Source organism: Oceanicoccus sp. KOV_DT_Chl, assembly GCF_900120175.1.
Taxonomy (GTDB): Bacteria; Pseudomonadota; Gammaproteobacteria; order Pseudomonadales; family Dasaniaceae; genus Oceanicoccus.
This window is the reverse complement of sequence record NZ_FQLF01000005.1, coordinates 463064-520734: the sequence shown is the minus strand read 5'-3', so window position 1 is coordinate 520734 and position 57671 is coordinate 463064. Positions and strand designations below refer to the sequence as shown.

Genomic DNA, 57671 nt, shown 5'->3' with positions numbered 1-57671 from the left:
ATGGTATTTTCATTGCTGGGGTTGGTAATATCTTCCGGTAAGTAAGTTGCCAGATAGTTGTTAATGGCATAGCTACATACATTAGGAATGGAAAGTGTGTTTTGCTCATTAAGCTGAGGGATGCAGGCCGATAAAAAGCTATTTTTTTCAATGTTTTCTTGTGTAGCTTGGGCTGTGGCAGTTAATGACGTGAGTGCGATAACTGCCAGGCCGGTACATAAACAAATAGCTGTGCATTTCATGGTTGTTCTCCTGATTAATACAACTCGGTTGAAGTTGAGAGAGTGTTTTATAACGCAACAGCAATACCAATAATATTCGAATGTTATTGTTTTAATGATCGAAAAAATCTGATCATGCGTATAGTAGATATCTATATCAACCTGATAGGTTATCTTTATGGCCCAGATGAATTTCCATCACTTGCACTATTTTTTTACCATTGCCAGAGAGGGGAGCATTGTAAAGGCTGCTGAAAAACTGCATTTAACCCCGCAGACCTTAAGTAGCCAGATAAAAACCTTCGAAAGTTACTTGGGTGTTGAATTATTTGATCGAAAAGGCCGGGGTCTACTTTTAAACGATAAAGGCAGGATGGTGTATGGTTATGCGGAGGATATTTTTTCACTGGGTTACGAGTTACAGCAAACCTTACAGTCAAAAAACATCAGTCAGCAATTCATTTTCACGGTCGGTATTGTTGATGTAATACCGAAAATACTCGCTTACGATTTACTTATCCCCATTCTTGAAAGTCAGGAAAGTATTCGCCTGATTAGCCGAGAGGGCGATTTTGAATCATTGTTGGGAGAGTTGGCGGTTGGAAAAATGGATTTAATTATTTCTGATCGCGGGTTGCAACCTGGGTCGGCAGTTAAGGCCTATAACCATATCCTTGGTAAAAGTGGCTTGACGTTCTATGCCGGTCGATCAGAAGCAAAGCAGCTCAAGGCCGGTTTTCCAGCAAGTATGCATGAAAAGCCCTTCCTATATCCCGGTGAGGGTTCGTCGCAAAAAATCAATCTGTCATCCTGGTTTGATCGGCTAAATATACAGCCCAGGATAGTGGCAGAATTTGATGATACCGCGCTAATGAAGTTTTTCGGCCAATCTGGATGTGGAGTTTTCTGTACCCCCAGCTCAATTGAAGCGCATGTGCTAAGGCAATACAAAGTCGATGTTATTGGGCGCACCGAAGAAATCCATGAGCAGTTTTATGCCATATCACCTGAGCGCAAACTTAAACACCCAGGCGTCAAAAAGGTTATTGATGCGGCTTCGCAGTTATTCACTATTCCATAGTCTTTGCTGAGTTTGATTTACTGCTCCGGATTCGATAATTTTTCTTTGCATTCGTTAAAATATCATTTCAGCTTCATCTTTTTTGGATTATGTATACTCTATATTGGTGCCATCATTGCTGAGTATTTTTTCGAGCTCTTCCAGTACCAAGAAGTTTTTCTCCAAAACCAGTTCACGCACGGAGCGGTTGTCTCGAATAGCTTCCATCACCAGTGTCGAAGTTATCTCATAGCCTAATACTGGATTAAGCAGGGTTACTATGCCCAGTGAATGATCGACTGAACGTTGGCACTCAGCTTCGTTAGCAGTAATTCCTTCAACACAGCGTTCTCGTAAGATGCGACTGCCTCGATTTAACATGCCCAATGATAAAAATAAGCAATTAGCGATGACTGGCTCAAATGCATTTAATTGCAGTTGTCCGGATTCTGCCGCTATTGATACGGTGACATCTTTACCAATTACATCATAGGCAATCTGGTTAACGACTTCGGGGATTACCGGGTTAACCTTGCCCGGCATAATCGAGCTGCCCGGCTGCATTTTTGGCAGGTTTATTTCACCAAACCCACATCGCGGCCCTGAGGATAGTAGCCGCAGGTCGTTACAAATTTTCGATATTTTTGTTGCGTAGCGTTTCAACGTTCCCGATAGTTGAACAAAATCGCCGGTATCCCATGTTGCTTCCACCAGGTTTTCCGCTAACCGTACTTTAACTCCACTGACTTGCTGTAGCCGTTCAATCACTCGTGGTGCATAACCTACAGGCGTATTGATCCCGGTACCAATGGCGGTCGCACCTAAATTGCAATCGAGCAGTAATTCAATGGTATGGGAAAGTTGGATGATGTCCTCACCAATGGCGGTAGCAAATGCAGAAAACTCCATACCTAATGTCATCGGTACTGCATCCTGCAATTGGGTTCTACCAATTTTACGAATGTGGGAAAAGTCGCTGCCTTTTTCGCTAAAAGCTTGTTTTAGCAATGCCATATTGGCTAATAAATCCTGAGCTTTGGCATACAATGCCAAGCGCAACGCGGTAGGGTAAACGTCATTGGTAGACTGTGAGCAATTGACGTCATTGTTGGGGTGCAGGTGTTGATATTCGCCCGCGTGATGGCCTAGCAGTTGCAACGCGCGATTGGCAATCACTTCGTTGGCATTCATATTGGCAGATGTGCCTGCCCCCCCCTGAATGACATCGACGACAAAATACTGGTGCCATTGGTCGTTGATGATCTCATCACAGGCGGCAATGATGGCCTTGGCTTTATTCTCGGCCAAGGTACCCAGCTCAGTGTTGGTCTGTGCGCAGGCTTTTTTGACCATCGCCAGTGACCTGATCATTTCGGGATCAATAGAAATGGGGATGTCGGTGATAGAAAAATTTTCTACCGCACGCTGGGTTTGAATACCGTATAAACAATCAGTTGGTAGCTGCATGCTGCCCAAGCTGTCTGATTCTTCACGATAAGTTGTCATGTTACACCTCTGGTTTTATAGTGCTATTCGTGCACTTAATGCGATTGGAAGGGATAAAAATTTTTCAAATTGAGTAATTGTGTTAGTGCTTCCAGCGTTTCTAGCGATTCAGTATAAAAAGCAGGATCAGCTAAATCCTCCGGCGCAAGCTGATCGCGATAATGTTGCTTGACCCAGTCTTCTAGTGCGGTAATGCGATCTTCAGTGATCAGAAAAGCCGGGTTCACCGCAGCGCGTTGCTGGGCGTTAAGTACCACTCTAAGGCGCAGGCAAGCAGGCCCGCCACCGTTGCTCATACTTTGGCGTACATCAACAAAATCAACGGACCTGATAGGTTGCTGGTGATCCTGTAGCAGCCGCTCAAGATAAGCGCTTACCGACTTGTTTTGTGCACACTCCGAAGGAGCAATAAGGCGCATATTGGTCATATCGCCATCCGGTGCCGCGAGTAATTGGCTGTTGAATAAATAACTTTTAATGGCATCTTCCAGTGGGACTTCCTGATGATTTACGGGTAGCAATTGCAAATTCAGTTTGTTGCCTAGTTGTTGTTTAATGGTTTCAAAGTCTTTGTCGACAAAAGCGAGTTGGTGAAAGAACAGAACGGGGCCGTTCGCTACCGCAACAACATCGTTATGAAAAGCGCCAGCGTCGATAGCGGTGGGGTGCTGACGACAGAAAACAGCTTGTTGAGCAGTTAAGCCATGGCTGCGGGCAACGGCTTCACTGGCGAGTCGGGTTTGTCTGGCTGGAAAGCGCGCGGGTTGATTGGCTGAGTCAAGGCCATCGCGACCATATACAAACATGGCCACGCCGGGATCACCATAATGTTGGCAAAGGCGTGAATGATTAGCTGCGCCTTCATCGGCAAACAGGTTGTTGGCTGGCAGCGGCGCGTGAATTTTAAAATGCTGCGGGTCGTTGAAAATAGTTGCCAGAGTATGTTGGGTTGCCTCTGCTTCAATTGCCCGGTGAGGTGTGGTTAACAAATTAGCGGGAGTAAAGTGAACTCGGCCATCACCGCTATCGGTTGATGGCGTCACGGTAGCAGCATTGGCTGCCCACATTGGTGAGGCCGAATAGACCATCGATAATAATCGTGGATTTTGTTTAGCCAGTTGCTGAATAATTTGCTGGTCACTGCCAGTGAATCCGAGCTGGCGCATGCTGTCTAACTGTGGTCGTTGTTGCGGTGGAATAAAACCCTGCTGATAGCCTAGCGATAATAACTGGCGCATTTTCGCTAAACCTTGCAAAGCTGCTGCCTTGGGGTTGGAACGCAGCTGTGCATTGCGTTCAGAGGCGAGGTTGCCAAATGACAATCCGCTGTAGTTGTGTGTGGGCCCAATTAGGCCGTCAAAATTTACTTCTAAAATACTCATTTTTTTATCCCTTTCAACGCTGGCATTGCTTGTTGGTCGGTGGCTACACCGATGGACATTGCCTGTGGCCATGCACAGTAATCGGCGGCATAAAAGGCACTGGCGCGGTGATTACCGCTGGCGCCAATACCGCCAAAAGGTAAGCGACTGGAAGCGCCGGCCGTTGGTTTGTTGATGCTGATGACGCCAGCACGAATATTGTTGATAAATTGCTCTTGCTCACTATTGCTATCACTGAGTAAGCCAGCTGCCAGGCCGTATTGAGTTTGATTGGCCAGGCTAATGGCGTCAGTAATAGTAGCGACCCGATAAATCTGCAACAGCGGCCCAAACCATTCCTCGTCTGGTACCTCTTGCACATTGCTCATATCGATTAACCCAGGACTAAGAAAACAGTCTCCTATTGAAAGCGGTTTCATCATGCGCAGTGCGTTACCGCCAAGGGCGATGAGCTGCTGTTGTGCTTGCAACAAGTTAGTGGCGGTTTTGGGGTTGATGACGGGTCCATAAAATGGCTCGGGTTTGGTTTGCCATTGGCCAATAGTCAATTTATCAATCAATGTCTGTACTGCTTCCAGTAATTCACTGGTGGTTTCATTTTCTACCAAAATGAGACGGCGCGCGCAGGTGCAGCGCTGTCCTGCGCTAATAAACGCGCTGCTGATAATATGCCTGGCCGCGAGTTCGGTGGATTTGATTTGTCCGACGATCAGTGGATTATTGCCACCCATTTCCAGCGCCAGTAGTACTTCCGGACGGCCGGCAAATTGCCGGTGTAATTGTTTTCCCGTGGCGGACGATCCGGTAAATAACAAACCATCAATATTGGCGGCGGCAAGCGCAGCTCCGGTTTCGCGCTCGCCCTGTAAAAGATTAAGCACATTGTCGGGTAGGCCGGCGCGGTACCATAGCTCAACAGTGAGCACTGCCGTCATCGGGGTTTGCTCGCTGGGTTTAAAAACTACGGCATTACCTGCCAATAATGCCGGTACGATATGACCATTGGGCAGATGGCCGGGAAAGTTGTAGGGGCCGAAGACAGCCAGTACACCGTGGGCTCGATGTTCAGTTGCGATACCCGCAGCAGCGTTATTACTGCTGCCGGCTCGTTGTTGCTGGGCATCAATACTTATGGCGATTTTGCCGATCATAGCGTCGACTTCTGCGAGCGCTTCCCACTGGGGTTTGCCGGTTTCACGACAAATCATTTCTGCCAGTTGATCCTTTGCCAGCGTTAATTCTTCAGCAAAACGTGTGATCACTTTTTTTCGTGCGGTTAGCCCCAGTGCTTGCCATCCAGGCTGAGCATCTCTGGCAGCGTTAACTGCCTCGGTAACCTGGGTTTCGTTGGCGCAGTGCCCTTGCCAAATAATTTCGTTGGTTGCCGGATCTTTCGATATGAGTGTTTTTCTCAGCCTATGAGTGCAGCTGCAGTGAATAGTTAAATCGCTCATGTTATGACTCCCGGGATTTTCCAATGAGATGAATTAGTTCGCCAGGGGCTACCTTGAGTGCAGCTATGGCTGCTGCAGACATTTTAATTTCGCCTTCATCGCCGCGTGTTATGGGAGTTTTTATAAAGCGTAAGTCGCTAAGTTTTCCATTCACAACAATGGAAGGAGAAGCATCAAGTGGCTTGTCGGTGGCGATAGCGGTTCCCCGTTCGATAGCTTTAACGCTGCGTAGTGAATCAATTTTTGCACGTAACATCGGGCCGGCATCAAAAATATCGATGAAGTCTTCATACTCGAAACCCTCATTAATGAGTAGCTCCAGTGCTCGGCGGCCAGCATCGTGAGGTTTGCCCAGCACCGCGCGCGCCTGCTCGGGTAGCATCCGTGTGTAAATGGGAAACTTAGGCATTAACTCAGTAATGAATTGATTAGAGCCTGCTGAGCAGAGTCGATCAGCTTGTTCAAAACTCATTTCAAAAAAATGCTGGCCAATGGCTTCCCAAAACGGGCTATTGCCTTGCTCGTCGAGCCAGCCTCTGAGTTCCGCGACTACATGACTGTGAAAACGCTCGCGAAAAATCCCCATAAATAAATAGCGTGAACTGGCCAGCCAGTGGCCGTTGCCACGGTAATCCGGATCTACAAACAACGTGCCGACCTCAGAGCAGTCGGTATAGTCATTGGCCAACTGCAGCACTCCCGAGCGCACTTCTTTACCTAGTGAATGAGAATAGTGAATTGCTGACATTAACCGGTAAGCATAAAAAGCTTGTTTGGAATGTGTGCGAGCATAAATGGCAGTAGTTCCAACCACTTTGCCAATGCTTAGATCTTCTAACACCAGCAGAAAATAGTCTTCCGGGCTGGGCTTTGATGAATTAAAACTCGCCGTCGATTTGTCGATACTTTGTTGCAGGGTTTGCTCACAAGGCGGAAGTGAAGTCATACCTTTGCCTGCTTTGTTTGCAAGTTGCAACAGATCTGCCAAATCGCCGTTGGCGACGGGTCGAATAATTAACACAATGATTCCTCACGCACATGATCGTAAATTTCTGACATTAATAAGGCGCTGAGTTGCGCGCGTTCAACAAAACTGTCGATGCACATAAATTCATCTTCGCTATGAATGGCACCGCCTCTAACCCCAAGCGTGTCGATGGTTGCCAGTCCTGCTGCTGCAAGATTGTTACCTTCACAACAGCCGCCGGTACTGCGCCAGGCAATGGGAACCCGATTAATTCACCGCAGTGTTGTAGTCGTTCAAACAGAGCTTGATGTTTGGCGTCCATCGGTTTTGGTGGGCGTCCGAAACTGCCATGCAATTGCATCTCTAAGCCTGATTGCTGGCTGGTTGCGCTAATGATGTTTTTAATAGCACTCAGTATTGCTTGTTGCTGTTGTGCTTGTTCGATTCTGACGTTGAACCGAATCACTGCTCGATCGGGAACCACGTTCACCGGGCCGCCACCATCGATACGACCAATATTGACAGTGATACCTTTCGCTTCGTTGCTCAGTGCCGCTAATTGCTGGGTTAACATCGATGCCGTGACGATAGCGTTACGGCCGGCAAAAAAATCTCGGCCGGCATGACTTGCTTTGCCATGCACTACCAGATCAAAGTTGCCGCTGCCCTTGCGAGCACCTGCCAGGGTGCCATCTTCAAGCGCTGGCTCATAAACCATGCCAACGGCGGATTGCTTGGCCCAATGGCTTAAGTGTTGGGCGGACAGTGGCGAACCGATTTCTTCATCGGGTGAAAGCAGTACGGTGAAACCAATTTTTTCAGCAAGGGGAGAGTGGTGGATCGCCTTCAGTGCATGATAAAGCACCACTAAGCCGCCCTTCATGTCAGCGACACCAGGCCCGCGCAAATGATTGCCTTGTTGCCAGCAGGTTTGAAAGTCAGACTCTGCAGAAAATACTGTGTCGGTATGGCCGGTACATAAAATTTGCACCGGTGCTTCTGGGCGAATGCGATACAAGGCTGCTTCAGCAGTAGGCTTTTGCAAGATTTCGCCCTGGTCATTAATTTGTTCTATCGGCGACAGCTCAATGCGTTGTTGTTGATCACAAATATCGGAAAACAATCGATCAAAATAATCAACGACCTGTTCAATGCCCGGGCGATTAAATGATCCAGAATTTATGTTAGCCACGTGCATAGTGTGCTCCATCATTGACTGCTGCCATTGATGGATGGGCTGGATTAATTTTTTCTGGGTTGAATTCACGCTTTGCCTTTAAAATTTATACGCCATGTAATGGTGAGCAAGTATGCTCATGGTGTAACCGGATGTGCTTTTCTTTTTGGGTGTGTTTGTCGAATAAAATTCGGAAGGGTCGGTGTTGGTGGTTTGGCAGTGGGTATTGCTGTTGAGGTTGGCGGATTAAAATTAAGTATTTATAGAGTGAACAGGATAAAGTTTTTCCGATGACTGTGAGTTCCGAATTTGATTTTGTGAATTTTCCTTATAATCGATTGCAGGTATTGATTAGTTAGCAGGAAATTTTTTATGAAAAAGTCAGTTGATGAATTGATTGCAATGGACCCAAAGGTGATTTTGCATCCGGCATCCTCGATCACCGCGTTGTGTGAGCAAGGCCCCCAGATGATGGTGTCTGGTAAAGGTTGTGACGTTGTCGGTGCTGATGGCCGCAGCTACCTGGATGGGGTTGCCGGGCTATGGTGTGTGAATGCCGGCTATGGCCGCAGCGAGTTGGCGCAGGCGATGGCGGCCAGTGCGGAGCAATTAGGTTATTACCACACCTTCAGTAATGCTTCTAATCCTTGGCAGGTAGAGTTGGCAGAAAAGTTACTCCAGCATGCGCCCGATGCTATGGGTAAAGTCTTTTTTGGTAGTGGCGGTAGTGATGCCAATGACACATTGGTTAAGATTGCGTGGCATTATCATCATTTGCGTGGCAACGTTAGTAAAGTCAAAGTGATCGCCAGAGAGCAGGCATATCATGGCACGTCGATCAGTACTGCTAGCCTCACAGGCTTGGGTGGTTTTCACAAAGCGTTTCCGCTACCAATGGATTTTGTACTGCGTACTGATTGCCCGCATTTTTACACTCGCGGCTTGGAAAATGAAACTGAGCAGGCGTTTTGTTCACGGCTTATTAATAACGTTAGTGAGCTTATAGAGCGGGAAGGCGCTGAAAATATTGCGGCATTTATTGCCGAGCCTATACATGCTGCGGGGGGATTATCGAGCCGCCTGCTGATTATTACCCACAATTGAGCAAGTTGTTGCGGCAACACGATATTTTGCTAATTGTTGATGAAGTCGTCTGCGGTTACGGTAGATTAGGTAGCTGGTTTGGTAGTAGTGAGTTGGGTATAGAGCCGGATATGATCAGTACCGCCAAAGGCTTGACCAGTGGTTATTTTCCGATGTCGGCGGCGTTTATTAGCGACCCTATATGGGAAGTCTTGAAACAGGGATCGGCCAAATTAGGTGGTTTTTCACATGGCTATACCTATAGTGGTCATCCCGTAGGGGCTGCAGTAGCACTGGCCAATATCGAGATCATGGAGCGGGAAGATTTGGTCGCTAAGGCGCGGAAAAACGGCGCATACCTCATCAAAAATTACGGGAAAGCTTGTCTGACCATCCCTTGGTGGGTGAAATTCGCGGTCGTGGCTTGCTGGCAGGTATCCAGTTAGTGGTGGATAAAAAGACCCGGCAGTTGCCCGATCCAGCCGCCAAGTGGGCGCCGAAAGTGGCTGCTCAAGCGAGAGAATTAGGCTTAATAATCAGACCTTTACCTTCGGTTTCTACCCTCGCAGTATCACCGCCGCTAATCATTTCCGTTGACCAAATAGACTATTTGGTGGAGTCAATTGTGAAATCTTTGGAGGTACTGGAATAATGTTAATTTTGCTTTGTTATTGCATTACCGTATTTACAAGCAAGAAAACTGTGGGTACTATCGGGCCAGCTAGTCAATTACTGAGTTCTGTTTTTAACATACTTATGCAGCAATTTAATCATCTTTTATTTGCGCTTCCCGACTGCTCCCCGATTATAAATTGAGTGAGTGGTTCGACGAGTAGCATCTTTTCTCCTGGAGCTTCTAGGAGCGAAGTGCTGGTCTTTTGACGTCGATCTCTTTCGTTACTTCCCATCACTGCGTTTTTATCTTAACTTTTTTGCTAGGGTATTTTCCTGTTGCTCCAATCTAGCCTGCGGGTGCGTCGAGTTATTTTTTAATAGCCGCAATCCTTAGGGTGCTTTTCCAATAACTAAAATGAACTAGGTTTGAGAGGGTAACTCCATGCATACACAGCGTAAGCAATTGGCCACAGCTTTAAGGTTGGCTCTGGGATTAGGGGCAGTGTTTTCAGTGCAGCAGTTAGCGGCACAGGAAGTATCGGCTGATAACAAAAACTCCCAAGTGATTGAAGAAATAAAAGTAACCGGCTCGAATATTAAAGGGCTTGATTTAGAGGGCTCGATGCCTGCTATTCAAATTAATCGAAAAGATATTTTAGAGTCGGGCGCAGATAGTTTGGTCGGCGTCCTTAAAGATCTTACGGTGACTGGTGGCGGCACCGGTACCTTTAGCACTGAAGGTGCTTCAGCTTCTTCCGGTTCTGCGCCAGCAGGTTCTGCAGGTGTTTCTCTTCGTGGTTTAGGAACAAGCTCAACCTTGACATTAGTTAACGGACGTCGTGTTTCTGTTGCTTCTTTTGGTAAGGCTGGGACAGAGTCATTTGTAGATATAAATTCCATTCCTTTGTCAGCAATTGAACGTATTGAGATTTTACCCTCGGGCGCTTCAGCAATTTATGGTGCCGATGCTGTAGCTGGTGTGGTTAATGTAATTTTGCGTGATGATTTTGATGGCTTTGAATTGTCGGTTAATGGTGGCCAGTCTACAGCGAGTTCAGATGATGGTGAATATAATTTAAATGCTGTTTGGGGTAAATCTACTGATAATGTTCGTGCAATGATTGTGGCTGATTACTTTAAGCGTGCAGACTTATATGAGCGTGATCGTGATGCAACAAAAAATGCCATTCGCTTTAGTCCTGATAGTCCGATAGTTGCGTTTAATGATTATGATCTTGCTATCGATGATGTTAACGAAACAGACAATTGCTTGGCAGCAAATAGTGAACTCTTTCAGCCAATTACTACACAGTATGGTGAACAGTGTGGTTATAACGAAAATCGAGTTGCTGCTATCAAAGGCGACTTTGAATCTATTGGTTTGACTGCAACGCTTGACGTTCAGTTTGGTGGTCTGACATGGTTTAACGAAGTTATGTATCAATCAAAAGAGTCATTTGCGGCGGGTTCTGGAGCTTCTTTTGGTGGTACGCCTTTAGCTGTTAGCCCTAACCACCCTGGTTGGGCTAATGAGCAGGATTTAATTGATGCGTTGGAGGTTAATTCATTTGGTGGATCACCCACTGGCATAGATGCCGCTACTCTAGCTAATGATATTGATTCAGCCAATTCACCTTACCCGGATGAGTATGAATTCTTTACTATCTTGGGGCGTTTTCCTGATAGCAAGGCGGTAGAGGTTGAAACTGAAAGCTATCGATGGGTATCTGGCTTGCAAGGTCAGGTAGCTGATTGGGATTGGGAAACAGCTGTCAATATTGGCCATAGCGAATCAGAGCAGACGGGCAGTGGCTTGTATAAACGTGATGAATTACAGGCTGCGTTATTGGGTCAGTTATGTGCAGATGGCAGTATTGTTGATGCAGACTTTTCTTGGTATTCCGGTGATCGTGCCGATGTTGCTAATTTATCTTCTCTTAATCCAGGTGGTACCCAGTGTTCAGATATAGGTTCAAGCCAGGTTTGGTATAACCCTTTCGATGGCCAAACGAATCAAGATCCTGCCGCATTACGCCTGATTCAAACAACAGCAACAAGAAAAGGTGAGTCTGATCTCTACAGTTTTGATTTTAACGCCTCTACAACGAGTTTATTCGCGATGCCAGCAGGGAATGTTGCGTTGGCAGTGGGCATGGATTGGCGTAAAGAAGAGATATCTGATGAGCCATCAGCAGATGCTCTTGCAACAGCAGAACAGTCTGATCCTATCGTTAGTTTTAGCTCTACTCAAGCAGATTATGAAAGAGAACAATTTGCGGTTTATGCTGAAATGGTAGTGCCAATAGCCGATGGTTTTGAGGCTCAAATTGCCGCTCGATACGATGACTACGACGATTTTGGTAGTGATACTAATGGCAAAATTGGTTTGCGTTATGAAGTGAATAATAAGCTGATTTTACGCGCTAATTGGTCAGAATCTTTTCGTGCGCCATCTCTAGCTCAAGCGGGACTAAATACTCTATTGAGCGGTTTTACGGGCCGTTGTAATGGAGATAATGAATTTAACCAATACTTTGATGATAACGATGTTTGTGGCGGTTATAGTGCAACCTTACCCATTGCCTCTGAATTGGTTAACAACCCTGATCTAGAGCCAGAAACTGCAGAAACTTATGGTATTGGATTCTTACTTCGCCCAACAGACAATATTGAGTTAAATGTTGATTGGTGGAAGATCGAGTATGAAAATTTGATTATCGATAACAATACGGCAGCTTATGTTTATGGTTTATTAACAGGTGAAATTAGCGGCGTCATTGCTACTGATCCGGATGATCTGCCTACAGGAACAGCAGGTGTCTATCTCAACTGTGATCCTGCTTCATATACGGCTGGTACGGCTGATGATTGTGCCGGTTCAGATTTGCCAGAATTATTTGATGTGCATTCAACACCGATTAATGCGTCAGAGCGTGAAATTGAGGGTATAGATATTGCCTATACTCAGTATTTTGATACTAAGATGGGCAACTTTAAATTTACCCTAGATGGTTCTTACTTAGTCAATGATGAAGAGCAATTATATTCGAGTGTAGCTGCTGATAAGTATGCTGGAGAATGGCGTTACCCACGTTGGAGAGCAAAAGCCAAGGTTCGTTGGACTCAGAATCGTTGGACAGCATCCTTGGCAGCCAATTACATCCATGGTTATGAAGACGATTTAGATAATAATCGTGCTGAAGAAGTGGGTGGTTTTAATCCGGCAGTTGATACTGTAAATATCCCTTCATTTACCGTATGGGATTTTAATATGGGTTATGAATTTACGGATAATAGTTACGCGCGTTTAACCGTTGAGAATCTGTTTGATAAACAGCCCAATTTTGTTTGGGGTTCTGCTGCAGGTGTTGATTACTCAAACACTGATATTATGGGACGCTATATCTCAGTCGGCTACACTTATAAGTTTTAATCCTATAGGCGGGGTTTACCCGCCCATCTCTAACCCTTCAGGTTAAATGCAATGTTAAATCAACCTAACAAAGTCGCAGCACCCAGAATGCCAGATACCTATCTGATTTTGCTAGGCGTTGCGTTATTGGCTTTTTTGCTGACTTATTTGGTGCCTGCTGGCAGCTTTGATGTTGTAAAACAGTTGCAAAGTGATGGTTCGGAGAAAGTTTTATTAAACCCGGAGAGTTTTAGTTTACTGCAAGAAAATGCTGAAGGGGCACCGCTGTTTGCTGAGGGTGGAAATATAGGGTTGCTTAACCTGCCGTTCGAAGGAATGGTTTCAGGCAATAAATATGGCACATCTATTGGTGTTTTTGCCTTTATCATTATTGCTGGCGGTTCCTTTGGCATGATTATGGCAACAGGGGCAATTGATCGTGGACTAATGCGGTTGATAAGTATAAGTGGTAGAGCCGATGTTTTTTTCATCCCTGTTATATTTATCACTTTTTCATTAGGCGGCGCTGTTTTTGGCATGGGGGAAGAAGCTATTCCCTTTGTTTTAATTGTTGTTCCCTTTTTAATTAGTTTGGGCTACGACAGTATTACGGGTTTATTGGTAACTTATGTGGCGACACAGATTGGTTTTTCTACCTCTTGGATGAATCCATTTTCTGTGAGTATTGCGCAAGGTGTAGCTGGTGTTCCCTTATTGTCCGGGGCTGGCTTTCGAATGATATGCTGGTCTGTCTTTACCCTGTTAGGCTTAATCTATACCTTGCGTTATGCAAAAAAAGTTAGGGCTTTTCCTCAGCTGTCAATTGCATGGGAAAATGATAATCAATTTCGTGCTGAGAGTTATCAGCGGATTAATCATGATGTTTTGTCCTGGCATGATCGGGTCATACTATTGATTTTTTTTGCTGGTATTAGCTGGATTGTTTGGGGGGTTACGACACAAGGTTATTATTTACCAGAAATAGCAAGTCAGTTTTTTGCTATCGGATTTTTGATTGCAATCGTTGCCGTGGTATTGAGTCGTAATAATTTTACTGCTAATCAGGCTGCTATATCCTTTAAAGAAGGTGCCTCACAATTATTGCCCGCTGCCCTGGTTGTTGCTTTTGCCAAAGGTATTGTGTTGTTGCTCGGTGGTGATGATCCGAGTACCCCCAGTGTGCTTAATACATTGCTCTTTAATGCTTCGCAGTTGGTCGATGGCTTGCCGGAAAGTCTGGCAGCATTGTGCATGCTGGCATTCCAGAGCGTTTTTAATTTCTTTGTCACTTCAGGGTCGGGACAAGCGGCTTTAACCATGCCATTAATGGCACCGCTGGCAGATTTGGTCGGTGTTACTAGACAAACTGCGGTATTGGCTTTTCAGTTGGGTGATGGTCTGACCAACATATTAGTCCCCACATCAGCGGCATTAATGGGTTGTCTTGGCGCTGCCAGACTCGATTGGTCGCTGTGGTTCCGTTTTGTTATTTCCCTGCAGTGCCTTTTATTTTTGCTGGCCGCGGCTGCGATGTTAATCGCTGTGGCGATTGGCTTTTGATGGATGTAACGATGTTAACTTTAATAAAAAACGCGAGGATATATTCGCCTCGCCATTTAGGTGTTTGTGATTTATTAGTTTGCAGTAATAAGATTGCCCAGATTGATAACAATATCGAAATTTCAGGTGCTGATTTACCATTGCAACAAATCGATGCGCAAGGGAAAGTTCTTATTCCTGGATTGGTTGATTCGCTGGTACACATTTCTGGCGGTGGCGGTGAAGGCGGATTTAATACCCGTACCCCAGAGCTTAATTTTGGCGATGCTGTTTTGGGTGGTGTTACTACTTTGGTCGGTGCCTTAGGTACTGATGCCACTACACGTAGTCTCAACGAATTACATGGTAAAGCAAGAGCGTTGACGGCAGATGGTTTAAGTTGTTATCACTATACGGGGTCATATCAAGTGCCTGTGAAAAACGCTAACGGGTAGTGTTAGGGGCGATATGGTATTGATAGACAGTATTATTGGTGTCGGCGAAATTGCTATTGCCGATCACCGAGGCTCTCAACCCAGTGCTGACGAATTGGCCAGAATCGCAGCAGATGTAAGAGTCGGTGGTATGTTGGCAGCAAAAAGAGGTGTTGTTAGCATCCATGTTGGTGAACATGAATCACAACTATCGCTACTGAATAAAGTGCTGCGCGATTTTGATGTTGCCGCTAATCAATTTTTACCTACGCACATGAATCGCAATGAATCTCTGGTTAAAGCTGGTGTGGCGTTTACCCAGCAGGGCGGTTGTATCGATTTTACTGCTTCAACAACAGATCAATTAATTGAGCTTGGTGAATTGCGCGCCAGTAGTGCACTGGCACTGGCCTTATCTGAAGGCGCAAATATAGATCAGTTAACCTTGTCATCCGATGCCCAGGGATCGCTGCCCAATTTTGACCAAAATGGAAAGTTAGATAGCTTGCAGATTGGCAGCATATCAAGTTTGTTAGATGAATTCAGGCGTTGTGTTATCGAGCAAAATATTGCGCTGGAAAAAGCTTTGAAGACAGTCACGATTAATCCTGCGCGAGTATTAGGGCTGCATCATAAAGGTCGAATCAATAGCGGGGTCGATGCCGACCTGTTATTGCTAGACCCGGATACACTGCAATTAGATGCTGTTATGGCCCAAGGGCAATGGTTAATGCTGGATGGTACTAGAGTAACGACTACCCGGTTTGGAGAATAGTATGCGGATATTATTATTGTTGTTGTCGATGCTGAGCTTGACCGCAAACGCCGCCGGTAAACTGGTTATTGTAGGTGGTGCGCTCAGTAGTGAAAATGAAGCGGTGTATCGCGCCTTTATTGATGCGCTACCAAGCGCGAACAGTAAGATTGCAATTTTCCCTGTCGCCTCAAGTAGCCCAGTTAGCAGTGCGCAGAAATTTCGCAAGGACCTGGTTCATTATGGTGTTGATGCCAGCAGGGTTGAGATTATTCCCTTGGCGACGAAGGATGATTTATCCACGGAGTTTGATGAATCCAGCTGGCGCAATAATGCATCAAGTGCTCAGCTTGCTACTGAGCTCACTCGTTATGAAGGTTTTTGGTTTGTTGGCGGAGACCAAATGCGCATTATCGAAACGCTGTTGCCTCGTGCGCAAAAACCCTCTCGATTGCTGTTAGCACTTCGTAAGCAATTGGAAGAAGGAGCGGTCATTGGCGGCACCAGCGCCGGGGCGGCGATGATGAGTAACCCGATGATTGCTGGCGGTGATAGTTTCAGTGCGCTAACGACGACACCGAGTGATAATTATTATGGTACCGAGAGTCAGGAGTATGGACGTTTGTATTTGCACCACGGCTTGGGGTTTTTCCCTTATGGTTTGGTTGACCAGCACTTTGATCGTAAATCCCGTTTGGGAAGATTAGCACGTGCTTTACTTGAGACTGAGCAAAACCTGGGTGTGGCGGTCGATGAAGATACAGCCATGGTAGTGGACTTGGCTAGTCATGAACTCACTGCTGTTGGTAGTGGTGCAGTCACTTTGTTAAATCGACAATCTGCAAAGTTTCAGGCAAAACCCTTTAAGGCAAACAATCTACAAATTTCATTATTGGCTAGTGGTGATCGCTATAATTTGGTTAGCCACAGTAGCAAGATCGCCGGTGATCCCAAGTCGACGGTGGGCCGTGAATATGCCAGTGGCGAGCCACATCAGGGGGCAGGCTTGCTGCTACCCAATCAAACGCTGTCGCAAATGCTAGGTTATGATTTGCTTGATAATGCAGATAGTCGGGAACTGCGGCGTTATAGTTTTGTTGAGAGTGGGGATGGATTTCTTTTTCGATTCCGACAAACACCAGACAGCGCAGGTTATTGGCGTTATCGCAGCGGTAGTCGTGATCAGTACAGCATTATTAATGTAATGCTGGATGTAGAACCCGTTACTATCTCTGTTTCAGCCGAGCGATAATGTTATGTCGATAAATACGCCTGAAAATCTAGATCGTACTGACTTGCGGATTCTTGATACGGTTCAGCGCGATGGGCGTATTACCAACCGTGAATTGGCAGAAACCGTTAGTTTATCGCCCAGTGCTTGTCACCAGCGGCTTCAGCGCCTGATTGAAAAAGGCTGGATCAATAGTTTTCATGGCGATATTAACGTCGATCGACTTTGTTCACCCATGCAATGTATTGCGGCAATTTCAATGGCGACTCATTCGCCTGATAGTTTTCGGCAGTTGGAAGCCAGAGTGGACCACATGCCCGAAGTGTTAGAGGCCTATACTGTATCCGGAGCAAGTGATTTTATCATTCGTTTTGCCTGCCCGAGTATGACTCGCTATATTGAATTGACTGATGAATTAATACGCGAGTGCCCGGCGATCAGTAATATCAGTACTCATGTTGTTATGCGTCAAAGCAAACGCTTTAGTGGTTTTCCTTTGCGGGCATTAAATCCCAATTTTTCTTTTTGATTTTTTTATTTTTTAAAAAATCTCTATTTTTTTAAGAAATTATAATGCCGTCTAAAAATTTTTCTGACTTAAAAGTGAGTTTTAGTAGTGGCATGTAAATAAAATCCGAAGATAATTTTTAAAATATGCCTGAGTTCCGAATTATATTTTTCTTGATATCCCTATAATCAATAAGTCTTAATAATACAGTCATATTTATGGCTGCGCATTGATTCAATTTTTTGAATTTATAATTAACGTATGGGGATAAAAATGAGAGTTATTAATAAAAAGAGCCTCGCCAGCGCAATTCAATATGCATTAGGTACGATGACGCTGAGTGCCATGATCAGCGGCTCAGCCAATGCTGAGTCTGACAGAGAGTTATATATTGAAGAAGTAATCACTACGGCAACCACCCAGTCTACCTTACTATCGGATACCGGAATATCAATTTCATCGATCGATTCAATGACCATGGATGAAATGGGGGTAAATAATTTTAAGGATTTTACCCGTACTATTCCGGGCGTGAATTTTACCGAAGGTAATGCTCCAGGTGAACAAACTATTATCATCCGCGGAGTAAATTTCCCCAGTAACCGTTTTCAGCAATCTACGGTGGCGGTGTACATCGATGAATTATCCCTGACTCAAAACGGTCGTAACCCTGACATCGATTTGATTGATATGGAGCGGGTAGAAGTTTTGCGTGGCCCACAAGGTACTTTGTATGGTTCAAGTTCTATGGGCGGTACTTTGCGCTACATCAGTAACAAACCTGATACCGAAGAGTTTACTGGTGATGTGGAATTTGGCGTGGAGCAAACAGGCTCGGGTGATATGGGTTATCGGGTCAATTCAACGGTCAATATTCCGCTTACAGACACTATTGCTATCCGCGCTAGTGCCTATATGAAAGATTTGGATGGCTGGATCGACAGTGTAGGTTGGGCGGGTTCCAGCTCAGGGAGTTCCAACGAGATTATTGATGGATCGTTAGCAGAAAAAAATATTAACAGTGAAGAGACTACGGGTGGTCGAGTGGCATTACGCTGGAGCGCTACCGAAGATCTGACAGTCGATTTAATGTATTTAAATCACGATACTGAAGTCGATGGTTTGTCTAATGAAAATCCCTATTGGGGAGAGGGTAAGCAACAGCGCCGGTTTAAAGAAACCTACGCGGATAAGCTCGAGACTTATAATTTGGCACTGAATTATGATGTAGAGGAGGGCACCTTTTTATGGAACTCTTCAAAAATGGTACGTGACTATAAGCGCGTATCCGATCCTTCTCGCCAACGTATTGGTCTAGCATGGTGGTACGGCGATTTTTCAGATGCCTTTGATTACAGTCTGGATGCCTTTACCGATGCCGATGGAGATTTTGCCGGTCATGCGGTTAGAGATCGGCCGATTGATTTTGATCTGGAAACTCACGAATTCAGATTTAGCAGTAGTTTTGAGGGTGCGATGAATTTTGTTGCGGGTGCTTATTTTTCCAAAGCCAATAACCGCTGGAAACAGACAGAAACCTATCCGGGCATTACCGAAAGCAAGGGGACTTTAGTGCCTTTTGCCTACCCCAATTTTTATCTGGGCACCAGTTATGAGGATGCGGCCACCACGGCTGATTTTATCGTTGAGGCCGATGGCTATTCTGGACAGGATACTGACAGTGATGGCGTGGTTGATATTTTTCAATTTGAGCCGGTGCTGTATGCCAATGCCCCTCTGAACAAGGTTATATTGAAGATCGTAAAGAGCAGGTTGAACAAACGTCTCTCTATGGCAATTTTATCTATGAGCTGACTGATAAGTTCGATGTGACTTTGGGATTGCGTTGGTTTGATGTTGAAATCGATAACAATATTGTACTGGGTGGATCAATCGCGGGTACTGATGCACTGGCGGCAGCCGATGAATTAATCAGTACACCGGTTGGCGCCCGACGTGATGAACTAGTTCAGCTTATTCTCGATTCAGCGGCAGATAATTATCTAACTACTACCCAGCGTGAGCAAAGTGAAGATGGCATTCAGTCTTTATTGGGGCTTCCTACGACCTGACTGATGACGCTATGGTGTACTTTACTTTTTCTGAAGGTTTTCGTGTTGGCGGTGTCAACCGGGCGATTCCAAGACGTGACGGCAGTGTTGTTGACGATCAGTTTGCATCCGATGATCTGGAATCTTACGAGCTGGGGTTGAAGTCGAAGTGGGCAGATAATCGCGTCGAATTTAATGCGGCATTATATGCTGTCGATTGGCATGATATTCAAATTAGCCAGACCGATGACCTGACCGCTTTCGATTACACTGAAAACGCTGGCGAAGCGGAAATCAGGGGAGTAGAAGGTGAGTTCCGTTGGTTAATGAATGAGTACTTTGATGTTAGTGCAGGCGTGACTTACATCGATCATGAAATTACCGAGGGCGAAGATAAAGGCAGCGAATTGCCGTTAGTTTCAAATGAAAACTATTATCTGTCTGCCCGTTACGGTCGGGAAGTGTTCGACACTATGAGCATGTACGCACGTGCAGATTGGACTTATACCGGTGGTTATCAAACTGATACCAATCCAAGCAGACCCTCTATTGATAGCTATGAGATTCTTAACTTTCAAGTTGGCTTGCAACATCAAGACTGGGAAGTCACTGCTTTTGTTAAAAATGCATTGGACAACGATGCAGTTATTGATGAAGTAAGACCTGGTAATTCCGCGCCGCTAGGCCGGGTAACACGACTGACTCCGCGCACTATTGGCGGCAGTGTTAAGTGGTATTTCTAACGTTGCTGTAGCCGTACTAAGTTCTGGTTTTATGGTTTCTTGGTACGGCAATCTTCGCCTGGTATTGAAGTGTTTTTACGTTGTGTGCATTAAATTCTGATTTTATTGTTGATCAGTAGAGCATTATTGTAACGAGAATCATTGCACTATTGCAGGCAGTTTGTGTGTTGCGAGCCAGGAATAAATAGCTAAACAGATTGAAGTCACCGATTAACAGGGTTAATCGCTTTCAAAAAATTACCTTCATCACCACTAAATAACATACCTTGATCAGTTTTTATTATCGCCATGCTGGCATCAGGCTCTGAGCGCCAGCGAAACAAATTATCGTTGACCGCTATGAGGGGGTACGCCTTTTCCTGCTCGCCGCGGTAATCTGTAAATTGTGCATAGAGCTGATTTTTCTTTAAAAAAATGCGCAACTCTGAGTTCGTTGGTTTATCACCAAAACGCCAGCTGGCGGGTTGATAACTCCCAGTATAGTGTTGTGGGTTTATGATGTTATATTCCGGGACGAACTTGGCTTTAGGTAGGTCTGCTATAAACGCCTGTTCTACTCGCGCCCGCATCCTGGCTATGCTGGAGCCTTGAAAACTGTTAATTACTAGAAAATACGCTAATCCGCTTTCGCGCTGATAAGCAAAGTGAGCCAGGTAGCCATCGCCATCACCACCATGGCCATAAAATCGATAACCATTGCGAAACCAATCGTACAAACCAGGGCCATAGCCGTATTCAAGGCCTGCTTGCGCTGCCAGTGAACTGTGTGGTGTTTCCATCCGTGTAATGATTTTTTTATTAAACACTTCATCGCCACGGTTTAAAAATAAGCGCAGTAACTTGGCCATTTCTTCAGGCTCTACCGAAATTTCACCCAGCGGTCGGTAAATAGTATGCCAATAGGGGATTGGCGTTAGGCCATCACTGTCATACCCGGTAATTAATCTGGCTTCTACATTATTATTATGCGCAATAGCAATTTTTTCTATACCCAGCGGTTTGAATACCTGCTCCTCAATATAATGCTCAAACGGAGTAGCTGTTGCTTTTTCAATGGCGAGGCCTGCCAGTCCATAATTCGTGTTGCTATAGCTATAATATTTGCCGGGTGGCCATTGCAATTTATGTTGGTCAGAAAATTTCAATAAAGCGTGATCTAACGGTATGGGCGTGTTGTGGTCCCATTCCGCCTTTGACATATCGGTAAGGCCACTAGTTTGCTCTAATAAATGAATAAGTTTGAGGGGCGATTTTTTTGACCAGGGATTGCGGAAGTAAGCGTTGTTATTAGCATGGCTGAGTAGTGCTGTAAGGTCGTCCTGAAGGTTTAGGTGTCCCTGCTTTTCTGCCTGTAATGCGGCTAAGGCAACAAAGGTTTTGGTAATGGATCCAATTCGAAACCAGGCATCTTGCGGCGCTACTGTATTGGACGAGAGTGTTGAAAACCCTCTGACTTCTGTAAAAAGCGTTTTTTGTTTATCTGATATAACCAAGGCATAAGCGGGTACGCCTTGCTGACTACGCAAATAATCCAATTCTTCTACCAGCTTGCTAATCGCCTGTTGGTTGAGAGCATGAGCGCAGCAAGGTAATAGAAAAATACATGTCAGTAATAGCCGCCACATATTAGTTATCAGCTACAGAGGAAAGCGCGTTTTTAGTTTGCATGATCGCTTGACGTAAGCTGAGCGTATTTTGGGGCAAAGCAAGTAGTTGCACCTTGCCTGAGTTTACGGTGATGCCCAGTTGTGAAAATAATTCTACGGTCGATGGTTGCTCCGTTAGTTGTTGATAGTGTTTATATAACGGGTAAAACAAATCCACTTGCGCGATGTGATCAAATTTTCTGACTAAATCTTCACCATTGTAGTCATTAGCTTGTAGTAAGCAACAATCTACAAATTGTTCAATGACCGTATCCAAAGACTGCTTATTACTGGTTTGCTGTCGCAATTGTAAATCGGCTTGCAAAAAATAAGCTGTGCCTGACCAGTAAATGCGCATAAAAGAACGTGTTGCAATCATCCTGGGCGAGAGCTCCAGCAAGCTGTATTGCGGATAACGGTTATCAGCCTCACCGCGCATAAATCCCTCGTAAAGCTTTTGCCAGGCTTGACGTTCGCTGAGTACGCCAGCACGAGCCATTAATACATTTTGATAATAAGTTGCCAACCCTTCAGAGAGCCATATATCTTTTCCTCCGGGGTAGGGAATATAGAGATGGGATAATTCATGCACGGCTGTCCAGTCATCTATGAAGGCTTGCAGCTCAAATTCGGGATTAACTAAAAAACTAATGCCCTGTGGTTCACTGCGAAGAACTTGAGCGAAAGGTACCGGCTTATTAGCTTTATCGCGTCGCTTCATAATGATGCGGATAGGATTGCGAGGTAAATTGCCGTAAAGCATTGCGGTAGATTTAGCCGCATGCGCCAACCACTGTTTTAATTTTGTTTTTTCAGCATCGCTGTACTTGCCACGCCACTCTATATCAAAGCGGCTACCGCTGGCGAATAGTGAATTACCCTCATCAGCGATGCTATTAACGGTCTGCAAACTAACGATTAATCCTAACAATAATATTTTTAGCATGAGTGGTCTTTCTGGTTAATGTTGTTTGTCAGTTTTTTCAACTACAGATTTAGTCCTTCATCATTGAGATAGGTGTCGTTGAAGATAATGTCGATTGATGACTGCTGTGCTGGCGGCACCAGCGCTGAAATTCGGTAATAGCCCAATCGGCTTTTATCGGTGTTTTCAGTTGTGGGTAGCCTTCTCGCAAGCGGCGCTCAACTCGCTCAAGGACGACAATATCTTCGCCTAACACATGGTTGGTGCCAGCAATCATCCGCTCTCTGGAACCGCTACCAGCGGCTGCATATAGGCGCGCAATTAAGCGCATGGTCGTTGCTGAGGTGGGTAGGCAATAAAACAACTGCACACTTCGGCTATAGCCAAAATTAAAATACAGCGCTACCAGTGCGGGTCCAACGAATTCGCTATTTACGCCAATGCCTTTACTACCTCCCCCCGAAATAAAGCCCTGAGTATTTATTTCAAGTTTGGGGTTTAACGGTCCGGCATTGGCTGGGCTGGACATGGTGCCTTCATGAACAAAATGTATATGCGCAGGGTCGAGTAAATTTTCAATGAGTAATGAATGACGAAAATCGAGTTCACGCTGATAATCGGTTACCTCCCACTGACTATTGCCGAAGTAGGTGTTTTCAACAGCGGCCATTTCAGGGTAATCAGTGGCTTGATCTGGCGACCCCGGCCATAACCAAATTAGGCCGACAGCCTCCATTATCGGGTATGAGCTTACTGTAGCGGCTTTCGGGATTGATTTGTTTTGCTCTAACGCGGGGATGTGCTGACACTGGCCTTGGCCATCGTAGCTCCAGCCATGATAGGGGCAGCGCAATTGATTGGCGATGACTTTGCCTTTGGACAGTGGTGCGCTGCGATGTGCGCAGGCATCCTCCAGCGCATGTACTACTCCATTATGACCTCGATAAACCGCTATCGATTGATCAAATAGTCTGATCTCGCAGACGCTTCCTTCGCTGAGATCTGTATTCACTAATACCGGGTACCAGAAATTTTTTAACATGGTTGGCCCTGACTATCGATTTACGAGTTTAAGATAGATTATACGCAGAGGTTGCCCTATAGGATTACTTTGAAAGGGTATTCAGTTTTATACGCTTTAACTACAAAAAAAACGGCCATGAGCCGTTTTTTATTGTAGTGCTGAAGTTATAAAAAGCTTAACTAGCTGGCGAGGAGTCTTGAGACAACTCCGGGACAGCGCGTTGGGCAAAGCCCCAGCTTAAGTAAATTAAGCCTAAGATCGCACCGGCCACCCAAGCAATATTAAAGCCGGTGTAATGCAAGATGACGCCTCCCAGTAATGGCCCGGTAACCCGTCCCCACGCTGACATCGACGATGTCGTCCCTAGCATTTGTCCGCGAAAGCGCAGCGGTGTCCGTTTAGAGGTAATCGAATTCAATATGGGTAAGCAAAGGGTGGAGCCGGTTACCGTTAGGAAAAAAGACATCAAAATAAAGGGAGTGGTCGAGGCCAAAGTAGCTACTACAAACCCCGAGCTCATAATGCCGATGCTCATTATTAAGAATGGAATTTCGCCCATGCGAGTTGATAACGGGCCTAATAATTTTATTTGTACAAAGGCCATCATCAAGCCTTGAATGCCAAACACAAAACCCACTTCCATCGCCCCCCAACCTAACAACTTGCCTACCCACAAAGGGAAGACAAAGCTAATCATGCTGACGCAGGTATTATGTAGGGTAAAAATTGAAGCCAGAATTCTATTGTTGGTTTGTTTAAGCATTCTAAATAATGAAGCTTTTTCGTGCTTACTTTGTTCAACCACATGATCAGCGCGTTTGTCAGCGGTCATGGTTTCCTCCAATAAAAAGAAACCAGCAATAATGGCTGTAGTTGACAAGCCGGCAGCCACTAAAAACGGCAGCATGTATGATTCCCCGTTACCGCTGAGCAAGCCACCCAGGGTGGGCCCAATCACCATACCCAGGCCAAAAGCAGCGCCAATCATGCCCATGCCTTTGGCGCGATTTTCGGGTGTAGTCATGTCAGCGATCATCGCCGAAGCCACGCCGAAATTACCCGCCATCCAGCCACCAAAAGCACGCCAGATATAGATTGCCGTGAGGCTGCTTGCAAACGCCAAGCCAATGTAGGAGATAACCGCACCGGCTAAACAGATCAAAATGATCGGTTTGCGGCCAAAGCGATCACTCATGCGCCCCCAAAATGGCCCACATAAGCCATTAAAAATGGAATAGGTAGCAATGATTAAACCGATTTCTAAATTTGAGGCTCCCAGCTTGGGGGCTAAAAACGGAAGAATAGGGATAACAATACCGAAACCAATAAGGTCAATAAGGACGGTCGCGAATAAAAATTGCATAGCGGATTCACTGCTTGATAATAAATGTGCGCGTATTCTATAGGCTGAAGCTGGAAATGCTAAGTCAATATTTGTTAGTTATTGACTTTGATGAGCCAGGTTGGCGAGTTAATGCCGTCGCCAGTACTTAAAAACTAAAATGCCCAGCGATGTAGTCACTGAGGTTTTTTCTGCACGATGGTGTATTCATCCTATTAATAGGTTAGACCATTAGCGGGGGGCAGATCTTATTGGCTGCAAATTAATGTTAAGGGATTAGTTGCACACAAACCTTAGGGGTTACGTCAGTGCCTTTAAAAGTCGGTCATATTGCGTTGCTAGGCTTTTATAGTGACAGTGTCTTTATAAAACAATAGATGAATTGAATCATAAAACGTGTTTTACGTGGTGAAAATATTTAATCAATAAAAAGGTGTAGTTAAGAACTGCACCCAATAAAGACATTATTGGAATATCTCAGTATTACTTGCTCTTTTCCATTTCCAGTGCTGTTTGTTTCAAAATACTAAGGAAGTAATTTGCTGCCGGAGTGAGTTCCGAGTTTGCACGAACGGTAAAGCCAACAGGCCCCAACTCAGCTTTTATTTTCAGTGGTAATTGCTCTAAAAGCCCCATATCTTCATAGCTGCGAATGACTTGATAGGGCATGGCGGCGATCATATCTGTTTCCATTAACAGGGTACGATTAGTCAGAATAGATACACATTCAATGCTGTCATGGGGAACATTCAGTCCGGCCTTATGAAAGGCATTATCGATTTCTCTACGTAGGGTGGTACCCGAGGAAGGCAGTATCCATTGCTCGTTCACCAAATCCTTTAGCGAAAGTTTTTGTTTGCTGGCAAGCGGATGTCCTTTGCGGGCAACCAAAGCAATCGGCTCGTAATACAGTACTTCTGAACTTAAGCCTTCGTTCTCCTGCACTTCGGGCAAGCGGCCAACCACGACATCGATATCGCCCATTAAAAGCCCAGGCAACAACATATCGTTTGTGCCCTCAATAACGGATACCGAAATATTGGCGCGCTCGCGTTTCAGGGTGGCGAGACTTTTTGGTAGCAGGGTGGGGCTGGCAGCCAACAAAGTACCGATGTTGACCTTACCGGAGATACCATCCTGAATAGAAATCAGTTCCTCACTGACATGTTTTATCTGCGAAAGAATTAACTTGGCGTGTTTAATTAACACCGTTCCATAGGGGGTTGGGGTAACCCCACGGGATGAGCGGTCGAACAATATGATATCCAGCGCGTTTTCCATATCACGAATGGTTTTGGTGGCAGCAGGCTGCGCCATATTCATAATTTGCGAGGCTTTAAAAATATTTTTTTGCTCTGCCACCGTCACCAGTAGTCGCAGATGCTTGATTTTAAGACGTGAGACTAGGTGTCGTTCGAGGGTATCGGGGGTCATGATGAAATACCTGTCAGTGCTGGTTGGTGGGCGGTTGAAGGTAAGCAGTTGCTTTTAACTATATGTATAAGATTATAGTGAGTCAATTTAATATATGTTTTTTGATGCCTGAAAAACAGGTTTTTACAGGGCCTGATCGAATGCGGATATGGCTAAGAACGGGTTTCAATTAGCTATATTGAAATAGCTATAACAGGCTGTAAAAAAACTATTTTTAGATTATGGAGCGATAGCATATGGTTTGTTCCATACAGCGGTGGTGAATTAATCCCATCCGCGCAGGGCGGGACTTAAGAATGACAGCACGCACAACCCCACAACCTTTTCAGCAGCCACCCCATTTCGGTGGCGTTTTGCGTAATTATGTCAATGGGCAGTTTGTCGAGTCTGGCAAGTGCTTTGACAATATTAATCCGGTCGATGGCAGTTTAATTAACCAGGTATCTGAGGCCAGTCGCGAGATGGTTGATCAGGCGGTGATGGCTGCGCAAGCGGCGCTGGCGGGTGAGTGGGCTGCGTTGTCGGACAATCAGCGCAGCGCCTTGATGCACAAAGTGGCGGATGGCATTGAGGCTCGTTTTGACGAATTTGTTGCTGCTGAAATGGCCGATACCGGCAAGTCTTTGTGGCAGGCCAGCAATATTGACATTCCTCGAGGGGCTGCCAATTTTCGCGTCTTCGCTGATCTGGCCAAAACCCGTTCCAGTGAGTGTTTTCACACTGAAACAGCGGATGGTCAGCAGGCGCTGAATTATGCTGTCAACAAACCGCTGGGAGTGGTGGCTGTGATTGCGCCGTGGAATTTACCGATGCTATTACTGACCTGGAAGTTAGCTCCTGCTATGGCGGTGGGTAATGCCGTTATCGCCAAACCCTCAGAAGATACACCCGCCACAGCAACCTTGTTAGCTGAGGTGATGCACGATGCAGGAGTGCCGGCTGGTGCGTTTAATTTAGTGCATGGATTTGGTCCTGATTCTGCTGGTGAGTTTTTGAGTCAGCATAAAGATATTGATGCGGTGACATTTACCGGTGAATCGAAAACCGGTAGCGCGATTATGAAAGCGGCTGCAGATAATGTGAAGGCGCTGTCCTTTGAGTTGGGTGGCAAAAACGCTGCCATTATTTTTGATGATGCTGACTTTGATGCCGCCGTAGAAGGTACTGCTAAATCGGTGTTTACCAATGGCGGGCAAGTTTGTTTGTGTACCGAGCGTGTTTATGTACAGCGGCCTGTTTTTGAAAAGTTTGTGCAGGCATTAAAGCAAAAAGCGCAAGCGCTGAATATTGGTTGGCCTCAGGATCCCGATACTGATATGGGGCCGTTAATTTCGCGTGCGCATCAACAAAAAGTATTGTCTTACTATCAATTGGCCAAAGATGAAGGCGCTAAGGTCGTTACTGGTGGCGGTATACCACAGTTTGGTGATGAGCGGGATAACGGTGCATTTGTCGAACCCACCATTTTCACCGGTCTCGCAGAAACAGCGCGCAGTGTTAAAGAAGAAGTGTTTGGACCGGTGTGTCATATCGCTCCTTTCGATACGGAAGAGCAGGCTATCGCTATGGCGAATGACAGTGACTATGGTTTGGCGGCCACTGTTTGGACTACAAGTCTGCAGCGTGCACATCGTGTCGCGCCCAAAATGGAAACCGGTATTGTCTGGGTAAATACCTGGTATTTGCGCGATCTGCGCACACCTTTTGGTGGTGTAAAACTTTCTGGCATCGGTCGTGAAGGTGGCGTGCATTCTTTAAGTTTTTATTCAGAACCAATGAATATTTGTATCAAGTTAAATTAAATTATCAAAGGCAGCAAAGTGGCAGATAACAGCGCAATAGAAACAGCAGCAGCATCAATTCGGCAGGCATACAGTAGTGGTATCACCTGTGCCCCGGTGCGCGATTTACTGCCGGCGCTGGATATTGCCAGCGCCTATGCTGTACAGAATGTGAATACCAAAATATGGATGGAACAAGGGCGTCGTTTAGTGGGATTTAAAACAGGCTTAACGTCGCGCTCGGTGCAAACACAGTTAGGTGTTGATCAGCCTGATTTTGGTCGGTTGTTTGCGGATATGGCGGTGGTTGACGGTGATGAGGTTGTCGTTGATGCCGTGTTGCAGCCAAAAGTGGAGGCGGAAGTGGCTTTGGTGTTGTCCAGGGATATTAATCAGGAACAGCCAACCATGGCCGAGCTGATTTCATCCATTGCCTATGCGTTGCCATCGATCGAAATTGTTGGCAGCAGAATTAAGGATTGGAATATTAATATTGTTGATACGATTGCTGATAACGCATCCTCAGGGTTATTTGTATTAGGTAATGAGCCAAAAAAACTGGACGGTCTGGATTTGCGGCTGTGCGGAATGGTGATGGAATGTCGCGGCGAGCAAGTGTCTACCGGTGCGGGATTAGCGTGTTTAGGGCATCCATTAAATGCCGCGTTGTGGTTAGCAAAAACTATGATCAGTCATGGCTCGCCGTTACAGGCTGGCGATATTATTTTAACCGGAGCGCTGGGGCCCATGGTGGCAGCTAGTCCCGGTGATGTTATTGAAGCAAGAATTTCCGGATTGGGTTCGGTGCGTGCTGCGTTTGGCGGGTAAATCCTTAGCTTAAAAAAATACGATTAAGTAAAAAATGGAAACACTATGATTGATACAGCAGCAGTAGCGCAGATAGTCGATGACGCAGCGCATACCGCACAGGCGATAGGCCAGTTATCAGAAACTGGCTACGCATTAACTTTAGCGGAAGCCTATGAAGTGCAGGCCTGGTCTATGGCTCGCCGTGTGGATCGCGGTGAAAAAATCATCGGGGTGAAAATGGGTTTTACCAGTAAGGCCAAGATGGTGCAGATGGGTGTTGCTGATCTGATCTGGGGTCGTTTAACGGATGCTATGTTGCTGGAAGATGGTGGTGAACTCAATTTGAGTAACTATGTGCATCCGCGCATAGAACCAGAAATTGTTTTCCGATTGTCAAAACCGCTAACTGGTGAAGTGACGTTGCTGGAAGCGATGGCTGCGGTTGATGCGATTGCACCGGCGATGGAAGTCATTGATTCGCGTTATGAGAATTTTAAATTTTCACTGGAAGATGTAGTAGCCGATAACTCTTCCTCATCAGGACTGGTCATAGGTGCCTGGCAATCAGTACCAGAGGATATTTCCAATCTGGGTATTGCCATGGAGTTTAACGGTAAGCCGGTTCAGGTGGGCTCATCGGCGGCGATTATGGGGAATCCCTATCGGTCGTTGGTTGCCGCTGCGAGGTTAGCGGCTGAAGCAGGTATGGTGCTGGAGAAAGGCTGGGTTGTTATGGCCGGTGCCGCTACAGCTGCCGAAGCTTTGATGCCCGGCGTGCATGTGCGCATGGTGGCAGAAAAGTTGGGTTGTGTAGAAATAACGGTGAATGGAGAGTGATGACGTGAAAGAACCAGCAGCTAGCCAGGTGATTGCGGGCAAAGCAAAACCTCGCGGTCGATTTCCTCACTATAAACGCGCCGGTGATTTTATTTATGTGTCCGGTACCAGCTCACGTCGTCCCGACAATAGTTTTGTAGGCGTAGACGTTGATGAAATGGGTACTACTAAGCTTGATATAAAAGAACAAACCCGTGCAGTGATAGAAAATATTCGTGACATTCTGACCGAAGCCGGGGCCAGCTTGGATGATCTGGTAGAGCTAAGTACTTTTTTAGTCAATATGAATGACTTTGGCGGCTACAACGAAATCTATGCCGAGTTTTTTACCGAAAGCGGGCCGACCAGAACTACGGTGGCGGTACATCAATTGCCGCACCCTCATTTACTTATTGAAATAAAAGCTGTGGCGTATAAGCCGCAGTAAGAAAACAGGAGAAGATAATGGCAAAGCTGTCAGGATTTAATTTTCAGGCGTGGCTTGAAGAGCACAAAGACAAACTTAAGCCACCGGTTAACAATCAGTTGATCTGGGAAGATGCCGATTTAATGGTGACAGTAGTGGGCGGACCTAATCGTCGGTTTGATTACCATGTGGATCCCGTTGAAGAGTTTTTCTATCAGTTCAAGGGAAATTCGTTTATTCGTATTATGGACGATGATGGTCCTTATGATGTCAATTTGAAAGAAGGCGATATTTTTTTACTGCCACCTCTGGTACCACATTCGCCGCAGCGTCCTGAAGAAGGTAGCTTGTGTTTGGTAATAGAACCAAAACGGCCTGAGGGCGAAAAAGATGCGTTCGAATGGTATTGCCAAAGTTGTAATCATCGGATTCATCGGGTTGATGTTGTACTGAAATCGATAGTAAAAGATTTGCCGCCCTTATTTTCTGCCTTTGCCGAAAATGAACAGCACCGTTTGTGTAAAAACTGTGGCGAACTGCACCCGGGAAAATAAGCAATGAAAAAAATTGATATACATACGCACTTTTTACCGGAAAAATGGCCAGATCTAGCGGCGCGTTTTGGTACACCGGATTGGCCAGCCATGCGCCATACTGAACCTGGTAAAGCGATGATCATGGTCGGCGATCAGGAGTTTCGTCCTGTCTACGAAGCTTGCTGGAATCCAGCAGTGCGTATTGAGGAGATGGATCGGCATAATGTAGATGTGCAGGTTATTTGTGCTACTCCAGTGCTGTTTGCCTATGAAAGACCAGCTGAACAAGCGGCAGATTGTGCGAAGCTGTTTAATGATGCGGCATTGGAAATATGCGCCTATAACCCGCAACGTTTAAAAGCCTTGTGCCAGGTGCCTTTACAGGATATCGATGCTTCCTGTGAAGAGGTGACTCGCGCCGTTAAAAATGGTCATTTAGGTGTACAAATTGGCAATCATGTTGGCCATAAAAACCTGGATGATGAAGGCTTGCTGACTTTTTTGCAGCACTGTGCCAGTGTGGGCGCGGCGGTGCTGGTACATCCCTGGGATATGATGGCCCGTGATCGGATGCCTAAGTATATGTTGCCGTGGTTGGTTTCCATGCCGGCAGAAACGCAGTTATCTATTCTTTCATTAATTATGTCAGGTTCCTTTGAGCGTTTGCCAAAAAGTTTACGCATTTGTTTTGCCCATGGCGGTGGTAGTTTTGCATTTTTATTAGGTCGTGTTGATAACGCCTGGAAACACCGTGACATAGTTCGTGAAGATTGTCCGAATATTCCTTCAAGTTATGTTGACCGTTTTTATGTTGATTCCGCGGTGTTTAATTCTGATGCTCTGGCCATGTTGGTCAAAGTCATGGGTGATGATCGGGTCATGTTGGGATCTGATTATCCATTTCCATTGGGTGAGCAGGAGATAGGGCAATTGATTCAGGATCACACATTATTTGATGTGTCATTAAAGCAAAAGATTCTTGGTGATAACGCGCAGAATTTTTTGCAAATATAGCGGTCGTGATTGTTAACAATTGTATCGGTCATGCTAAATAATAGAAATTGTTAGGTGGAATGCAATGAGTAAAAAACAAACCAGTGTAATTTGTGGGCTTGCATTATCAGTATTGTTGTCAGCCTGTGCTGACGATAAAAAACCATCGGTTGATTCGGCGAGTGATGGATTGAAAACCAATGAATCTACGATCAAAGCTGAAAGCCATGATAGTCATACCGGGCAGTACAATATTACCGACCCTTTTGTTCTGGCACAGGTATCGATGTCGGAGGATAAAACCCCGGCTGATCCTGACCCGTCCAGTTATGGTTTAAATGAGCAGGGTGTGTTTATTCACCCAGCTGCCACCCGTGATTCCCATGATGCCAAGCCATTTAAGGGCATACTCGATTACTGGGACCCGAATCAATATATAAAAAATATGACACTGGAGGCTTTTTACCCTATTACGGTAGAACCGTTTCATACTTGGCAGAATATTGTCGATTTTGATGGCCGGCGTTATCTCTATCAATATGTGCGTCGTGATTTAAAAATATTTGATATTACTGACCCAAAATCGCTAAAGCTGTTATTGACTAAAGGTAATACGTGGGGCATCAATGGGCCTGATGAAGAAGTAAATCCTTATCCTGAAGACGATATGTTTGGTGCAGCTAGCATTCAATGGAATGACAAACTGGGCAAAAATATCATGGTCCAGTCTTTTGAAATAAGACGTTTTGGCTTGTTGAAAAATAAATACCAGAAACCGGAGCAGGTTAAGAAAATTCGCAATGCTAATCATCTAAAAGGGTTTAAGGTCTATGCTATGAACGGACCTATGCCAGAGGATTGGGAATTGTTGGCGGAGCGTACCACCGATTACAAACACCCGGATGCGCCGGTAGGTCAGCAGCAAGGTTCCGGAGTGCGAGATATTCCGGTTTATTTTGGTGGTGATACTATGTTTGTTGCTGCAGCACCTGAAGCATCACATTCGCTAACGGAATACCCGAATGATCTTTATTCCGCCGGTTATCAATCCTGGGATATGTCAGACCCGACTAATCCAAAATTTCTGGACCAGTTGAATGTACCTGGACAAATCAGCGGCAACGCGGATGATGAAGTAGCGTACAAAGCTAATCCACGTGCCGGTAATCGTACCTCATGGATGGGGGCACGAATGTCGCTGTTTATTCCAACACCTGTAGAAGAAGGTGGCAAGTACGGTTATGCAGCCATGGGCGGGTTGGGTTTTTATGTGGTTGATATTAGTAATCCTGCTGAAATGAAAGTGGTTAGTCATCTCGAATTTGAACCCAATGTAGCCGGTGTTGAAGGTGACTTTGTCGATGTGTCACAAGTTGAAGCAACGGGCATTGTTTATTTTAGTGGTTATCCACTAAATGAAGATTGTTGGGAGCCATACAAAGATGTGTTCATGATAGATGTGAATGATCCTGCTACACCAAAAGTGTTAGGTGTGTTGCCGCGACCAACGCCACCGGCGGACGCCAAGTTTACTGATTTTTGTCAGCGTCGTGGTAGTTTTGGGCCTAAGCGTACCGGTTATTACACCCAGCCGGGAACCCCGAAAGCGGGCATCTTACCGTTCAACTTTTATAATGCCGGTTTGCAGGTGTTTGATGTTAGTGATACGGCGAACCCAAAAATTGCTGCCTATTTTGTGCCACGCTTTGATACCGAAACGGTGGCGGAATATGCGCGGGGCAATCTATCGCATAGTGTGTATGTTGAATACGATAGAAATCTTTTCTGGCTGTTTACTAATCACGGTATTTATTTGTTATCCAGCCCAGTCTTAGGTGAGCCCAGATTTTCAGCACCTGAGGAACCGTGGCCAAAGCGTTAAGCAACGTTGTAATTTCTTTAATTGCCCGGTTCTTACCGGGCTTTTTATTTTCCGGTGCTATTGTGGCCAATGAACACTATAACTAAAGGCATGTGTCTGGCTAGCAAAACACTATTATCTACTTATAGCTTGATTGATTACACTTGTTTGAAATTGATAGCGGCTCATAAGGTTTGTTCTGACCTATAGATGACCTTTATCAATCCGTGTCATGTCTGAATAGAATGCTATTCGGTTGAACTATTTTAGAAAAATATCAAATTGATTTATTGGAGGGCAATATGAATCTGACTCTATGTACTATGTTTTCATGTTCTTTAGCCGGATATATTTTTCTGGTCGATAATAGTTTATATACCATAGAAAAAGAAAATGATTTATTCAGTATGTCATTGGAAGAGCTATCAAGTTATTCGGTGGCAAAGACTAACGAGTGAAAATGTGGCTGAGGAAAATATGCAAAGTAGGAGGGCATTGTGATGGTTCTCCTGGTTAAAAATCTCGAATAAAATTCCTGGCATCCAGTTTTCATTCTGGAAGAGTCATACGATTAAAAGCTGTACTCAGTATAGGCTGCGGAGGTATGTCATTGGCCTGTCTGAGCCAGAAAGCGCGTGCCCAGAGTAATTCAATGGGTTATGTAAGAGTGCAGGAGTTTGGGTTAAGCCAGTATTTAGAGCTCGTCCTCGCTGTCTTCATCGAAGCCGGCAAGAATAGATAATAGTGATAAGCGTGATGCAGCCAGTTCATATTGATATTTTGCGGCGAGTTTTTGTGAGCGTGCTTCTTGCTCAGCGAGCCGAATGTTTTCTAAGGCTTTAGTAATGATCTCCCGCATTGTTTCCCGGTTTCTTTCCCGAGTGTCGGCCTCGTTGCTCATACTAACCAGGTCAAAGGCATCATCAAGTGCATTGTCATACTTTTTACCTATTTTTTTCATGTCCGCCTCGATGATAGCTAGCTTGTTTGCTCGCTCGTGCAGATTACCATAACAAACCGCGATCAATAAAAAAAGTTAGCGCGCTAGAAGGCTTGCGACGTCTCCACGGGCTCAAAGTTTCGCTAGAGTGACCTTAAATATTAATGCGGCGGCGGCATATAAACCATGCGCCGGTAAGCAAAGCCGCCCCTTGCTCCTGAAAGAGTAAATAACAACATTAACGCTATCACTTAATCTGCTCCAGAAACCCAACAAAGCTCCACCTCTAGCGACGGCTAAGAAAACTGTCGGTACAAAGGTCGAGAGTAACAGTTGTTTGAGCAGGTGGTTCGCTTTGGATCGCGGTAGTTTGATGTTGATGTATTAGCGCTTAGGCGCGCTTGGTGATAGTAAAGCTGCTTGTATATAGCTATTTGGCTTAGCTTAATCTAACTTGTTGGGAAGGGTATGAAGCTTTTGATACTGATATAGCTATAACATTAATGTTATATCAGAAATAAAAACTATAATTTTATTGATTTGATTATTTGGCATACAGTTTACCTAAGCCGAATCTCAAGGTATTTATTTTGGCTGTCAGCAATGTCGACAAAGTATTCTTTAGGAGATACACAGATGAAGAAGCCAGAATTTACTCAACCTTCCCTCCTCGCGATAGCTATCGCATCCACTATAGTGACCAGCCCTTTGATGAACTCAGCTGTTGTCGCCGCCCCGGTCTTGGAGGAAGTGATAGTCAGTGCCAGAAAGAAAGAAGACCTGGCCCAAACCGCACCGATTTCAGTTGCTCTGCTGGATAGCACCACATTGGAAAAAGGTCGCATCGAAGATATGTTGGAGGTGGTTAACCGCGTACCTGGTTTTACCATGAATGCTGAAAACGTGATGGAACCTAATGTGTTTATCCGCGGTATCGGTACCGATATCGAAAGTGCGGCGGCTAACTCCTCGATTGGTGTCTTTGTTGATAATGTCTATATGGCTAGATCAATGGCCTTTGCTATGGATATTTTTGATCTGGAGCGGGTAGAAGTATTGCGCGGACCTCAAGGTACCCTATACGGTAAGAACGTAGTTGGCGGGGTAATAAATTTTATTACTGCCAAACCAACCGAGCAGCAAGACGGGATGTTTGAAGTAGGGCGTGGTAGTTACAACTCGATCAACAGTAAGGGTTTTGTGAGTGGCCCGATTACTGACAAGTTAACCGCGCGCTTGTCGGCTTCATCGCGATCGCATGATGGCTACGCAAAAAATACCTATACCGGTAAAGATATTGAAGATATGAATGCCGATGGTCTGCGTCTGCAGTTGCATTATCAGGCCAATGATGAATTGGGATATTTGCTTAACCTGGACGAAAGTCGTCGTCGTGGTACGGGTAAGTGGACTGACATGGCAGTGCCCTCAAGCAATAATTTACCGTTTAAAAATGATGACCCCCGTCGTGGCCCCAATAATATTGATGGCGTTTCAGAGGCGGATGTTAGTGGTGGTAGTTTGCATGTGAATTGGTCAGCTGATGACTGGACGTTAACGTCGATTACTTCTGCTCGTCATGGCGATTTTAAACAAACGGGTAATGACGGTGGTAGCTTTATCGATTTTAGTTTAATCCCAACGGACTTTACAACGGGGCGGGTTGATTTCTTTAGCCCTGATTATGATCCAAGTACGTTTAACGACGATTATTTTGTTAACGATAAAATGGAAGAGGTAGAAACCTATTCACAGGAATTTACTTATGCCACCGAAAAAGAAACCTCACTTAACTATATGTTAGGTGTGTTTTATATGGTTGAAGAAATTAATCGATTGGAGGGGCAGGATTATTTGTTTGGTCAGTTTTATGCACAGGGTTTTGAGTCTTCTGCAACGCAATCAGAGAATACAACCTTTGGTGCCTTTGTAGAGTTGACCTATGATTTTACCGATAGCGTTAGTGCTACTATGGGGCTTCGCTACACCAAGGACGATAAAGATTTTGACGTAGCACGTTTTAATAGCGGCGATTTTCTGGGTCCGGATTTTGAAGATGCAGGGGGTAACCCAACTAAAGAGTTTTCAGCCGCTGATTCGGATAGCTGGTCCGATGTTAACCCAAGCTTGACGATTAACTGGGAAGCTAATGAAGATGTCTTTTTTTACGCTACCTATAGTGAAGGTTTTAAAAGCGGTGGTTGGAACGGTGAAAATGCCACTAGTCCTCAAGAAGCTGCCCAGGGTTATGATGAAGAGTTTGCAACCAACTTTGAAATAGGCGCAAAAAGTACTTTGTTTGATCGCCGCTTACAGTTGAACGCCACGGTATTCCATACTGAATATGAAGACCTGCAAACGCAGCAGTTTATTGTTTATAACCCCAGCCTCCCAGCTGACAACGTCATTGCCAATGCGGGTGAAGCTGAAGTGGAAGGCCTGGAGTTGGATATGAATGCCGCTTTAGCCGAATGGTGGACACTGTCTATCAGTTACGCTTATATGGATGCAGCAATTACCGGTGACTTAATCAGTACTGATCTGCAATATGACCCCAATTGTTTTTGTAGTGTGCCCGTACCGTCTAACTTAAAAGGTAATGAACTTCGTCGTGCGCCGGAGCATTCTTACAATATCGCCAGTTACTGGGATTGGAGTTTACAAAGCGGCGCCAGTGTTAATGCCACACTGAATTATAGTTGGAGTGATGATTATTTTAACGACAACGAAAATAACCCTAATACGGTTATGGAAAGCTTTGGTGTTATTGATGCCAATGTCAGCTATATCACTGCAGATGGCCAATGGCAGGCCACAGTCTGGGGAAAAAATCTAAACAACGAGCTTTACGAATCCGGTATTAATGAAGTTATTGGGTCGGTGTTAGTGTCCTACGCGCCACCAAGAACGGCTGGGGTATCGATAAAGTGGATGATGCCTGACTAAAGTTTAATGCGCTTAGTTACACAAAATCCCGGTTAGCCAGAGGAGGTAAAGTGTAAGGAAAAACGGTTTACATCCTTTAATGAAAAATGACCAACCACATAATGAAGCCGCTACCCCTCGGGGTGGCGGTTTTTTTATGGGCGGAAGTAAACTGACGAGAGACAGGCTTGCCATGGCACAGTGCGGGGCCGGACCCACTTTTGTGCTGTTTACAAAATTGGCTCTGACCCCTGACAGAAACCGTTGGCACGATTTCCCTAAATAAACCTTTTTCAGGTCACTCCGATTTATCAACGTGCCATTCTGGCAGATACTTCGAAACAGCATCGTGCCAACTGTTTCTAACGGGGGTCAGAGCAAAATTTTACAAACAACGTAAAATTATTGGTCCGACCCCGGATCGTGCCGCGATGAGATAGTCCGATATTAGCGATGGGCCGCCATGTCAGTAGCGGGTCAACACCCGTCAAAACCACCATTTTTATCTTATATGTAACCTAAGTGGCCGCTAACAATCCAATAATCGCCATCAGCTAACAGTCTTTCTAAATATCACGATTCGACAACTTCGTGCCAACTACAGCCGCTAATCAACGACCCCATTGATGACCCCATTGAAGCAATCCATAGATAAATCCTGAATCAAAGGGCTGGGCACCCTATCACCATCCACTAGCAACAGATAAGTTGATGAAACTTAAAGAGTAGATTACAGTCAAGTGAACCGCATAGCTCATAAGGCGCGAACAATAGAATGATTAGTCATATAAGAAATCGATTTTATTATACTGTCTTTGTGCTAATGTTATTTCCACTACAGACGCTTGCAAGTGAAGCCTTATCTATCGCAATTTCGGCGACTATAGACATCCCCCCCTATATCTGGATTGATCGCTGCACGCAACTACCCACAGGAACTGGCCTGCATACTTTAAGCCGTATTGCAAAAGATTTAGAGACCAATATTGAAGTTATACCCATGGAAACTACTGAACATTTTCATTGGGCTTATCAGCAGTTTGACGATGGGAAAATCGATTTTTTTGCCGCCATCTCTGAGTCAAGAATGGAAAATCATAAAACTCTCAAAGAATCGCTTATTAACTATGAAGGTAATATTGCTTATAACACTAACAAGCCACTGTCCAGTCAAGTGCTTTTAAATATGACCGGAAAAACTATAAGTCTTATTGGTCAACGAGAGTACAACAAGGACTTGGTTGGTTACTTAAAAAAGAACGGCCATAAAGTTCGTTTTGTTAAAACAAGACAGGAAGGATTTGATTTATTAGTAAAGCAAGAAGTAGATGGCTTATTGATTGATCGTAATGTAGCCCATCTATATTTGGCCGCTAACACCAATATTAAGAATATTTCGAGCTTCCGGTTTTCTCCGTTAAACCGCCATGCTTATATCAATTACAAGCCAGATAAAGTTGACCCTGAAATTATAAAGAAAATTGAATCTAAGCTAAGAAACTATAAAGCAAGCGGCATCATTGAAAAAGTTAGCAAGAGCTATCTTAACGCCTGGATTTTAGGCGATGGCTGTGTTGATTCTGATCTAATTCATAATTACTTTAGATTCAAAAAATTAGAGCCTTGATTATCTTACTATTAAACTAAGCACCAACGATCTACATATCCTCGTTGGATAAATCGTGTGGCTTATTGGGGATTTCTCTACCTTTATTCCGTATCAGTTATTAAGTCTGGCCATATCCAAGGCCAGATCTTCAATCATATCTTCCTGCCCACCCACCGTGCGACGACGGCCCAGCTCCATTAATATATCCCGCGAGGATAAACCGTATTTCGCTGCTGCACGCTTGGCAAATAACAGGAACGACGAATACACCCCGGCATAACCCAGTGTCAGTGAATCGCGATCAACCCGCACCAACTGGTCCATCATCGGTACAATTAACTCTTCCGCAATATCCATGGTCTTGAATAAATCAACACCCGTTTCTACGCCCATTCGTTCAAGCACTGCCAGCAACACTTCTAACGGCGTATTACCCGCACCCGCACCAAGGCCTGCCACGGAACCATCGATACGATTAGCACCGGCTTCAATCGCCGCCACGGAGTTCCACACGCCCAAACTGAGATTGTGATGGCCGTGGAAACCCAATTCCGTTTCCGGCTTCAGCGACTTTCTCGCCAAGGCAATACGACTGCTGACATCATCTGGCAACATATAGCCGGCGGAGTCGGTGACATACACACAGTTAGCGCCATAGGATTCCAGCAATAATAATTGCTCGACTAACTGCTCCGGCTCAATCATATGCGCCATCATCAAAAAGCCGACGGTATCCAGCTTCATCTCGGCCGCCATACCAATATGCTGCTCGGTGACATCGGCTTCGGTGCAATGACAAGCCACCCGAATACTGTGAATACCACAGTCAGCGGCCATTTTCAGATGATCAACTGTACCGATACCGGGTAATAACAGTGCCGAGACTTTGGTGTTCTTGACCACACCACACACGGCCCTCAAATACTCTTCATCGCTGTGTGCAGGAAAACCATAATTCACCGAGCGGCCACCCAAGCCGTCACCATGGGTGACTTCAATCATCGGCATTCCGGCTTCATCCATAGCCTTGGCCACGGTGATCATTTCATCGACGCTGATTTGGTGTTGCTTGGGGTGCATACCATCGCGCAGACACATATCGTGCAGGGTGATTTTTCTACCGTTAATATTCATTGTTGCTTTCCCCTTACGCTGCGGTGGGCACAAAACGGCCCGCTAAAATTTCTTCGGCATACATTTCGGCGGTCCGTAAACCGGCGGCCGTCATGATATCGAGGTTGCCCGCATACTTGGGCAGGAAATCACCCAGACCTTCCACTTCCATAAAAATCGATACGCGTTTGCCATCGAACACCGGGCCGTTTTTCAGGGTGTAACCCGGTACGTATTTTTGTACTTCCTTGATCATCGCATGGACCGAGGCGGTAATGGCTTCCTGATCAGGTTCGTCTTCGGTTAAGCAGTGAATGGTATCGCGCATAATCAACGGCGGTTCAGCCGGGTTGATTACAATAATCGCTTTGCCTTCACCGGCGCCGCCGACTTTTTCAATGGCGCCTGCGGTGGTGCGAGTAAATTCATCGATATTTTTACGGGTGCCGGGACCGGCTGACTTGGATGATACCGTGGCAATAATTTCACCGTAAGTGACTGTTTGCACCTGACTGACAGCGGCTACCATCGGGATAGTCGCCTGCCCGCCACAGGTCACCATATTTACATTCATCGCTTTGGCGTTCACCGCCTCGGCCAAATTCACCGGTGGGATACAGTAGGGGCCAATGGCCGCCGGGGTAAGATCGATCATCACCGCGCCCTGCTCATTGACCTTGCGGGAATTCTCCTCGTGTACATAGGCGGAGGTGGCATCAAAGCAAATCTGCACGCCGTCGGCCTTCATCGTTGGCAGCATGCCATCAACGCCTTCGGCGGTAATTTTTAAGCCCAGCTCCTTGGCGCGAGCCAGTCCGGGGGAGTCTGCCACTACGCCGACCATCCACACAGGTTCAATCAACTCGGAACGCATCGCCTTCATTAATAGATCGGTGCCGATATTGCCGGGGCCGATAATGGCTGCTTTGATTTTCTGTTTCATGATGTACTCTCATGCTAAGTCATGGAATGTATACTGGGCGGTCAAAGTGGGGTTAGGTCTTTAATGACCGCGGATTCAGGCGGCAAATATAGTCAATGTCGTTATCACAGACTAATCGTATTTTTTGTCGTCGTTATACACCGGCTGTTATAACGTGGATGTTTCTGGATGGTATATCTAAAAAGTTATGACGTGACCTACAAAAAATATAAGCTCTATATAGCTGGCTTTCCTATAATGGCTCAAAGTGAACAGCTTAAACGATCTGCCATAGCTACCAGCCGTTACTACTAGCTATAACTACTAAAGAACTATTGTGAGTCTACCTACCATGAACCCAATTACCCATGCCGACTGTGAACAGTTAGACCAGCAAGATTCTCTAGCCAGCTTCCGCGATATGTTTGCCATCCCTGAAGGGATGATTTATTTAGACGGCAATTCGCTGGGCGTTCGTCCCAAGGCGGCGTTAGCTCGCGCCATTGAAGTGGTTGAGCAGGAGTGGGGAACCGGCTTAATTAAAAGTTGGAATGAGGCAGACTGGTTTCAGTTGCCGCAAAAGTTGGGTGACAAAGTAGCGAAAATTATTGGTGCCGATGAGGGTGAGGTGGTGGTGACCGACTCAACCGGTATCAACTTATACAAAGTGTTAGCTGCGGCATTGACGCAACGCCCCGATCGCAAAGTGATTGTGATGAACGGCAGTAATTTTCCTACTGATAATTATATGGCGCAGGGCTTAGTGGAACAGTTAGGCGACGGCTATGAGATTCGGTTTATCGAACAAGATAACGTTATGGCGGCTATTGATGATGACGTGGCGGCGGTGTGCTTAACCCATGTCCATTATAAAACCGGCAGCATTTTTGATATGGCGGCGATAACCGCCAAAGCTCATTCAGTGGGAGCGTTGACCATATGGGATTTATGTCACAGTGCTGGAGCCTTGGATGTCCAGCTGAATGAATGCAATGTCGATTTTGCCGTAGGGTGTACCTATAAATATCTTAACGGTGGCCCGGGTAGTCCAGCCTTTATTTTTTCTGCCAAGCGCCATCATGGTAAAGCCTTGCAACCTTTGACAGGTTGGTGGGGGCATGCAGATCCTTTTGCCTTTGAGCGAGATTATCGTCCGGCTTCAGGAATTGATCAGATGTTAAGTGGCACTCAGCCTATTTTAAGTTTGGCTGTTACCGAAGTGGGTCTGGATATTTTCTTACAGGCCGATATTGAGCAGGTGCGTCGAAAGTCGAAACAACTCACGCAGTTATTTATTGATTTGATGGCGCAGCGTTGCAGTGAATATGGTTTTAGTTTGGTCAGCCCGGTTGATGGCGATTTGCGCGGCTCTCAGGTTTCCTTTAATCACGATGATGGTTACCCGGTCATGCAGGCACTGATTAGTCGTGATGTGGTTGGTGATTTTCGTGCGCCAAAAAATGTTCGCTTTGGTTTTACGCCTCTATATATTAGTTATAGCGATGTGTGGGATGCGGTTGATAGGTTGGTCAATATTATGGAAACACAGTTGTGGAAACAGCCTGAATTTAATCAACGCGGCGCAGTCACCTGATTTATTTTTCAGTTCATCGTTATTTTATTTTAGGGTAAGCATATGCCAGCGAATAGTCAGCAAAAGTGGTCGTCTAATTGGGGGTTTATGCTGGCAGCTATGGGTTCGGCTGTCGGCCTCGCTAACATTTGGCGCTTTCCCTATGCCGCCGGTGAGGGTGGTGGCGGCGCTTTTGTGCTGGTGTATCTTGCTGCTGTCGCGACGGTCGCATTACCACTATTAATTGCGGAGCTTTTGGTAGGGCGACGTGGACAAGCGAGTCCTCCCAATGCTATTGCCGCCGTTGCCAAAGAGGCGGGTGCCAGTCGTCGATGGATTGGTATGGGTTATGGTGGCAGTATCGCCGCGTTTTTAATTCTTGCTTTTTATTGTGTGGTGGGTGGTTGGACGCTGATTTATATCCAGAAAATGCTCAGTGGTAGCTTGAGCGGTTTATCCGGTGAGCAATTAGGTCAGGCCTTTGATCAAGTCAACGCTGATCCCATAGTTATGTTGTTAGCCTACACTGCCTTTCTTGGGGTGACGGTTTTTATTTCTTCAAAAGGGATACAGGGTGGCGTTGAGCGCACCGTAAAAGTGTTGATGCCTGGGTTGTTTGTGATGTTGCTGGGCATGGTGGTTTACTCAGCGATTAATGGGGCTTTTATTCAAGCGCTAACATTTTTGTTTACCCCGGACTTTTCCAAGATTACACCCTCCATTGTGCTTGATGCCTTTGGTCAAGCCTTTTTCTCCGTCAGTGTAGGCTATACCAATTTGATGGCCTATGGTGCCTACCTCAATCGTGATGTCAATATTCCTCGCTCCTGCATGGTGATTGTCGGCGCTGATACCTTGGTCGCGTTGTTGGCGGGCATGGCGATATTTCCAATTATCTTTGCCCATGGCTTAGAGCCAGGCGGTGGGCCGGGCTTGGTATTTATGACCTTGCCGATTGCTTTTGGTGAAATCAATGGTGGTGCGTTAATTGGAGGCGCATTCTTTTTACTGCTAAGTTTTGCTGCCTTAACATCGGCATTAAGTATGTTGGAAGCCCCCGTTGCCTGGCTGGGCGATTTATTTAATTGGTCTCGTAAGCGCTCTGTATTGATAGTCGGTACGACGGTTTGGCTGTTGGGCCTGCTGTGTGTGTTTTCCTTTAGTTTACTTTCAGATGTTTATCCGCTGGGTATGTTTGATTATTTTGCCGGTAAAACATTTTTTGACCTCTATGATTTCATTACGACTCGAATTGCAGCGCCGGTGATCGGAACCTGTATAGCTTTGTTTGTTGGGTGGGCAATTAGTCGCAGTGTAACGGCTGAGGAGTTGTCCGCCAGTGGTGAGAGTATAGTGTTTAAGTTGTGGCTATATTCCGTTCGGTTTTTGGTCCCGGTTGTTCTTTCGTTGCTCTGTTATAGTTTATTGTCTGCATAGTTTCTTCATATTGTTTAAGCGTATCCTATTATGGGAATAGTTGATGATCGATAGTCATTAGTCTATCGATCATAAGTGTTGCCTGTAGTTAACAGGTATAGCTTTTTTATTATGATATCCCTCCAAAATATTATTTTACTGTGTTTTCTCTATAGCATAGTTTGTAGCGGCGTTTTGATGTCGCGACTGACTTAGTGAATATGTTAGTGCAAATAAATTAAAGATAAAAATACAGTAAATCCGCAAATTTCTAGTTCAGTAAATTTGCATTTTAAAAATGATAATGGGGATAGATTGATGATTAAAACGGCTTTTCATTTAAAGCGTCTACCTGCGGTCATCGCAGTGATTTTATCGGGTTATGGTTTTCCAGTAGTAACATATGCTGCTGACGCTCCAGCCCTCGAAGAAGTATTGGTTACCTCACGCCACAAATCGGAAAACCTTCAGTCGGTGCCTATTGCCGTCAGTGCCTTTGGTAGTGAGTCCTTAAGGAATGCCAGAATTGAAAGTGTAGGTGATTTGGCTGGGCGTGTACCAGGCTTTCAAATTAATACTGAAAGCGCCAGTGAGCCAAATCTTTTTATTCGTGGCATCGGTAGTGATATGGAAAGTGCCGGTTCTGATTCGGCTGTTGGTATTTATGTTGATGGTGTGTTTATGTCACGTGGTGCTGCTGCTGCAACAGAAATATTTGATCTGGAGCGGCTGGAAGTTTTACGCGGCCCACAGGGAACCTTGTACGGAAAAAATGTAGTGGGTGGCGCTATAAGCTATATCACCAGCAAACCTTCCCAGGAGCAGGATGCGATGGTTGAGTTAGGTGTTGGTAATTACGAAGCGTTAGAGACCAAAGGTTTTGTAAACGGCGGATTGACTGATAAGTTGGCCGCCCGTGTTAGTTACTCTTCAAAATCACGCGATGGTTTTGCACATAACTATTACACCGGTAATGATGTCGATGATCAAAAACAGTTTTCTTTACGCGGCCAATTAGCCTATCAGGTCAGTGATCAGCTGGATTGGAACCTAAGCGTTGATCAATACAAGCAAGACAGCACGGCGCCCTGGCGTTCATTGGCACAAGCCGATACCAGTATTTCAGATGGTGATCGCAGTGATGCGGATTGGGTGGCAACAGATCCTCGGAAAGGCACTAACATTCTGGACGGTCAACAAGATGTAAATCTGAAAGGTGTTGCATTCACTTTAAACTGGCATGCTGATAACTTTCATTTAACGTCAATTACTGCTTATCGTGATAATGATTACACCACAGTTGATAATGCGGCTGGTACCTATGTTAGCCCGTTAGTAAACTTTCAGTTGGATGATCACCCGGATAACTGGGATTACGATCCTTCAGCTTCGGGTGAAAACCCACATGATTATCCCTCATTAATGTGGAATCAGGTAAAGGAAGAAAGCTCCAATCAGTTCTCACAGGAATTCCGTTTTACCGGCCTGGCTTTTGATGATCAGTTAGATTGGTTAGCCGGTGTTTATTATGCTGAAGAAGAAGTAGAGCGCGTAGAAAATGTTGATTTCTATTTTGATATTCACTCTTACTATGCGTTTGGTACTTTCGGTGAAGAAGGTAATTCTACCGCCGTTGACACTACTTCCTACGCCGCTTTTGGTCAGGGTACCTGGCGCTTTAACGAGCAATGGAGTTTGACTCTGGGTATTCGCCACAGTGTGGATGATAAAGATTTTGGTGCCACGCGTAATGCGCCGGAAGATGGAATTTTCTACGATGTAGAAACCAGTAAAGATTGGGATGCAACTACTGGTAATGCCACACTCAGTTTTCAGGCGACAGAAGATTTATATTTCTACGCCACGGTATCTGAAGGTTATAAAGCCGGAGGTTGGAATGGTGAAGATGCCAAGCCGATTGATGATGGCTCTGGCTGGGGGCGCCAATTATAGTAGAGGCCGGTGATGTAGCAACAATTTCATATGATCCTGAATACGCTACTAACTACGAAATGGGTGCCAAAACACAGTGGCTTGATCGCCGCTTGCAGTTAAACCTTTCGGTGTTTAGTACTGACTATGATGATCTGCAAACAGACCAGCTGGTTGATAATGATTTAGGTGCGCCTGCCATTATTACCACTAATGCTGATGAAGCAACGTCGCAAGGGGTTGAACTTGAAGTGATCGCATTAGTTGCTGAAGGTCTGACTATTTCGGGTACTTACGGCTATTTGGATACTGAAATTACGGGTGATTTATTTGTCGAGGACGGTATTAACCTGAAGGGTAATAGCTTGCGACGTTCGGCAGATAATACCGCTAGTTTGGCTATTCAATATGAATGGTCGCTGAGTTCTGGCGCCACCGTCAATGCACGCGCGGATTATCGTTATCAGGATTCATATTTCTTCGAAAATGAAAATGAAGCAATCACAGAAATCGATAGCCAGTATTCTGTCGATGCAGCATTGAGATATGTGACGGTCAGTGACAAATGGGAAATTAAGCTGTGGGGTAAAAACCTGACTGATGAATTGAATGTCAGTGCGGTAACAGAGTGGCGTAATTTGTATGAAACCTATACCGCACCTCGCACCTACGGTGCTAGCGTAACCTGGCGTTATTAGGCGATTAATAGCAAGCGTTTCAAACCCATGAGTTTCATCATGGTCTCCCTTAGCCGGCTGTGAAAACAGTCGGTTTTTTTATGTTTTTTTATTGCTCTTGTTTATATAGTCAAATATTCCAAAAATTATAATACAATAGATTCCGGTGAAAAAAATTACAGTATCGATTATACAATTCAAGTGGCGTTGTAAAGGTGCTTGCTTGCAGAATCTTTTAAGGTGTTAAAAGAGGTGTTCGGTTTTGGCTGCCCTGTACTTGGCTGGGCACATAATAACGTTAAAATTAATTTCTATAAAAGACATTTATAAGAAAAATCTGTATCCAGAGTATCTTTAGTTTGGGGGGTTAAGCAAGCAAGTGAGCGATTCTGGATGCCTCCAAGTGATTAAATATTTTGTCTGAATGGGAGGTCTGAGTTCAATGAGCCAGAAAAGATCGTATACAAGATGTCTGTTACAGAGTAGATTTGGTTTTGGCCAGAGTGAAAGTTTCTCTATGAATTATCCACAATATTCAGCATGAATAGTCAGTCAGTTAGATGTAATTAAATAGAAGACAGTTAAAGTCAGGGAGTATCCGGTTGTGACCAAACGATACTATGTGACTCGGCAGCACTAGCCGTATGTAGTGCCATATATGATGTCAAATGTTTAGGTGCTGAAAGCCGAATTACTGCCCGTGATTGTCTTATTGATGACTCTTATTACATTGATAATTTAAATAAACTTCCATCTGATAGTGTACAGTAAGCGGTATAAAAAATTATCAATCAATAAGCGTTAGCTTTTATGGTATCAATTAAAGATGTAGCTAAACTCGCAGGTGTCTCTACTGCCACGGTATCCAGAACCTTGGCTGAACCTGATAAGGTGTCAGAGACTACCCGAGAAAAAGTGATGAAGGCGGTAACGACCAGCGGTTATGTCGCTAACTCTTTAGCGCGTAACTTCCGTCGTCGTAGAACCAATTCAATTGTGGTATTGGTTCCGGATATTACCAATACTTTTTTTGCCGGGGTCATTCAGGGTATTGAATGGGTCGCCCAAAAACGTAATTACCAAGTACTTTTAGGGGACACACAATCTAACCCGGAAGGTGAGAAGGCCTATGCGGCAATGGTCGCGCAGCGACAGGCTGATGGCGTTATTTCTTTGGTGGCAATATCCCTTTCAGCTATAAAAAAGGTCGTACCACCGTTGATCCAGCCTGGCCCCCTTTGCTATGGCCTGTGAGTACGAGGGTATCATTCCTGTGCCCACTGTCTGTATTGATAATACTGCTGCGGCTATTGATGCGGTCACACACTTAACGGCGATGGGTCATACTAAGGTGGCTTATATTAATGGACCTTCGGCGTCTCCCATTTGTAAGGATAGGCTAAACGGCTATCGCCAGGTGATGCGAAAAGTCGGGGTAACAGATACTCGGCGCTGGGTGGTTGAGGGTGATTTTAGTTTGGCTTCGGGTAGGGATGCGATGATGAAGTTGTTGTCCAGGGGTGAAATGCCCACCGCCGTTTTTGCGGCTAATGATGAGATGGCGATAGGGGCAATGGCGGCCATAAAGGCCGCGGGCTTAACGATACCGGGGATATTTCTGTCGTTGGTTTTGACGATATTAGTTTTTCCGAGTTCACTGACCCGCCGTTAACGACCATTAGGCAGCCTACTCAAGAGATTGGCAAGCAGGTGATGAATCTGATGCTGAGGATGTTGGGTGATGAGCGTATACCTAAGGGGCGGATAGAGTTGCCACATCAGTTAATCGAGCGTGCCTCTACCCAGTCCTTATAAGAAAAGGCTGTTGAGTTGCAGCATTACTCTTCCTAAACACCCTGAAACACGCCACAGCGGCTGTGTTTGCTTGGGCTAATCCCTATTGTGAAAACTTCCGGCGTTTTAGCTAGATAATTAACGAGCTGTTAATTATTCCTCGAGGCCTTGCAAGCAATAATGTAAACGTTTACATTATTGCTTGTGTATTAAATATTCAATCTTTATAGCTGAAAATCGAGGCGCTTTAATGCGAAGAAAGCTGAGAATGGGAATGGTTGGTGGCGGGGAGGGTGCCTTCATCGGTGCCGTTCATCGGATGGCGGCCAATCTTGATGGTCAGATAGACCTAGTTTGTGGGGCCTTTAGTCACGACCCCGACTGCAGTTTGAGGTCAGGGCAGGCCTTGTACCTTCCTGCGGAACGTTGTTATCAAAGTTACCAGCAAATGATGCAGCAGGAAGCGGCTTTGCCGGAGGATGTTCGCATGGACTTCGTAGTCATTGTGACACCCAATCATTTGCATTTTCCGGTTGCGGTAGAGGCGATCAAATACGGCTTTCATGTATTGTCAGATAAACCGGCAACATTGAATGTGGAAGAGGTATTGGAACTGCGTTCGCTGATTGTTGATTCTGGTTTGCTCTACGGTATCACCCAGACTTATACCGGTTACCCAATGGTCAAGGAAGCGCGCGCGCGCGTGCAGTCCGGTGAGTTAGGAAATATTCGCAAGGTGGTCGTCGAATACACACAAGGTTGGTTGGCAGCACAGCAAGCTGAAGCTGACAATAAACAAGCGGCTTGGCGGCTTGACCCCAAGCAAGCAGGTATCAGCAGTTGCATGGCAGATATCGGGGTGCACGCATTTAATCTGGTTGAGTATATCAGCGGCCTGACAGCAGCGGCACTGTGTGCTGATATAGGCAATGTGGTAGCTGGGAGATCGATGGATGACGATGGCGCAGTTTTTTTGAAGTTTGACCAAGGTGCTCGGGGGACCTTGCTGGCGAGTCAGGTCGCGATCGGTGAAGAGAATACGCTATCTATTCGGCTTTACGGCGATAAAGCCAGTTTGAGCTGGTCGCATCAGGACCCGAACACTTTAGTCATAAAATATAACGATAAACCCAGCCTCGTGCTGCGAACCGGCGGCGCTGTTGGATCAATGGCAAACGCGAATACACGCCTCCCGGCGGGGCACCCTGAAGGTTACATTGAAGCATTTGCTAATTTATATCGAAATTTTGCCAGCCAGATACAGTCACGTTTGCTAGGGGAGACACTTTCGGCGCAGGCTTTGGATGTCCCGGGTATTGATGAAGCAGTACGTGGCATGGTTTTTATCGAACAAGTTGTCACTGCGGGTAATAGCGAGACCAAATGGCATGTTATTCCACAGCACTAAATCAGGAGGTCGATCATGAGTAAAATGCAAGGCCCTGGGATTTTTTTGGCCCAGTTCGCTGGTGAGGATGCGCCTTTTAATACACTGGAAGCGATTGCCGGGTGGGCAGCTGGTTTGGGTTATAAAGGGCTACAGATCCCCACCTGGGAGAGCTCGCTATTTAACTTGCCATTGGCTGCGGAAAGCCAAACTTATTGCGACGAAATAACCGGAATGTTGGCGGAACACGGCTTAGCCATTAGTGAATTGTCGACACATTTGCAGGGGCAATTGATCGCGGTTAACCCTGCCTATGATGAGCTATTTGATGGCTTTGCCGCAGCAGAAGTCAGGGGCAATCCCGCAGCCCGTATGGCGTGGGCTACTCAACAATTATTGTATGCAGCCAAGGCCAGTGAGCGTTTAGGCTTAACCGCGCATGCGACTTTTTCCGGTGCTTTGCTATGGCACACTGCTTACCCTTGGCCACAACGTCCAGCAGGCTTGGTCGCCGACGGTTTTGAAGAATTAGGTCGGCGCTGGTTGCCGGTTTTGAATGCCTTTGATGAGGCCGGTGTAGATGTCTGCTACGAAATTCACCCGGTGAAGATCTTCATGATGGCGCTTCTTTTGAACGTTTTCTTGCGGTAACCAATAATCATGCGCGTGCAAATATTCTCTATGATCCCAGTCATTTGTTGTTACAGCATATGGATTATCTCGCTTTTATCGATATTTATTACGAGCGCATTAAAGCCTTTCATGTAAAAGATGCCGAATTCAGAGCGAATGGTCGCAGCGGAGTCTATGGCGGCTATCAGGACTGGATTGATCGCCCGGGGCGGTTTCGTTCTTTGGGTGATGGCCAGGTAGATTTCTCAGGCATTTTCAGCCGATTAGCCCAATACAATTATCAGGGCTGGGCCGTGCTTGAGTGGGAATGTTGTTTAAAACATTCACAAGATGGTGCCGCCGAAGGAGCTCCGTTTATCAATCAGCATATTATTCGCACTACCGATAAAGCGTTTGATGATTTTGCCAGCGTTGATGCTGATCCGTTACTCAATAAACGGATTTTAGGTCTATGACTATTGTTTCAGAGGTAGTGGGGCATGCCAGCGTTTTACAGTTTAGCAAATCTGTTAGCCATAAGCCGTCTGCAAAAAAACAATCATGTCGGAGGTGTTCATGACACAAGCACAGTCCCCACTGGATAAAAAACGTTTATTTTTGATCGGCAATTTATCTATTTTTATGATTGGTTTGGGTTTTGCGGTTAGAGCAACTATAGCCCCTGATTTACAAACTAATATTTATGATCAGATTGATTTGGCGCGGTCTGCTTCTATGGTTGGCGAGGCGTTGGGAATTACCTTTACTGGCTTTGCTTTAACCTTGTTATTTGGCAGCGCGCTGGTTGATGTGATCGGCATGAAAAAAATGTTGTTACTGTCAGCACTGGGTTATGTGTTGGGTGCGGTATTGATTTTGGTGGCAGCTGCGTTGCCCGTGGGTTCGTTGGTGAGCAATTTAATTTTAGTGGGCTTGTTATTAACCGGGCTGGGATGGGGGGCGGTAGAGGCTGCCAGTAACCCGATGATAGCTTCATTATACCCTGATGAAAAAACCCACCGATTAAATATTCTGCATGCCTGGTGGCCGGCGGGGATTGTCGTTGGAGGGTTGTTGGGAGTACTTTTTTCGTCGATGAATTTTGCCTGGGAGCTTAATCTTTTTGTATTGATTGTGCCGGCGGCAGTAATGGCCTGGTTAGTGAGTCACACTGAATTTCCTGAAACAGAAAGAGTGGTCACTGGTGTCAGTTATCAGGATATGTTCAAAGAGTTATTACGCCAACCATTATTTTGGTTGTTCTGGATTTGTATGTGGGGTACAGCTGCGGCTGAGCTAGCGCCGGGGCAGTGGGTAAATTTAGCGTTGTCACGCATCGTCGGTATGCAGGGTATATTGTTGTTGGTTTACGTTAGCGCCTTGATGTTTGTGATGCGCCACTTTGCAGGCACTGTGGCTCGGCGTTTTTCGTCGGTAGGGTTGTTGTGGTTAAGCGCATTGTTAGCAGCGATCGGTTTGTATTTTTTGAGTATCGCTGAAACAGCTATTGCCGCTTTTGTGGCGGCTACAGTATGGGGTATTGGTGTCTGTTATATGTGGCCGACTATGTTGGCCGTGGTGTCGGAGCGATTCCCTAAGGGGGGTGCTTTGATGTTGGGCTTAATGGGTTTTGCTGGCGGTATGGCGATTCAATTTTTACTGCCGGTAATGGGCGGGATTTTTGATTCGGCTAAAGTTGAGGCGGCCGGAAGTGTTGAGGCCCTAAGTGTGTTGTCAGCTGAGGAGCTGGATCAGGTATTGCGGTTTGCATCTGTTGAATCTTTTCAATCGGTGGCCATTATTCCGTTGATGTTATTACCGATATTTGGTGCTATTTGGCTGCGAGATCGAGCATCTAAATAATGTGACGATGGGGCTAAGACACTAGCGTTAGGATTTAAAAGACTGCCGAAAATCTCGAGGACTACAGCCCATATTTTTTTTAAAACTTTTGGCAAATTGGGTAGGGTCATCGTAGCCAATTTGTTTGGCAATCTGGCTAATACTGTTATTGGTCTGCAGCAGTAGTTTTCGAGCCTGTTGTAGACGAGCATTATTACCCCAGGATTTGAGGCTGACGCCCATGTGCTGTTTGAATAAGTGAGCGAGGCGTGAGGGTGATAAATTACATGTGGCGGCGACGTCTTCCACGTAAAAGGGCTCTGCCAGATGCATAGTGATGTAATCGCAGGCTTTTTGAATGCGTTGATCAACAGGCTTACCAGTAGTAGTGGATTGTTCTTCCTTGGCGCGGATTAATATTTCTTCGAGGCAGTTATATTGCAAATCCGTTTGGTAGCGACCATGGTGATCTTTTAAATTAATTAGCTGGCGGAATAGCTGCTCTATGACTGACTGTTGGTTACTGCTGGATTTTGATAGATGGAGGATGCCCTTGTCTAATACGTTCCAGTCCAGCCACTCGCTCCAATGCGCGCGAGGCTGGAATAGTACCCAGAGGTGCTCCCAATGATCGGCGGTTGGATGGCGGCCATAATAGTAGCTTGCCTCTGGGTGAAACAACATTAAATCACCGGGCGTTACTTCGACTTCCATCTCTTCATTGAGAACCAGTGCTTTGCCCTGGGTAGTGAGGTGTAATGTCCAGCATGGCATAGCTCCGGAAAATTGGTTTTCCCTGTCGCTAGCACCACCTCGTGCGGTGTGAGTTATGTTGGCGATGATGCTGTGGTCAAAAATAAGCGAGTGATCAAAGCTGTCGAATATTATCTGTAGAAATTGTTGTGACTCATGGTCGTCAATAATGGGGTTAGGTTCAAAGCGGTGCTGCCACTGGCTGCTAATTTTTTTTTGTAATGCATTGAAATCTTTGCTCTGGCGAAATTTCTCACCAAATTGAATAAGCTCATCGGCGCTGAGTGGAGAGCCTAGAAAGCTATGTAAGGCGTCCAGCCCTTCGCTGGTTATATGTTCGGCGTCGAGATTGCCGGTATACCAGTGGTAACAAAGATGGGCTGCTATTTGTAATTGGGAGGGCATAGTTGTGTTATCCAGTTTTATGATTCCTGTTTCATTTTTATGAAATTCGGAGCTTACGTCATTAACTGATTTTAATGGATGATGAGCTGAAATGAGCAATACCTGAGTGGTCATTAATACTAAAGAAAGATAGCAGAAAATGACAGCTACTCAGCAGTTCAAAGCATTCCTTCACACGAGTTGACGGGATATTCTTGATTCAGTATGTGTACATTTAGTCGCGAGAGAACAATGATTCGACAGTCGAGAACGAGCTATTTTCTACCCCGTATAGTACGGGTAAGTATTGGTTGTTTGCTTGCCGTATTGCCGGTGATGGCAAGCGCGGTGGTGGGTGACGAGGAGCAGCTTGTAGCGAAAGCGCCCAATATCATTGTGATTTTAGCGGATGATCTGGGTTACGGAGACATTAGTAGTTTTGGTGCCAAAACCATTGCCACTCCACGTATTGATCAGCTGGCTGAAGATGGCCTGAGGATGACGCAGTTCTATGCGGCCGCTCCGGTGTGCACGCCGTCAAGGGCCGGTCTGATGACAGGCCGTTATGCAGCGCGGATGGGTATGAGTCATGTCTTTATGGCGGACGCGCCAGATGGCATGCCATTGTCCGAGATTACCATTGCCGAACAACTCAAGCAGGCAGGTTATTACACCGGCATGGTGGGAAAATGGCACCTGGGTCATCAAGATCGTTACATGCCCTGGAATCAGGGGTTTGATGAATTTTATGGGGTGCCGTTCAGCAATGACATGGCAAATTTCTTTTTTTATGAAAACCAGAAAATTATTTATGAACCGATTGATCAGCGTTACTTAACACGTCGATATACAGAAAAAGCGGTGGATTACATTGAGCGGCACGCTGATGTTCCGTTCTTTTTATATCTTGCGCACAGCATGCCCCATGTGCCTTTGTATGTATCCCCTGAGTTTGAAGGCAAATCCGCAGGCGGATTATATGGCGATGTAGTGCAGGAGCTGGATTGGAGTACCGGTGAAGTCGTCGATAAACTACGTCAGCTGGGGCTGTTGGAAAACACCTTGATAGTGTTTTCATCTGACAATGGCCCGTGGTTAGCGATGGGTGATCACGGTGGCTCTTCAGGTTCATTGCGCGATGGTAAGGGGTCTACCTTTGAGGGCGGCCAGCGAGTGCCCACAGTGATTCATTGGCCAGCGCAAATTAACGGTGGTCGAGTGGAGAGCTCCATCACCAGTTTGATGGATTTAATGCCCACTTTTTCTGCGCTGGCCAATGTGCCGTTACCTGCGGATAGAACCATCGACGGTGAAGATATTACGGCCATCCTTACAGGCGATGGGGTAGCAACTGAGCGCCAGTTTTTTTATAACTCCGCCGCCGCGCCAGAAATTGTTGCTTACCGGGAAGGGAACTGGAAGTTGAAACTGGCTCGGTCCGGTTATCCAAAAATACTGGAGCCAATTATCAAGTTTGATCGCTACAGCCATGAATTAATGTTGTTTAACCTTGAGACAGACCCTTCGGAAAAAAATAATATTGCCGCTGAGTATCCTGAGCGCGTTACTCGTATGCAGCAAGCCATTGCAGATTTAGAAAAAAATATTGCCGCTGCAGAACCTCGCGAATTGTACATGCGTGCGACGAGCTCGGATAAAAAAGGTTATGGCCCATTATTTATCAAGGGGGGATTATTGGTGCTGGCAGTAGTTTTGCTGGCGTTGGCATTGCTGTATGGGCTCTACCGGCTAATAAAAATCGCTATATATAGGGGTGATAAATAATAGCTGCACTTTTGAATGGTTTATTGAAGTGCCATTATTAATGGGTTAGTCAACTGCAACTAAAGCCAGACTATTATTTCATCACATATCACAACATGTTTGCTTTAATCGTGAGTTTAAAATTGACACGGTGTTAGTGGCCGAAAAAACGCACAACAGCCTGAGGAATTATCATGAATCGAAGAGATTTATTAAAAAATGCAGCCATTTTATTAGGTGGTCTGAGTTCCGCGTCGGTCGTTAATGCGATGTTGTCCGGAGTCGATGGCAGGGTGAAGATTGCGACGCCGATATTTTCCTCCGCGCAAAAGTCAATGACCGCAGTTTTGGCTGAGATGATTATTCCTCGCACTGATACGCCTGGTGCTATTGACGCTGGTGTCCCGCACTTTATCGAATTAATGGTTTCCGATTGGTATACCACACGTGAACGAACCATTTATATTGAGGGACTGCAGTCGCTTGATGCTTATTGCCTTGCACAATTTAAACAGAGCTTTCTCAGCTCAACCGAGGATCAACAAATTACCGCGCTTGAAGACGCCGAAAAGCAGAGTGAAGCTTACAAACCTGCCAAACCAGAAAACCTTATGGGTAACGAAGAGGATGAGGATAAGCCTTTTTTCACTAAGCTGAAAGAGCTGACGGTGCTGGGGTATTACAGCTCGGAACTGGGCGCAACCAAAGAGCTTAATTATGATCCGATGCCGATGCGTTATGGTGATATCGAATTGGCAGATGTGGAGCGGCAGTGGTCATCATGATGTCTATGTGCTTATTCGCGTTTAATCAAATAGTAGAGAGATGTCAACATGACCAATACAGCTGATTTTGATGCCATTGTTGTGGGTTCGGGTATTTCCGGTGGCTGGGCCGCTAAAGAACTCACTGAAAAAGGCTTAACAGTATTAATGCTTGAGCGTGGTTCGCCGGTGCGCCATGGTGCGGATTACAAGGGTGAGCATATGCCACCGTGGAAAATCCCCTATGCCGGAAAACCGCTGCGTGAGTTGTACGCTGAGGAGTACCCTATCCAAAGCAAGGTGTATGCTTTTGATGAGACCACTCGCCATTTTTTTAATAATGACAAAAAAAATCCTTACGTTTATGACAAAGAAAAACCCTTTGAGTGGAAGCGTGCCGATGTTTTAGGTGGGCGATCGCTGCTCTGGGGAAGACAGGTTTATCGCTGGAGTGACCTGGATTTTGAGGCCAATAAAAAGGATGGTCACGGTATCGATTGGCCAATTCGGTATAAAGATATAGCGCCCTGGTATTCCTATGTTGAGGAATTCGTTGGCGTTAGTGGCGAAAAGTTAGGCCTGCCACATTTACCCGATGGTGAATTTCAGCCACCAATGGCGATGAATATTGTTGAGCGAAAAATAAAAGAGAGTGTTGAGGCGCATTTTCTGGGCGCAATATGACCATTGGTCGTTGTGCAGTTCAAACCGAGGCGAAGAATAATCGCGGTGCCTGTTGCCCGAGGCTGTTCAGTGGGTGCTTATTTTTAGCAGTCAGAGTTCAACATTACCCGCCGCAGAAAAAACCGGCAATTTAACTATTCGTACTGACAGTGTGGTAGAGAGCTTGGATTACGACCCGGTCACTCAAAAGGTGTCGGGGGTCAGAGTGATTGATGCGAACAATTTATCCAAGACTACTTATCGTTCAAAACTGGTTTTTCTTTGTGCTTCTACTGTGGCCAGTACCCAGATACTGTTGAATTCCCGCTCCCAACATTTTCCTAAACGGACTGGCCAATAGTAGCGGTGCGTTAGGGTCGCTATCTAATGGATCACACGTCCGGGTATGGCGCTTATGGCATCATGCCCGGCTATCTCGATAAATACACTATTGGTAATCGTCCTAACGGTACTTATACACCGCGCTTTAGAAATTTAACCGACAATAATTCAGAGGTGATTTTGTTAGAGGTTATGGCTATCAAGGCGGCGCTATGCGCATGGACTGGAAAAGCATGTCCGCCCCAGATCAAAGGGTTTGGCAAGCGTTTTAAACAAGCGATGCGTGGCCCTGGTCCCTGGGTGGCTTACCTTGCCGGGTTTGGTGAGCACCTCCCCAATGCGGATAGCCGAATGATGCTGGATGAACCAAAAAAGTTTTGGTATTCCACAGGTACGATTTGATAGTGTCTATGGTGAAAACGAAAAAAACATGACTCAGGATATGATGGCGCAAGCGCAAGCTATGCTAAAAGCGGCGGGTGCTATCAATGTTGGCGTTATGGACAGTGATGCGCACCGGGAAGTGC

48 protein-coding genes and 3 pseudogenes (2 of these 51 running past the window's edge) are annotated in these 57671 nt (G+C 45.6%); 36 read left to right on the top strand and 15 right to left on the bottom strand.

All coding sequences use genetic code 11. The annotated features are described in order from the left end of the window. Positions 1 to 242: the 5' portion of a hypothetical protein gene (locus tag UNITIG_RS19765; protein ID WP_101760059.1), read on the bottom strand. Its footprint begins 190 nt before the window's first position; only the first 242 of its 432 coding nucleotides appear in the window; it begins with the start codon at positions 240 to 242; its stop codon lies off the left edge, out of view. Between the two features lie 157 nt (positions 243 to 399). Here UNITIG_RS19765 and nhaR point away from each other — a divergent pair, with 157 nt between their 5' ends. Continuing rightward, a complete protein-coding gene (gene nhaR / locus UNITIG_RS19760; RefSeq protein WP_101760058.1) occupies positions 400 to 1302 on the top strand; it encodes a transcriptional activator NhaR in 903 nt (300 codons plus the stop codon). Positions 1303 to 1389: 87 nt separating this feature from the next. On the opposite strand, the gene UNITIG_RS19755 is transcribed toward nhaR, so the two are convergent. From UNITIG_RS19755 to UNITIG_RS19735, 5 genes are read right to left on the bottom strand one after another with little or no spacing between them, the layout of a single operon-like run. Continuing rightward, complete coding sequence (locus UNITIG_RS19755) at positions 1390 to 2787, bottom strand: aspartate ammonia-lyase (RefSeq protein ID WP_101760057.1); 1398 nt, start codon at positions 2785 to 2787, stop codon at positions 1390 to 1392. 35 nt (positions 2788 to 2822) lie between these two features. Continuing rightward, positions 2823 to 4169 (bottom strand): N-succinylarginine dihydrolase, encoded by a 1347-nt coding sequence (gene astB / locus UNITIG_RS19750; protein ID WP_101760056.1) that lies wholly within the window; start codon positions 4167 to 4169, stop codon positions 2823 to 2825. Further along, the gene (astD, locus tag UNITIG_RS19745) at positions 4166 to 5623 is read right to left on the bottom strand and encodes a succinylglutamate-semialdehyde dehydrogenase (protein ID WP_101760055.1); all 1458 of its coding nucleotides are present in this window, start codon (positions 5621 to 5623) and stop codon (positions 4166 to 4168) included. Before astD ends, astB begins: the two co-directional genes overlap by 4 nt. A gap of 1 nt (position 5624) precedes the next feature. After that, positions 5625 to 6644 (bottom strand): arginine N-succinyltransferase, encoded by a 1020-nt coding sequence (locus UNITIG_RS19740; RefSeq protein ID WP_101760054.1) that lies wholly within the window; start codon positions 6642 to 6644, stop codon positions 5625 to 5627. A gap of 37 nt (positions 6645 to 6681) precedes the next feature. After that, positions 6682 to 7857 (bottom strand): hydrolase, encoded by a 1176-nt coding sequence (locus UNITIG_RS19735; RefSeq protein WP_235015532.1) that lies wholly within the window; start codon positions 7855 to 7857, stop codon positions 6682 to 6684. Between the two features lie 282 nt (positions 7858 to 8139). Between UNITIG_RS19735 and UNITIG_RS25790 the strand changes: the two are divergent. The 10 genes and pseudogenes from UNITIG_RS25790 to UNITIG_RS19690 all read left to right on the top strand — a co-directional run bounded on the left by UNITIG_RS25790 (position 8140) and on the right by UNITIG_RS19690 (position 20137). Continuing rightward, a pseudogene (locus UNITIG_RS25790) lies at positions 8140 to 9502 on the top strand (aspartate aminotransferase family protein). Between the two features lie 405 nt (positions 9503 to 9907). Next, entirely contained in the window at positions 9908 to 12898 is a 2991-nt protein-coding gene (locus tag UNITIG_RS19725; RefSeq protein ID WP_101760053.1) for a TonB-dependent receptor domain-containing protein, read from the top strand. A 51-nt stretch (positions 12899 to 12949) separates the two neighbouring features. Further along, positions 12950 to 14437: a putative basic amino acid antiporter YfcC gene (yfcC, locus tag UNITIG_RS19720; RefSeq protein ID WP_101760052.1), complete on the top strand. Its 1488-nt coding sequence runs from the start codon at positions 12950 to 12952 to the stop codon at positions 14435 to 14437. Then, a complete protein-coding gene (locus tag UNITIG_RS24665; RefSeq protein ID WP_235015528.1) occupies positions 14434 to 14871 on the top strand; it encodes a hypothetical protein in 438 nt (145 codons plus the stop codon). The genes yfcC and UNITIG_RS24665 overlap by 4 nt, the downstream gene beginning before the upstream one ends. A 13-nt stretch (positions 14872 to 14884) precedes the next feature. After that, complete coding sequence (locus UNITIG_RS24660; RefSeq protein ID WP_235015527.1) at positions 14885 to 15625, top strand: amidohydrolase family protein; 741 nt, start codon at positions 14885 to 14887, stop codon at positions 15623 to 15625. Position 15626: 1 nt separating this feature from the next. Beyond that, positions 15627 to 16856: a cyanophycinase gene (locus UNITIG_RS19710; protein ID WP_101760051.1), complete on the top strand. Its 1230-nt coding sequence runs from the start codon at positions 15627 to 15629 to the stop codon at positions 16854 to 16856. Positions 16857 to 16860: 4 nt separating this feature from the next. Further along, on the top strand, positions 16861 to 17364 hold the full coding sequence (locus UNITIG_RS19705) for an Lrp/AsnC family transcriptional regulator (RefSeq protein WP_101760050.1): 504 nt from the start codon (positions 16861 to 16863) through the stop codon (positions 17362 to 17364). A 252-nt stretch (positions 17365 to 17616) separates the two neighbouring features. Then, a complete protein-coding gene (locus tag UNITIG_RS19700) occupies positions 17617 to 19158 on the top strand; it encodes a TonB-dependent receptor plug domain-containing protein (RefSeq protein WP_159931237.1) in 1542 nt (513 codons plus the stop codon). A 14-nt stretch (positions 19159 to 19172) separates the two neighbouring features. Next, on the top strand, positions 19173 to 19415 hold the full coding sequence (locus UNITIG_RS19695) for a hypothetical protein (protein ID WP_101760048.1): 243 nt from the start codon (positions 19173 to 19175) through the stop codon (positions 19413 to 19415). 11 nt (positions 19416 to 19426) lie between these two features. Further along, positions 19427 to 20137, top strand: a complete 711-nt coding sequence (locus UNITIG_RS19690; RefSeq protein ID WP_101760047.1) for a TonB-dependent receptor — start codon at positions 19427 to 19429, stop codon at positions 20135 to 20137. Between the two features lie 203 nt (positions 20138 to 20340). Here the strand turns inward: UNITIG_RS19690 and UNITIG_RS19685 are convergent, their stop codons facing one another. The 5 genes from UNITIG_RS19685 to UNITIG_RS19665 all read right to left on the bottom strand — a co-directional run bounded on the left by UNITIG_RS19685 (position 20341) and on the right by UNITIG_RS19665 (position 26508). Beyond that, positions 20341 to 21762: a serine hydrolase gene (locus UNITIG_RS19685; RefSeq protein WP_101760046.1), complete on the bottom strand. Its 1422-nt coding sequence runs from the start codon at positions 21760 to 21762 to the stop codon at positions 20341 to 20343. Position 21763: 1 nt separating this feature from the next. After that, the gene (locus UNITIG_RS19680) at positions 21764 to 22729 is read right to left on the bottom strand and encodes a hypothetical protein (protein WP_101760045.1); all 966 of its coding nucleotides are present in this window, start codon (positions 22727 to 22729) and stop codon (positions 21764 to 21766) included. A gap of 49 nt (positions 22730 to 22778) precedes the next feature. Further along, a complete protein-coding gene (locus UNITIG_RS19675; RefSeq protein ID WP_101760044.1) occupies positions 22779 to 23750 on the bottom strand; it encodes a Rieske 2Fe-2S domain-containing protein in 972 nt (323 codons plus the stop codon). Positions 23751 to 23907: 157 nt separating this feature from the next. After that, a complete protein-coding gene (locus tag UNITIG_RS19670) occupies positions 23908 to 25095 on the bottom strand; it encodes an MFS transporter (protein WP_101760043.1) in 1188 nt (395 codons plus the stop codon). 462 nt (positions 25096 to 25557) lie between these two features. Beyond that, positions 25558 to 26508 (bottom strand): LysR substrate-binding domain-containing protein, encoded by a 951-nt coding sequence (locus UNITIG_RS19665; protein WP_101760042.1) that lies wholly within the window; start codon positions 26506 to 26508, stop codon positions 25558 to 25560. Between the two features lie 296 nt (positions 26509 to 26804). On the opposite strand from UNITIG_RS19665, the gene UNITIG_RS19660 reads away from it, so the two are divergent. The 8 genes from UNITIG_RS19660 to UNITIG_RS23180 all read left to right on the top strand — a co-directional run bounded on the left by UNITIG_RS19660 (position 26805) and on the right by UNITIG_RS23180 (position 34190). Further along, positions 26805 to 28310 carry a 2-hydroxymuconic semialdehyde dehydrogenase gene (locus tag UNITIG_RS19660; RefSeq protein ID WP_101760041.1) on the top strand — a complete coding sequence of 502 codons (1506 nt, stop codon included), beginning with the start codon at positions 26805 to 26807 and terminating at the stop codon, positions 28308 to 28310. A gap of 18 nt (positions 28311 to 28328) precedes the next feature. After that, positions 28329 to 29117: a 2-keto-4-pentenoate hydratase gene (locus UNITIG_RS19655; protein ID WP_101760040.1), complete on the top strand. Its 789-nt coding sequence runs from the start codon at positions 28329 to 28331 to the stop codon at positions 29115 to 29117. Between the two features lie 45 nt (positions 29118 to 29162). Further along, positions 29163 to 29936 carry a 2-keto-4-pentenoate hydratase gene (locus UNITIG_RS19650; protein WP_101760039.1) on the top strand — a complete coding sequence of 258 codons (774 nt, stop codon included), beginning with the start codon at positions 29163 to 29165 and terminating at the stop codon, positions 29934 to 29936. Positions 29937 to 29940: 4 nt separating this feature from the next. After that, the gene (locus UNITIG_RS19645; RefSeq protein ID WP_235015526.1) at positions 29941 to 30363 is read left to right on the top strand and encodes a RidA family protein; all 423 of its coding nucleotides are present in this window, start codon (positions 29941 to 29943) and stop codon (positions 30361 to 30363) included. Between the two features lie 17 nt (positions 30364 to 30380). Beyond that, positions 30381 to 30896, top strand: a complete 516-nt coding sequence (locus UNITIG_RS19640) for a 3-hydroxyanthranilate 3,4-dioxygenase (protein WP_101760037.1) — start codon at positions 30381 to 30383, stop codon at positions 30894 to 30896. 3 nt (positions 30897 to 30899) lie between these two features. After that, positions 30900 to 31892, top strand: coding sequence for an amidohydrolase family protein (locus tag UNITIG_RS19635; protein ID WP_101760036.1), 993 nt, complete (start codon positions 30900 to 30902; stop codon positions 31890 to 31892). Positions 31893 to 31956: 64 nt separating this feature from the next. Continuing rightward, positions 31957 to 33753: an LVIVD repeat-containing protein gene (locus tag UNITIG_RS19630; RefSeq protein ID WP_101760035.1), complete on the top strand. Its 1797-nt coding sequence runs from the start codon at positions 31957 to 31959 to the stop codon at positions 33751 to 33753. Between the two features lie 281 nt (positions 33754 to 34034). Then, the gene (locus UNITIG_RS23180; RefSeq protein ID WP_159931236.1) at positions 34035 to 34190 is read left to right on the top strand and encodes a hypothetical protein; all 156 of its coding nucleotides are present in this window, start codon (positions 34035 to 34037) and stop codon (positions 34188 to 34190) included. 236 nt (positions 34191 to 34426) lie between these two features. Here UNITIG_RS23180 and UNITIG_RS19625 read toward each other — a convergent pair whose 3' ends face one another. Beyond that, positions 34427 to 34693, bottom strand: a complete 267-nt coding sequence (locus tag UNITIG_RS19625) for a hypothetical protein (protein ID WP_101760034.1) — start codon at positions 34691 to 34693, stop codon at positions 34427 to 34429. 615 nt (positions 34694 to 35308) lie between these two features. Here UNITIG_RS19625 and UNITIG_RS19620 point away from each other — a divergent pair. Beyond that, positions 35309 to 37618, top strand: coding sequence for a TonB-dependent receptor (locus tag UNITIG_RS19620; protein WP_159931235.1), 2310 nt, complete (start codon positions 35309 to 35311; stop codon positions 37616 to 37618). 754 nt (positions 37619 to 38372) lie between these two features. Continuing rightward, positions 38373 to 39224 (top strand): transporter substrate-binding domain-containing protein, encoded by an 852-nt coding sequence (locus tag UNITIG_RS19610; RefSeq protein WP_101760031.1) that lies wholly within the window; start codon positions 38373 to 38375, stop codon positions 39222 to 39224. Between the two features lie 93 nt (positions 39225 to 39317). On the opposite strand, the gene dmpG is transcribed toward UNITIG_RS19610, so the two are convergent. Beyond that, complete coding sequence (gene dmpG / locus UNITIG_RS19605; RefSeq protein WP_101760030.1) at positions 39318 to 40340, bottom strand: 4-hydroxy-2-oxovalerate aldolase; 1023 nt, start codon at positions 40338 to 40340, stop codon at positions 39318 to 39320. Positions 40341 to 40353: 13 nt separating this feature from the next. Continuing rightward, a complete protein-coding gene (locus UNITIG_RS19600) occupies positions 40354 to 41262 on the bottom strand; it encodes an acetaldehyde dehydrogenase (acetylating) (RefSeq protein WP_101760029.1) in 909 nt (302 codons plus the stop codon). Positions 41263 to 41578: 316 nt separating this feature from the next. Between UNITIG_RS19600 and kynU the strand changes: the two genes are divergently transcribed. The 9 genes and pseudogenes from kynU to UNITIG_RS19550 all read left to right on the top strand — a co-directional run bounded on the left by kynU (position 41579) and on the right by UNITIG_RS19550 (position 52495). Beyond that, a complete protein-coding gene (gene kynU / locus UNITIG_RS19595) occupies positions 41579 to 42835 on the top strand; it encodes a kynureninase (protein ID WP_235015525.1) in 1257 nt (418 codons plus the stop codon). 42 nt (positions 42836 to 42877) lie between these two features. After that, the gene (locus UNITIG_RS19590; RefSeq protein ID WP_101760027.1) at positions 42878 to 44251 is read left to right on the top strand and encodes a sodium-dependent transporter; all 1374 of its coding nucleotides are present in this window, start codon (positions 42878 to 42880) and stop codon (positions 44249 to 44251) included. A gap of 297 nt (positions 44252 to 44548) precedes the next feature. Beyond that, complete coding sequence (locus UNITIG_RS19585; RefSeq protein ID WP_101760026.1) at positions 44549 to 46183, top strand: TonB-dependent receptor; 1635 nt, start codon at positions 44549 to 44551, stop codon at positions 46181 to 46183. Beyond that, complete coding sequence (locus tag UNITIG_RS25220) at positions 46165 to 46860, top strand: TonB-dependent receptor domain-containing protein (protein ID WP_369809233.1); 696 nt, start codon at positions 46165 to 46167, stop codon at positions 46858 to 46860. Before UNITIG_RS19585 ends, UNITIG_RS25220 begins: the two co-directional genes overlap by 19 nt. A gap of 789 nt (positions 46861 to 47649) precedes the next feature. Then, positions 47650 to 48093 carry a LacI family DNA-binding transcriptional regulator gene (locus UNITIG_RS19575; RefSeq protein WP_101760024.1) on the top strand — a complete coding sequence of 148 codons (444 nt, stop codon included), beginning with the start codon at positions 47650 to 47652 and terminating at the stop codon, positions 48091 to 48093. Further along, positions 48083 to 48654, top strand: a pseudogene (locus UNITIG_RS19570) (substrate-binding domain-containing protein). Before UNITIG_RS19575 ends, UNITIG_RS19570 begins: the two are co-directional and overlap by 11 nt. Before the next feature lie 229 nt (positions 48655 to 48883). Continuing rightward, on the top strand, positions 48884 to 50041 hold the full coding sequence (locus UNITIG_RS19560) for a Gfo/Idh/MocA family protein (protein ID WP_235015524.1): 1158 nt from the start codon (positions 48884 to 48886) through the stop codon (positions 50039 to 50041). Positions 50042 to 50056: 15 nt separating this feature from the next. Continuing rightward, positions 50057 to 51108: pseudogene (locus tag UNITIG_RS25785) on the top strand (sugar phosphate isomerase/epimerase family protein). A gap of 100 nt (positions 51109 to 51208) precedes the next feature. After that, positions 51209 to 52495, top strand: a complete 1287-nt coding sequence (locus UNITIG_RS19550) for a sugar MFS transporter (protein ID WP_101760020.1) — start codon at positions 51209 to 51211, stop codon at positions 52493 to 52495. Positions 52496 to 52522: 27 nt separating this feature from the next. Here the strand turns inward: UNITIG_RS19550 and araC are convergent, their stop codons facing one another. Then, positions 52523 to 53632 (bottom strand): arabinose operon transcriptional regulator AraC, encoded by a 1110-nt coding sequence (gene araC, locus UNITIG_RS19545; protein WP_159931233.1) that lies wholly within the window; start codon positions 53630 to 53632, stop codon positions 52523 to 52525. A gap of 231 nt (positions 53633 to 53863) precedes the next feature. Between araC and UNITIG_RS19540 the strand changes: the two genes are divergently transcribed. The 6 genes from UNITIG_RS19540 to UNITIG_RS24630 all read left to right on the top strand — a co-directional run. Beyond that, positions 53864 to 55396: a sulfatase gene (locus UNITIG_RS19540; RefSeq protein WP_159931232.1), complete on the top strand. Its 1533-nt coding sequence runs from the start codon at positions 53864 to 53866 to the stop codon at positions 55394 to 55396. A gap of 173 nt (positions 55397 to 55569) precedes the next feature. Beyond that, a complete protein-coding gene (locus tag UNITIG_RS19535) occupies positions 55570 to 56160 on the top strand; it encodes a gluconate 2-dehydrogenase subunit 3 family protein (RefSeq protein WP_101760017.1) in 591 nt (196 codons plus the stop codon). A gap of 48 nt (positions 56161 to 56208) precedes the next feature. After that, positions 56209 to 56823: an FAD-binding protein gene (locus UNITIG_RS24645; protein ID WP_235015522.1), complete on the top strand. Its 615-nt coding sequence runs from the start codon at positions 56209 to 56211 to the stop codon at positions 56821 to 56823. A 52-nt stretch (positions 56824 to 56875) separates the two neighbouring features. Further along, positions 56876 to 57163: a GMC family oxidoreductase N-terminal domain-containing protein gene (locus tag UNITIG_RS24640; protein ID WP_235015521.1), complete on the top strand. Its 288-nt coding sequence runs from the start codon at positions 56876 to 56878 to the stop codon at positions 57161 to 57163. A 26-nt stretch (positions 57164 to 57189) separates the two neighbouring features. Next, a complete protein-coding gene (locus tag UNITIG_RS24635; protein ID WP_235015520.1) occupies positions 57190 to 57546 on the top strand; it encodes a hypothetical protein in 357 nt (118 codons plus the stop codon). Then, positions 57506 to 57671, top strand: the 5' portion of a protein-coding gene (locus UNITIG_RS24630) for a hypothetical protein (RefSeq protein WP_235015561.1). Its footprint extends 83 nt past the window's final position; only the first 166 of its 249 coding nucleotides appear in the window; it begins with the start codon at positions 57506 to 57508; the stop codon falls past the right edge of the window. Before UNITIG_RS24635 ends, UNITIG_RS24630 begins: the two co-directional genes overlap by 41 nt.

Excerpts from the sequence above, each read along its gene's own strand:
- nhaR (WP_101760058.1), top strand. The coding sequence starts at position 400 with ATGGCCCAGATGAATTTCCATCACTTGCACTATTTTTTTACCATTGCC.
- UNITIG_RS19755 (WP_101760057.1), bottom strand. The coding sequence starts at position 2,787 with ATGACAACTTATCGTGAAGAATCAGACAGCTTGGGCAGCATGCAGCTA.
- astB (WP_101760056.1), bottom strand. The coding sequence starts at position 4,169 with ATGAGTATTTTAGAAGTAAATTTTGACGGCCTAATTGGGCCCACACAC.
- astD (WP_101760055.1), bottom strand. The coding sequence starts at position 5,623 with ATGAGCGATTTAACTATTCACTGCAGCTGCACTCATAGGCTGAGAAAA.
- UNITIG_RS19725 (WP_101760053.1), top strand. The coding sequence starts at position 9,908 with ATGCATACACAGCGTAAGCAATTGGCCACAGCTTTAAGGTTGGCTCTG.
- yfcC (WP_101760052.1), top strand. The coding sequence starts at position 12,950 with ATGTTAAATCAACCTAACAAAGTCGCAGCACCCAGAATGCCAGATACC.
- UNITIG_RS24660 (WP_235015527.1), top strand. The coding sequence starts at position 14,885 with ATGGTATTGATAGACAGTATTATTGGTGTCGGCGAAATTGCTATTGCC.
- UNITIG_RS19710 (WP_101760051.1), top strand. The coding sequence starts at position 15,627 with ATGCGGATATTATTATTGTTGTTGTCGATGCTGAGCTTGACCGCAAAC.
- UNITIG_RS19705 (WP_101760050.1), top strand. The coding sequence starts at position 16,861 with ATGTCGATAAATACGCCTGAAAATCTAGATCGTACTGACTTGCGGATT.
- UNITIG_RS19700 (WP_159931237.1), top strand. The coding sequence starts at position 17,617 with ATGAGAGTTATTAATAAAAAGAGCCTCGCCAGCGCAATTCAATATGCA.
- UNITIG_RS19690 (WP_101760047.1), top strand. The coding sequence starts at position 19,427 with ATGGTGTACTTTACTTTTTCTGAAGGTTTTCGTGTTGGCGGTGTCAAC.
- UNITIG_RS19685 (WP_101760046.1), bottom strand. The coding sequence starts at position 21,762 with ATGTGGCGGCTATTACTGACATGTATTTTTCTATTACCTTGCTGCGCT.
- UNITIG_RS19680 (WP_101760045.1), bottom strand. The coding sequence starts at position 22,729 with ATGCTAAAAATATTATTGTTAGGATTAATCGTTAGTTTGCAGACCGTT.
- UNITIG_RS19675 (WP_101760044.1), bottom strand. The coding sequence starts at position 23,750 with ATGTTAAAAAATTTCTGGTACCCGGTATTAGTGAATACAGATCTCAGC.
- UNITIG_RS19670 (WP_101760043.1), bottom strand. The coding sequence starts at position 25,095 with ATGCAATTTTTATTCGCGACCGTCCTTATTGACCTTATTGGTTTCGGT.
- UNITIG_RS19665 (WP_101760042.1), bottom strand. The coding sequence starts at position 26,508 with ATGACCCCCGATACCCTCGAACGACACCTAGTCTCACGTCTTAAAATC.
- UNITIG_RS19660 (WP_101760041.1), top strand. The coding sequence starts at position 26,805 with ATGACAGCACGCACAACCCCACAACCTTTTCAGCAGCCACCCCATTTC.
- UNITIG_RS19650 (WP_101760039.1), top strand. The coding sequence starts at position 29,163 with ATGATTGATACAGCAGCAGTAGCGCAGATAGTCGATGACGCAGCGCAT.
- UNITIG_RS19640 (WP_101760037.1), top strand. The coding sequence starts at position 30,381 with ATGGCAAAGCTGTCAGGATTTAATTTTCAGGCGTGGCTTGAAGAGCAC.
- UNITIG_RS19635 (WP_101760036.1), top strand. The coding sequence starts at position 30,900 with ATGAAAAAAATTGATATACATACGCACTTTTTACCGGAAAAATGGCCA.
- UNITIG_RS19630 (WP_101760035.1), top strand. The coding sequence starts at position 31,957 with ATGAGTAAAAAACAAACCAGTGTAATTTGTGGGCTTGCATTATCAGTA.
- UNITIG_RS23180 (WP_159931236.1), top strand. The coding sequence starts at position 34,035 with ATGAATCTGACTCTATGTACTATGTTTTCATGTTCTTTAGCCGGATAT.
- UNITIG_RS19625 (WP_101760034.1), bottom strand. The coding sequence starts at position 34,693 with ATGAAAAAAATAGGTAAAAAGTATGACAATGCACTTGATGATGCCTTT.
- UNITIG_RS19620 (WP_159931235.1), top strand. The coding sequence starts at position 35,309 with ATGAAGAAGCCAGAATTTACTCAACCTTCCCTCCTCGCGATAGCTATC.
- UNITIG_RS19610 (WP_101760031.1), top strand. The coding sequence starts at position 38,373 with ATGATTAGTCATATAAGAAATCGATTTTATTATACTGTCTTTGTGCTA.
- dmpG (WP_101760030.1), bottom strand. The coding sequence starts at position 40,340 with ATGAATATTAACGGTAGAAAAATCACCCTGCACGATATGTGTCTGCGC.
- UNITIG_RS19600 (WP_101760029.1), bottom strand. The coding sequence starts at position 41,262 with ATGAAACAGAAAATCAAAGCAGCCATTATCGGCCCCGGCAATATCGGC.
- UNITIG_RS19590 (WP_101760027.1), top strand. The coding sequence starts at position 42,878 with ATGCCAGCGAATAGTCAGCAAAAGTGGTCGTCTAATTGGGGGTTTATG.
- UNITIG_RS19585 (WP_101760026.1), top strand. The coding sequence starts at position 44,549 with ATGATTAAAACGGCTTTTCATTTAAAGCGTCTACCTGCGGTCATCGCA.
- UNITIG_RS19575 (WP_101760024.1), top strand. The coding sequence starts at position 47,650 with ATGGTATCAATTAAAGATGTAGCTAAACTCGCAGGTGTCTCTACTGCC.
- UNITIG_RS19560 (WP_235015524.1), top strand. The coding sequence starts at position 48,884 with ATGCGAAGAAAGCTGAGAATGGGAATGGTTGGTGGCGGGGAGGGTGCC.
- UNITIG_RS19550 (WP_101760020.1), top strand. The coding sequence starts at position 51,209 with ATGACACAAGCACAGTCCCCACTGGATAAAAAACGTTTATTTTTGATC.
- araC (WP_159931233.1), bottom strand. The coding sequence starts at position 53,632 with ATGCCCTCCCAATTACAAATAGCAGCCCATCTTTGTTACCACTGGTAT.
- UNITIG_RS19540 (WP_159931232.1), top strand. The coding sequence starts at position 53,864 with ATGATTCGACAGTCGAGAACGAGCTATTTTCTACCCCGTATAGTACGG.
- UNITIG_RS19535 (WP_101760017.1), top strand. The coding sequence starts at position 55,570 with ATGAATCGAAGAGATTTATTAAAAAATGCAGCCATTTTATTAGGTGGT.
- UNITIG_RS24645 (WP_235015522.1), top strand. The coding sequence starts at position 56,209 with ATGACCAATACAGCTGATTTTGATGCCATTGTTGTGGGTTCGGGTATT.
- UNITIG_RS24635 (WP_235015520.1), top strand. The coding sequence starts at position 57,190 with ATGGATCACACGTCCGGGTATGGCGCTTATGGCATCATGCCCGGCTAT.